50 protein-coding genes (2 of these 50 cut by a window edge) are annotated in these 56,768 nt (G+C 64.0%); 23 read left to right on the top strand and 27 right to left on the bottom strand.

The annotated features are described in order from the left end of the window. Window positions 1-92, bottom strand: the start of a protein-coding gene (locus tag AC1DS5_RS16825) for a helix-turn-helix transcriptional regulator (RefSeq protein ID WP_477719390.1). 859 nt of this gene lie to the left of the window's left edge; 92 of the gene's 951 nt are visible here — the first part of the coding sequence; its start codon is at window positions 90-92; its stop codon lies beyond the left edge, outside the window. A 126-nt stretch (window positions 93-218) separates the two neighbouring features. Here AC1DS5_RS16825 and AC1DS5_RS16820 point away from each other — a divergent pair, with 126 nt between their 5' ends. Beyond that, window positions 219-746, top strand: a complete 528-nt coding sequence (locus AC1DS5_RS16820) for a hypothetical protein (RefSeq protein ID WP_477719389.1) — start codon at window positions 219-221, stop codon at window positions 744-746. A gap of 59 nt (window positions 747-805) precedes the next feature. After that, window positions 806-1,441: a LysE family translocator gene (locus AC1DS5_RS16815; protein WP_477719388.1), complete on the top strand. Its 636-nt coding sequence runs from the start codon at window positions 806-808 to the stop codon at window positions 1,439-1,441. 15 nt (window positions 1,442-1,456) lie between these two features. On the opposite strand, the gene AC1DS5_RS16810 is transcribed toward AC1DS5_RS16815, so the two are convergent. Continuing rightward, complete coding sequence (locus AC1DS5_RS16810) at window positions 1,457-1,870, bottom strand: VOC family protein (RefSeq protein WP_477719387.1); 414 nt, start codon at window positions 1,868-1,870, stop codon at window positions 1,457-1,459. A 104-nt stretch (window positions 1,871-1,974) separates the two neighbouring features. Here AC1DS5_RS16810 and AC1DS5_RS16805 point away from each other — a divergent pair, with 104 nt between their 5' ends. The 10 genes from AC1DS5_RS16805 (at window position 1,975) to AC1DS5_RS16760 (ending at window position 12,758) form a co-directional block, all read left to right on the top strand. Beyond that, window positions 1,975-2,541: a flavodoxin family protein gene (locus AC1DS5_RS16805; RefSeq protein ID WP_477719386.1), complete on the top strand. Its 567-nt coding sequence runs from the start codon at window positions 1,975-1,977 to the stop codon at window positions 2,539-2,541. 130 nt (window positions 2,542-2,671) lie between these two features. After that, window positions 2,672-2,974: a hypothetical protein gene (locus tag AC1DS5_RS16800; protein WP_477719385.1), complete on the top strand. Its 303-nt coding sequence runs from the start codon at window positions 2,672-2,674 to the stop codon at window positions 2,972-2,974. A gap of 370 nt (window positions 2,975-3,344) precedes the next feature. Next, entirely contained in the window at window positions 3,345-4,304 is a 960-nt protein-coding gene (locus AC1DS5_RS16795) for a MurR/RpiR family transcriptional regulator (RefSeq protein WP_477719384.1), read from the top strand. 50 nt (window positions 4,305-4,354) lie between these two features. Continuing rightward, window positions 4,355-5,287 carry an isoaspartyl peptidase/L-asparaginase family protein gene (locus tag AC1DS5_RS16790; protein WP_477719383.1) on the top strand — a complete coding sequence of 311 codons (933 nt, stop codon included), beginning with the start codon at window positions 4,355-4,357 and terminating at the stop codon, window positions 5,285-5,287. A 70-nt stretch (window positions 5,288-5,357) separates the two neighbouring features. Further along, window positions 5,358-7,256 (top strand): dipeptide ABC transporter ATP-binding protein, encoded by a 1,899-nt coding sequence (locus tag AC1DS5_RS16785; protein WP_477719382.1) that lies wholly within the window; start codon window positions 5,358-5,360, stop codon window positions 7,254-7,256. A gap of 85 nt (window positions 7,257-7,341) precedes the next feature. After that, window positions 7,342-8,904, top strand: a complete 1,563-nt coding sequence (gsiB, locus tag AC1DS5_RS16780) for a glutathione ABC transporter substrate-binding protein GsiB (protein ID WP_477719381.1) — start codon at window positions 7,342-7,344, stop codon at window positions 8,902-8,904. Between the two features lie 78 nt (window positions 8,905-8,982). Continuing rightward, window positions 8,983-9,903 (top strand): glutathione ABC transporter permease GsiC, encoded by a 921-nt coding sequence (gene gsiC, locus AC1DS5_RS16775; protein ID WP_477719380.1) that lies wholly within the window; start codon window positions 8,983-8,985, stop codon window positions 9,901-9,903. Window positions 9,904-9,916: 13 nt separating this feature from the next. Beyond that, window positions 9,917-10,837 (top strand): glutathione ABC transporter permease GsiD, encoded by a 921-nt coding sequence (gene gsiD / locus AC1DS5_RS16770; protein WP_477719379.1) that lies wholly within the window; start codon window positions 9,917-9,919, stop codon window positions 10,835-10,837. 15 nt (window positions 10,838-10,852) lie between these two features. Then, window positions 10,853-11,929: a DmpA family aminopeptidase gene (locus AC1DS5_RS16765; RefSeq protein ID WP_477719378.1), complete on the top strand. Its 1,077-nt coding sequence runs from the start codon at window positions 10,853-10,855 to the stop codon at window positions 11,927-11,929. A 10-nt stretch (window positions 11,930-11,939) separates the two neighbouring features. Then, a complete protein-coding gene (locus AC1DS5_RS16760) occupies window positions 11,940-12,758 on the top strand; it encodes a M55 family metallopeptidase (RefSeq protein ID WP_477719377.1) in 819 nt (272 codons plus the stop codon). A 33-nt stretch (window positions 12,759-12,791) separates the two neighbouring features. Here the strand turns inward: AC1DS5_RS16760 and AC1DS5_RS16755 are convergent, their stop codons facing one another. The 7 genes from AC1DS5_RS16755 to AC1DS5_RS16725 are packed head-to-tail and all read right to left on the bottom strand — an operon-like array spanning window position 12,792 to window position 22,655. Further along, a complete protein-coding gene (locus AC1DS5_RS16755; RefSeq protein ID WP_477719376.1) occupies window positions 12,792-13,751 on the bottom strand; it encodes an alpha/beta hydrolase in 960 nt (319 codons plus the stop codon). Window positions 13,752-13,762: 11 nt separating this feature from the next. Next, window positions 13,763-16,189, bottom strand: coding sequence for an efflux RND transporter permease subunit (locus AC1DS5_RS16750; protein ID WP_477719375.1), 2,427 nt, complete (start codon window positions 16,187-16,189; stop codon window positions 13,763-13,765). A 10-nt stretch (window positions 16,190-16,199) separates the two neighbouring features. Continuing rightward, window positions 16,200-17,279 (bottom strand): WD40/YVTN/BNR-like repeat-containing protein, encoded by a 1,080-nt coding sequence (locus AC1DS5_RS16745; RefSeq protein ID WP_477719374.1) that lies wholly within the window; start codon window positions 17,277-17,279, stop codon window positions 16,200-16,202. Further along, the gene (locus AC1DS5_RS16740) at window positions 17,279-18,634 is read right to left on the bottom strand and encodes a DUF1329 domain-containing protein (RefSeq protein ID WP_477719414.1); all 1,356 of its coding nucleotides are present in this window, start codon (window positions 18,632-18,634) and stop codon (window positions 17,279-17,281) included. Before AC1DS5_RS16740 ends, AC1DS5_RS16745 begins: the two co-directional genes overlap by 1 nt. Before the next feature lie 43 nt (window positions 18,635-18,677). Then, window positions 18,678-20,357 carry a DUF1302 domain-containing protein gene (locus AC1DS5_RS16735; protein ID WP_477719373.1) on the bottom strand — a complete coding sequence of 560 codons (1,680 nt, stop codon included), beginning with the start codon at window positions 20,355-20,357 and terminating at the stop codon, window positions 18,678-18,680. 52 nt (window positions 20,358-20,409) lie between these two features. Beyond that, entirely contained in the window at window positions 20,410-21,177 is a 768-nt protein-coding gene (locus AC1DS5_RS16730) for a coniferyl-alcohol dehydrogenase (RefSeq protein WP_477719372.1), read from the bottom strand. A gap of 23 nt (window positions 21,178-21,200) precedes the next feature. Then, on the bottom strand, window positions 21,201-22,655 hold the full coding sequence (locus AC1DS5_RS16725) for a benzaldehyde dehydrogenase (protein ID WP_477719371.1): 1,455 nt from the start codon (window positions 22,653-22,655) through the stop codon (window positions 21,201-21,203). A gap of 260 nt (window positions 22,656-22,915) precedes the next feature. Between AC1DS5_RS16725 and AC1DS5_RS16720 the strand changes: the two genes are divergently transcribed. The 3 genes from AC1DS5_RS16720 to AC1DS5_RS16710 all read left to right on the top strand — a co-directional run bounded on the left by AC1DS5_RS16720 (window position 22,916) and on the right by AC1DS5_RS16710 (window position 26,404). Then, window positions 22,916-24,730 (top strand): sigma 54-interacting transcriptional regulator, encoded by a 1,815-nt coding sequence (locus tag AC1DS5_RS16720; RefSeq protein WP_477719370.1) that lies wholly within the window; start codon window positions 22,916-22,918, stop codon window positions 24,728-24,730. 144 nt (window positions 24,731-24,874) lie between these two features. Next, a complete protein-coding gene (locus AC1DS5_RS16715; RefSeq protein WP_041388150.1) occupies window positions 24,875-25,393 on the top strand; it encodes a flavin reductase family protein in 519 nt (172 codons plus the stop codon). Window positions 25,394-25,501: 108 nt separating this feature from the next. Next, window positions 25,502-26,404 (top strand): DMT family transporter, encoded by a 903-nt coding sequence (locus AC1DS5_RS16710; RefSeq protein WP_477719369.1) that lies wholly within the window; start codon window positions 25,502-25,504, stop codon window positions 26,402-26,404. A gap of 32 nt (window positions 26,405-26,436) precedes the next feature. Here the strand turns inward: AC1DS5_RS16710 and AC1DS5_RS16705 are convergent, their stop codons facing one another. Both AC1DS5_RS16705 and AC1DS5_RS16700 read right to left on the bottom strand, forming a co-directional pair. After that, the gene (locus AC1DS5_RS16705; protein ID WP_477719368.1) at window positions 26,437-26,895 is read right to left on the bottom strand and encodes a YbaY family lipoprotein; all 459 of its coding nucleotides are present in this window, start codon (window positions 26,893-26,895) and stop codon (window positions 26,437-26,439) included. Beyond that, the gene (locus AC1DS5_RS16700) at window positions 26,892-29,177 is read right to left on the bottom strand and encodes an acetoacetate--CoA ligase (protein WP_477719367.1); all 2,286 of its coding nucleotides are present in this window, start codon (window positions 29,175-29,177) and stop codon (window positions 26,892-26,894) included. The genes AC1DS5_RS16705 and AC1DS5_RS16700 overlap by 4 nt, the downstream gene beginning before the upstream one ends. A 99-nt stretch (window positions 29,178-29,276) precedes the next feature. Between AC1DS5_RS16700 and AC1DS5_RS16695 the strand changes: the two genes are divergently transcribed. From AC1DS5_RS16695 to AC1DS5_RS16685, 3 genes are all read left to right on the top strand, one after another. Continuing rightward, window positions 29,277-29,879 (top strand): TetR/AcrR family transcriptional regulator, encoded by a 603-nt coding sequence (locus AC1DS5_RS16695; protein ID WP_011481094.1) that lies wholly within the window; start codon window positions 29,277-29,279, stop codon window positions 29,877-29,879. Window positions 29,880-30,133: 254 nt separating this feature from the next. After that, entirely contained in the window at window positions 30,134-31,018 is an 885-nt protein-coding gene (locus AC1DS5_RS16690; protein WP_477719366.1) for an alpha/beta hydrolase, read from the top strand. A 115-nt stretch (window positions 31,019-31,133) separates the two neighbouring features. After that, window positions 31,134-32,462, top strand: a complete 1,329-nt coding sequence (locus tag AC1DS5_RS16685; protein WP_477719365.1) for a solute carrier family 23 protein — start codon at window positions 31,134-31,136, stop codon at window positions 32,460-32,462. 3 nt (window positions 32,463-32,465) lie between these two features. Here the strand turns inward: AC1DS5_RS16685 and AC1DS5_RS16680 are convergent, their stop codons facing one another. Beyond that, complete coding sequence (locus tag AC1DS5_RS16680; RefSeq protein ID WP_477719364.1) at window positions 32,466-32,795, bottom strand: hypothetical protein; 330 nt, start codon at window positions 32,793-32,795, stop codon at window positions 32,466-32,468. Between the two features lie 206 nt (window positions 32,796-33,001). Beyond that, window positions 33,002-34,309 (bottom strand): hypothetical protein, encoded by a 1,308-nt coding sequence (locus tag AC1DS5_RS16675; RefSeq protein ID WP_477719363.1) that lies wholly within the window; start codon window positions 34,307-34,309, stop codon window positions 33,002-33,004. 137 nt (window positions 34,310-34,446) lie between these two features. Between AC1DS5_RS16675 and AC1DS5_RS16670 the strand changes: the two genes are divergently transcribed. Further along, on the top strand, window positions 34,447-34,875 hold the full coding sequence (locus tag AC1DS5_RS16670; protein ID WP_477719362.1) for a hotdog fold thioesterase: 429 nt from the start codon (window positions 34,447-34,449) through the stop codon (window positions 34,873-34,875). Between the two features lie 35 nt (window positions 34,876-34,910). Here AC1DS5_RS16670 and AC1DS5_RS16665 read toward each other — a convergent pair whose 3' ends face one another. Next, on the bottom strand, window positions 34,911-35,480 hold the full coding sequence (locus AC1DS5_RS16665) for a cob(I)yrinic acid a,c-diamide adenosyltransferase (RefSeq protein ID WP_477719361.1): 570 nt from the start codon (window positions 35,478-35,480) through the stop codon (window positions 34,911-34,913). Between the two features lie 207 nt (window positions 35,481-35,687). Here AC1DS5_RS16665 and AC1DS5_RS16660 point away from each other — a divergent pair, with 207 nt between their 5' ends. Both AC1DS5_RS16660 and AC1DS5_RS16655 read left to right on the top strand, forming a co-directional pair. After that, a complete protein-coding gene (locus AC1DS5_RS16660; protein ID WP_477719360.1) occupies window positions 35,688-36,083 on the top strand; it encodes an EF-hand domain-containing protein in 396 nt (131 codons plus the stop codon). A 165-nt stretch (window positions 36,084-36,248) separates the two neighbouring features. Continuing rightward, window positions 36,249-37,670 (top strand): FAD-binding oxidoreductase, encoded by a 1,422-nt coding sequence (locus tag AC1DS5_RS16655; protein ID WP_477719359.1) that lies wholly within the window; start codon window positions 36,249-36,251, stop codon window positions 37,668-37,670. A 163-nt stretch (window positions 37,671-37,833) separates the two neighbouring features. On the opposite strand, the gene AC1DS5_RS16650 is transcribed toward AC1DS5_RS16655, so the two are convergent. The 4 genes from AC1DS5_RS16650 to AC1DS5_RS16635 form a co-directional block, all read right to left on the bottom strand. Beyond that, window positions 37,834-38,613: a cyclase family protein gene (locus AC1DS5_RS16650; protein WP_477719358.1), complete on the bottom strand. Its 780-nt coding sequence runs from the start codon at window positions 38,611-38,613 to the stop codon at window positions 37,834-37,836. A 305-nt stretch (window positions 38,614-38,918) separates the two neighbouring features. Beyond that, the gene (locus tag AC1DS5_RS16645; RefSeq protein WP_477719357.1) at window positions 38,919-40,058 is read right to left on the bottom strand and encodes a cupin domain-containing protein; all 1,140 of its coding nucleotides are present in this window, start codon (window positions 40,056-40,058) and stop codon (window positions 38,919-38,921) included. Window positions 40,059-40,107: 49 nt separating this feature from the next. Beyond that, window positions 40,108-41,103 carry a Bug family tripartite tricarboxylate transporter substrate binding protein gene (locus AC1DS5_RS16640; protein ID WP_477719356.1) on the bottom strand — a complete coding sequence of 332 codons (996 nt, stop codon included), beginning with the start codon at window positions 41,101-41,103 and terminating at the stop codon, window positions 40,108-40,110. A gap of 227 nt (window positions 41,104-41,330) precedes the next feature. Continuing rightward, window positions 41,331-42,758, bottom strand: coding sequence for a M20 family metallopeptidase (locus AC1DS5_RS16635; RefSeq protein ID WP_477719355.1), 1,428 nt, complete (start codon window positions 42,756-42,758; stop codon window positions 41,331-41,333). Window positions 42,759-43,023: 265 nt separating this feature from the next. Between AC1DS5_RS16635 and AC1DS5_RS16630 the strand changes: the two genes are divergently transcribed. Then, complete coding sequence (locus AC1DS5_RS16630) at window positions 43,024-43,938, top strand: LysR family transcriptional regulator (RefSeq protein ID WP_477719354.1); 915 nt, start codon at window positions 43,024-43,026, stop codon at window positions 43,936-43,938. Window positions 43,939-43,963: 25 nt separating this feature from the next. Here the strand turns inward: AC1DS5_RS16630 and AC1DS5_RS16625 are convergent, their stop codons facing one another. Continuing rightward, complete coding sequence (locus AC1DS5_RS16625) at window positions 43,964-44,671, bottom strand: Crp/Fnr family transcriptional regulator (protein ID WP_477719353.1); 708 nt, start codon at window positions 44,669-44,671, stop codon at window positions 43,964-43,966. Between the two features lie 156 nt (window positions 44,672-44,827). On the opposite strand from AC1DS5_RS16625, the gene AC1DS5_RS16620 reads away from it, so the two are divergent. Beyond that, entirely contained in the window at window positions 44,828-45,970 is a 1,143-nt protein-coding gene (locus AC1DS5_RS16620; RefSeq protein ID WP_477719352.1) for an aminotransferase class V-fold PLP-dependent enzyme, read from the top strand. 120 nt (window positions 45,971-46,090) lie between these two features. Here AC1DS5_RS16620 and AC1DS5_RS16615 read toward each other — a convergent pair whose 3' ends face one another. From AC1DS5_RS16615 to AC1DS5_RS16580, 8 genes are all read right to left on the bottom strand, one after another. Further along, a complete protein-coding gene (locus AC1DS5_RS16615; protein WP_477719351.1) occupies window positions 46,091-46,432 on the bottom strand; it encodes a histone protein in 342 nt (113 codons plus the stop codon). A 334-nt stretch (window positions 46,433-46,766) separates the two neighbouring features. Further along, on the bottom strand, window positions 46,767-47,714 hold the full coding sequence (locus AC1DS5_RS16610) for a pseudouridine-5'-phosphate glycosidase (protein ID WP_477719350.1): 948 nt from the start codon (window positions 47,712-47,714) through the stop codon (window positions 46,767-46,769). 405 nt (window positions 47,715-48,119) lie between these two features. Beyond that, window positions 48,120-48,458: a copper-binding protein gene (locus AC1DS5_RS16605; protein WP_477719349.1), complete on the bottom strand. Its 339-nt coding sequence runs from the start codon at window positions 48,456-48,458 to the stop codon at window positions 48,120-48,122. 45 nt (window positions 48,459-48,503) lie between these two features. After that, window positions 48,504-51,674 carry an efflux RND transporter permease subunit gene (locus AC1DS5_RS16600; RefSeq protein ID WP_477719348.1) on the bottom strand — a complete coding sequence of 1,057 codons (3,171 nt, stop codon included), beginning with the start codon at window positions 51,672-51,674 and terminating at the stop codon, window positions 48,504-48,506. Then, the gene (locus AC1DS5_RS16595; protein WP_477719347.1) at window positions 51,671-53,329 is read right to left on the bottom strand and encodes an efflux RND transporter periplasmic adaptor subunit; all 1,659 of its coding nucleotides are present in this window, start codon (window positions 53,327-53,329) and stop codon (window positions 51,671-51,673) included. Before AC1DS5_RS16595 ends, AC1DS5_RS16600 begins: the two co-directional genes overlap by 4 nt. Further along, window positions 53,326-54,612 carry a TolC family protein gene (locus tag AC1DS5_RS16590; RefSeq protein WP_477719346.1) on the bottom strand — a complete coding sequence of 429 codons (1,287 nt, stop codon included), beginning with the start codon at window positions 54,610-54,612 and terminating at the stop codon, window positions 53,326-53,328. The genes AC1DS5_RS16595 and AC1DS5_RS16590 overlap by 4 nt, the downstream gene beginning before the upstream one ends. Window positions 54,613-54,688: 76 nt before the next feature. After that, the gene (locus tag AC1DS5_RS16585) at window positions 54,689-55,090 is read right to left on the bottom strand and encodes a hypothetical protein (protein WP_477719345.1); all 402 of its coding nucleotides are present in this window, start codon (window positions 55,088-55,090) and stop codon (window positions 54,689-54,691) included. Between the two features lie 520 nt (window positions 55,091-55,610). Further along, window positions 55,611-56,768, bottom strand: the 3' portion of a protein-coding gene (locus AC1DS5_RS16580; RefSeq protein WP_477719344.1) for an IS91 family transposase. Its footprint extends 27 nt past the window's final position; 1,158 of the gene's 1,185 nt are visible here — the last part of the coding sequence; its start codon lies off the right edge, out of view — the gene reads right to left on this strand; its stop codon occupies window positions 55,611-55,613.

Below are 56,768 nucleotides of genomic sequence, written 5' to 3'. Positions count from 1 at the left end.
TCCAGCCGCCGGGCCAGCTCGGCGCCGCTCAGCCGGCCGTGGGCCTGCAGCAATTCCAGCACCGTGAGCACACGTGTGGTCGGGGAATACATGGTCAAAAAGTCTACTCCGTAATTAGGACTGAAATCGCCCTATTACTTCTTTAGACTGGATTTTTACGGTGCTTCACGACCAGCACTGCTCACCCACTGCTCACCGCTTCTTTCGGAAAAATCACCATGACGCAAACCGCCAATCCCGCTCAGGCCGCGCAACCCATCCAGCTCACCGATGGACGCCACGACTTCAATTTCATCACCGGGCGCTGGCTGGTCAGCAACCAGCGGCTGCTCAAACGCTTGCAGGGCTGCACCGAATGGGAGAGTTTCGAGGCCGTCCAGGACGGCGCCTTGCTGCTGGGTGGCCTGGGCAACATGAACGACCTGATGGTGGAGGGACAAGGCGTGATCGGCATGGCCCTGCGCTTTTTCAACCCGCAAACGCGGCAGTGGAGCATTTACTGGGTGAGCCGCGGCGACGGCTTGCTGCAGCCGCCTGTGGTCGGCGCCTTTGCCAAGGGCATCGGCCGCTTTGAAGGCGCCGACACGCACGAGGGCCGGCCGGTCCGGGTGCGCTTTCTGTGGTCGGAGATCACGCCGGGCAGGGCCCGCTGGGAGCAGGCCTTCTCGGCGGATGGCGGGCGTCACTGGGAAACCAACTGGGTGATGACCCTGACCCGGCCTGCCTACTACGCAGCCCGTTACTGAATTGCTGATGAATTGCTGATGAATTGCTGCGCTGCTGAAAAAGAAAGGGCACGTCACCCATGGACCACTTCTCCCATCTCTGGCTGTTTTTCCTGATGGTGCTGGGCATCATCGTCCTGCCCGGCATGGACATGGCGTTTGTGATGGCCAGCTCGCTGACCGGCGGGCGCAGGTCAGGCCTCTTCGCGGTCAGCGGCATTGTGGCCGGCGGCATGTGCCATGTGGTGGCCGGCGTGCTGGGACTGGGACTGTTGCTGCAACTCGTTCCCGGCATGGTCCACGTCATGCTGCTGGCGGGAAGCGCCTACATCGCATGGATAGGCTGGTCATTGATTCAAAGCACCTCCGTCTTTGGTGATTTGCCCGCCGTCCATTCGCACTCACCATGGCGCACCTTTCGGCAGGCAGCACTCACCTGCCTGCTCAATCCCAAAGCCTATTTGTTCATGCTGGCCATCTTTCCGCAGTTCCTGCGGCTTGAGTACGGCTCGCTGTGGCTGCAGGCGATCGCGCTGGGGCTGATCATTGCGATCACGCAAACCGGGGTTTATGGCTCGCTGGCGCTGGCGGCCGGCGGCACGCGCCGGTGGCTGGCCAGCCGCCCCGCGGCCAGCATTGCCCTGGCGCGCGCAGTTGGCGCCATGCTGATGCTGAGCGCGGCCTTCACCGCCTGGCAGGGCTGGCGCCAGCTGTGACCGTGCCGATGGTGTTCAGGCGGGCGGGCCTGGGGGGCCTTTCAGTTCCACGGTGTTGCCTTCGGGATCGGTGAGGTAAATCGAAGGTCCCTCGCCTTCCGCGCCGTACCTGGATTCCACCTCGCCCGCCTGCACGCCGTTGGCGGCCAGGTACCCGCGAATGGCAACCGCATCGAAGGGCTCGACGCGAAAGCAGAAATGGTCGACGTTGCGCGCTTGCGCGCCGGGCGCCGCACCACCGGCCCGCCCCAGCTTGCCGTCCACCGGCACCAGGTCCACCAGCGAGCGCCCGGCGCGCAGCTGCACCAGGCCGATGTCGTCCTGCCGGCGTTCAACGGTGCAGCCCAGCACGCCCGTGTAAAACCCGAGCATGCGCTGCAGGTCAATGACCCGAAGGACGATGTGATCAATCTCGCGGATATGGATCATGAAAGCCCCGAAAAAAAATTAAAGAAGGCCTGGATACCGATCGCGGTCATTCTGGCATGCACGGCCAGACCCTGCGCGCGCAAAGACCTGCCGGAGCCAGTACCATGGCCGCCATGCAGCAGAACCCCCATTTTCTTTTTCTGGCCACCTCGACCCGTGAACCCGGCGCGCAGGGCAACACCGAATGGCTGGCGCGGCAGGCCGCCGCCGCGCTGCCTCCCGGCACGCCGCAGGACTGGCATCACCTGTCCCGCATGCAGTTGCCGCTGTTCGTGGACCAGCGCCACACCACCGGGCAGTACGACATGCCGGCAGGCGACATGAAAACGCTGCTCGATGCCACCCTGGCCGCGACCGACATCGTGTTCGTGGCGCCGGTTTACTGGTACAGCATTCCGGCGCCGCTGAAAATTTACCTGGACCACTGGAGCGCGTGGATGCGCGTGCCGGGCCTGCCCTTCAAGGACGAGATGGCAAAGAAGAAGCTGTGGCTGGTCACCACCAGCGGCGACCGCGCCAAGGCGCAGCCCATGATGGACTCGATCAGGCTCTGCGCGCAATTCATGGCCATGGCTTACGGCGGCGAGCTGTGGGGCAAGGGCGGGCCGCCCGACGCGGTCAAGGCCGATGCGGCTGCCGTGGCGCAAGCCGCTACTTTCCTGGCCGGCTGATCCCGGAGCCCGTGCGGCTGCCGATGGTGTGCGGCAATGGCTTCATGCTTCGGCAACGTGGCTTTTTCCTACAGCCGGTGGCTTTTCGGGCTGACAGCAGCGCAACAACAGGGCGTCCAGACTCGGGCATATGCCCAGACACAAACCGGCCGGACCGCCCGGCGAACCTGTCGATCAACCCGCTGCCGGCAAAGGCATGCCCGGCAAATCGCCACGCGCCCAGCGGCCGCTACCCGATCAGCCCATCACACCGGCAGACCGGTCCGTGGAGAGCAGCCTGGAGTTGCCGCATGAGCGTGACGAGGCGGTCAACACGACCGGCGAACAGACCAGCCCCCTCATCGAGCAGGCCGAGCGGGATGTGCGCAAGGGGCTGAAGGACACCAGCAAGGCGCCCGAAATGGACCGGGCCTATAAGAAGCTCAAGTCCTGAGCGCCCGCCGGCGGGCGCCCCCTTCCCTTTCAGTGCACCCCGCACCTCCACCGTCCGCTCCCTCTCCTGCGCCGCCCTCCGGCACTCGGTCTGACCCATCAACCGGGTCCGCTACCCATCGCTTGCTATTGCTTTAATAGCACTCCACATCCTAATTACGCTGCCTATAGGCCATTTTCATCAAGAAACTGGCGCGCTGAACCGTGCCAGCCCTCCAGCGCCGATGTCTGAAGCCCGTCCCTTGAGCGAGGCCATTGCCATCGCCGGACAACGCATCGCGGGGGCTGGTACCGATTCCAAATGATCAAAAATTTCGCTATCATGAGTCGTTTTGTAAATTTATATACATTCAATTTCACGCCTGACCCTGATGACAACTGTTCCCGGCAACCCCTCGATGGCACAGCGCATTGCACGCGTGTTGCCGACGCTGACACGCTCGCACCGGCAGATGGCCGACTATGTGCTCGCCCACCCCTTGCAGGCCGCCACCATGCCCATCGACGAGCTGGCCGCCACGCTGGGGGTTTCGGTGGCCACCGCCAACCGGTTTGCGCGGGCGCTCGAATTTGACGGCTACCAGCAGTTCCGCGCGGCGCTGGTGCTGGGTTTTGAAACCACGCTGGCCCCGGTCGAGAAGCTGCGCAGCACGCTCGAACACCCCACCACGGTGGCTGACGTGTTCGCGAGCGCGCTGGCGGAAAACCAGCGCAATATCGACTTGACGCGGCAATCGCTCGATGCCCACAGCTGCGAGCAGGCGGTGGGCGCCATCCTGAATGCAAAGCGCATTTACATCATGGGCTTTGGCGCCAGCAGCTGGCTGGGCGGGCTGCTGCAGCGCAGCCTGGACCCGTATTGCGACAACGTGCAGTTGCTGGCCAACATTGAGAGTTCCTCCCACGCCGCGCGCGTCCTGACACGCCTGCAGCCCACAGACCTGCTCATCGCCATTGCCTACCCCCGGTATTTCGCCGACACCGTGTTGCTGACGCGCCGCGCACGCGAAGCCGGCGTGCCGGTGCTGGCGCTCACGGATCGCGTGACGTCCCCGCTGGCGCCGCTGGCCACGGTGGCGCTCTACGCCCATACCGACAGCCAGTACTTTGCCAACTCCGAGGCCAGCGCACTGGCACTCATCGAAGCGTTAAGCAGCGCGGTCGCCCACCGCGCCAAGGGCTCGCTCAAGGCGGCGACGCAGCTGGCCGAATCGGTGCTGCCCTGGCTGCACGGCAGCCACAGCGGCCGGCTGCGCGCCGAGGCCGCAGCGCCTGCGCCTGCGCCCCGCAAGGCCAGCGCCAAATCGAAATCCTCAAAGGCCCCCAAGTGACACCGCCCAAGCCCCTCCCACTCATTGCCATCCACGGTGGCGCCGGCACCATGAGCCGCAAGCACATCAGCACCGGGCAGGACGCGGCTTACCACGCCGCCCTGCAAGGCATCCTGCTGGCTGCGCAGCAGTTGCTGGCCGATGGTGGCAGCGCGCTCGACGCCGTCAGCCTGGCTGTTGACCTGCTGGAAGACTGCCCGCTCTTCAATGCCGGCCATGGTTCGGTCTTCACCCATGACGAAACCCATGAGCTGGACGCTGCCGTGATGGACGGCGCCACCCTGCGCGCCGGCGCGGTGGCCTGCGTGAGCCGCGTGCGCCGCCCCTTGCGCGCCGCCCGCGCCGTGATGGAGTACAGCGAACATGTGCTGCTGGTGGGCGCCGGCGCCGAAGCCTTCGCCGAAGGCCTGGGGCTGGAGATGGTTTCGCCCGATTACTTTTCAACCGAGGCCCGCCGCGAGCAACTGCGCCGCGCACTGTCCACCGACAAGGCGGTGCTGGACCACGACGGTGCGGCCTTGGTGTTCCGTCCCTCGGCAGCCGGCGCGGCGCCGCTGGATGATGACCGCAAATTCGGCACCGTGGGCGCCGTCGCGCTCGATGCGCACGGCAATCTGGCCGCCGCCACCTCCACCGGCGGCATGACCAACAAACGGCCCGGCCGCGTCGGCGACACGCCCCTGATAGGCGCCGGCACCTATGCCGACAACCGCACGGCGGCCGTCTCCTGCACCGGCACCGGCGAAATGTTCATACGCACGGCGGCGGCCTACGACATCTGCGCGCGCATGGCCTACGGCGGCCTGTCGCTGGACGCGGCGGCGCAGCAGGTGGTGATGAACGTGCTGCCCGCCATGGGCGGACGGGGCGGCCTGATTGCCGTCGACGCGCAGGGCAACCTGAGCCTTCCCTTCAACACCGAAGGCATGTACCGCGGCCATGCCCGCGTCGGCGAGACACCGCAAACCGCGATCTTTCGCTGATCGCCATCTGCGGCACGCTCCTTGCACTTCCAACATATCTCCACACACCTCCACACAAAAGCGCACCGCAATGCAATCCACCGTGGCCGAAGCCTCTCAACCCAGCGCCCTGTACCTGCCCGACAACCGGGTGGTGGCTGTCAACGACCTGTCGGTGCGCTTCACCACCTCCGAGCGCACGGTCGATGCGGTGCGCAATCTCTCCTTTCATGTGGACCGCGGTGAAACCCTGGCGATCGTCGGCGAATCGGGCTCGGGCAAATCAGTCACCTCGCTGGCGCTGATGCGCCTGGTCGAACATGGCGGCGGCCGCATCATCCACGGCAGCATGGCGTTTCGGCGCCGCAGCGGCGAGGTGCTTGACCTGGCGCAGGCGCGCAACGCGACGCTGCGCAGCATTCGGGGCGCCGACATCGCGATGATTTTCCAGGAGCCCATGACCTCGCTCAACCCGGTGTTCACCGCCGGGGACCAGATTGCCGAATCGATCCAGGAGCATCAGGGAAAAAGCGCGAGCGCCGCACGCGCCGAAGCCCTGCGCATGCTCGAACTCGTACGCATTCCGGAAGCGCGCAATGTGCTGAGCCGCTACCCGCACCAGCTCTCGGGCGGCATGCGCCAGCGCGTGATGATCGCCATGGCGCTGTCGTGCAAACCATCGCTGCTGATTGCCGACGAACCCACCACGGCGCTGGACGTGACCATCCAGGCGCAAATCCTGCAACTGATTCGCGCGCTGCAGGACGAAATGCGCATGGGCGTGGTCTTCATCACGCACGACATGGGCGTCGTGGCCGAAGTGGCCGACCGCGTGCTGGTGATGTACCGCGGCGACAAGGTGGAACAAGGCGCCTCCGAAGAAGTTTTTGCCCGCCCTCGCCATCCCTACACCCGCGCACTGCTGTCGGCCGTGCCACGGCTGGGCGCGATGGAAGGCACCGAATTGCCGCTCAAGTTCGACTTGCTGCGCACCGAAGAGGCCGATGCGGCACCGCGCGAGACGGCTCAACCGCAAGACACGATCGAGCCCGGCAGCGCGCCGATTTTGCGGGTGCAGGATTTGGTGACACGCTTTGATGTGCGCAGCGGGCTTTTGGGCCGCGTGGCACGCCGCGTTCACGCGGTGGAAAAAGTCAGCTTTGATATTCGGCCCGGCGAAACGCTGGCACTGGTCGGTGAATCGGGTTGCGGCAAATCGACCACCGGCCGCTCGCTGCTGCGCCTGGTCGAAAGCCAGAGCGGCGTGATTGAGTTTGGCGGGCAAAACATCCGCGACCTGCCCACCAGCACGCTGCAAGGGCTGCGCCGCAATATCCAGTTCATTTTCCAGGATCCGTTTGCCTCGCTGGATCCGCGTGTCACCGTCGGCTTTTCCATCATGGAGCCGCTGCTGGTGCACAAGATTGCCAGCGGCAAGGAGGCGCAGGCGCGGGTCGACTGGCTGCTTAAAAAAGTCGGCCTGCCCACCGAGTACGCCCAGCGCTACCCGCACGAGTTCTCGGGCGGCCAGCGCCAGCGCATCGCCATCGCGCGCGCCCTGGCGCTCAACCCCAAGGTGGTGATTGCCGATGAGTCGGTGTCGGCACTCGACGTCTCGATCCAGGCCCAGATCGTCAACCTGATGCTGGACCTGCAGCGCGAGCTGGGCATTGCATTCCTGTTCATCTCGCACGACATGGCGGTGGTCGAACGCATCAGCCACCGTGTAGCCGTGATGTTTTTGGGCCAGATTGTCGAGATCGGCCCGCGCCGCGCGATTTTTGAAAACCCGCAGCACGCCTACACCCGCAAGCTGATGGCGGCCGTGCCGGTGGCCGACCCGAGCCGGCGCCACCTGAGCCGCCAGCTGATGGAGGGCGAGATTCCCAGCCCCCTGCGCGCCGTCGGCGACGAGCCCGTCGTGCCGCCGCTGGTGCAGGTCGGCCCCGGCCATTTCGTGGCGCAGCACCGCATTGCCGGCGCCTACTAATTTTCTTCAGCCTGCATTTTTTCGATCCGCTTTTCGCTTGTTTTTCGCTTGTGTTTCCCCTCAACCTGAACCAGGAGTTTTCCCCATGACAGAACGTATGACACCGCTTCGACCCAAGGCCCTGGCTGCCAGCCTGCTGGCCTTGCTGGCCCTGGCCTCCGCTGGCTCGGCCCTTGCCGCCAAGGACGTGGTGCTGGCCATCGGCGGCCAGCCTGAAACGCTGGACCCCTACAACACCAACACCACGCTGACCACGGCGGTCACCAAGTCCTTCTACCAGGGCCTGTTCCAGTTCGACAAAGACCTGAAAATCGAGAACGTGCTGGCCGAAAGCTACACCGTTTCCAAGGACGGCCTGGTCTACACCCTCAAGCTGCGCCAGGGCGTGAAGTTCCATGACGGCACCGATTTCAATGCCGAAGCCGTCAAGGCCACGCTGGACCGGGTGCTCAACCCCGACAACAAACTGGCCCGCATCAACCAGTTCAACCGCGTGGACAAGGTCGAAGCACTCGCACCGTACAGCGTGCGCATCACGCTCAAGGAGCCTTTCGGCCCCTTCATCAACTCGCTGGCACACGCCTCGGCCGCGATGATCTCCCCGACGGCGCTCAAAAAATACGGCAACAAGGACATCGCTTTCAACCCGGTCGGTACCGGCCCCTTCACCTTTGTGGAATGGAAGCAGACCGATTTCATCAAGGTCAAGAAATTCGACGGCTACTGGAAAAAGGGCTACCCCAAGGTCGACAGCGTGACCTGGAAGCCGGTGCTGGAGAACAACACGCGCGCCGCCATGCTGCAGACTGGTGAAACCGACTTTGCCTTTCCGCTGCCCTACGAGCAGGCTACTGAACTGGAGAAGAACGCCAAGCTCAAGATGGTGACCGGCCCGTCCATCATCACGCGCTACCTCAGCTTCAACATGCTGCAAAAGCCTTTCGACAATCTCAAGGTGCGCCAGGCCATCAACTACGCCATCAACAAGGAAGCGCTTGCCAAAGTGGCCTTCGGTGGCTATGCCGTTCCAGCCGAAGGCATCGTGCCGCAGGGTGTCAAGTACGCCCACAAGATGGCGCCGTGGCCTTATGACCCGAAAAAGGCGCGCGAGCTGCTCAAGGAAGCCGGCTACGCCAACGGCTTCGAGTCGGTACTCTGGGGCGCCTACACCACCACCACGTCGCAGAAAACCATCCAGTTCGTGCAGCAGCAGCTGGCTCAGGTGGGCATCAAGATATCGGTGCAGTCACTCGAACCCGGCCAGCGTACCGAGTGGGTGCAAGCCGCGCCGGACGCCAAAACCGCGAAAGTGCGCATGTACTACGCCGGCTGGTCTTCTTCGACTGGTGAAGCCGACTGGGCGCTGCGTCCGCTGCTGGCCACCGAAGCCTGGCCACCCAAGCTGAACAACACCGCCTACTACAGCAACGAGAAGGTGGACGGCTACATCGCCAGCGCCCTGAAGTCGGTCGACGACAAGGAAAAAGCAGACCTGTATCGCCAGGCACAGGAGCAAATCATGAAAGACGCGCCCTGGGCACCGCTGGTGACGGAGAAGAACCTGTACGCCACGAGCAAGCGCCTGTCGGGCGTTTACGTGATGCCCGACGGCAACATCAACTCGGACGAAATCGCGGTCGCTGAGTAAGCATTTCCTTTACGCCTTCTTTGCACCGTTCCCGCGTGCGCCAGCCTCCGCTGGCGCACGCCCTGACCCGACTCCATCATGCTGAACTATTTTTTGAAACGGCTGCTGGGCCTGACGCCCACGCTGCTGATCGTCGCGGTGCTGGTGTTCCTGTTCGTCCACATGCTGCCGGGTGACCCGGCACGCCTGGCGGCCGGACAGGATGCCGACCAACAGACTGTGGAACTGGTGCGCCAGGAGCTCGGCCTGGACCGGCCGCTACCCGAGCAGTTCGTGAGCTTCTTCACGCACATGCTCAAAGGCGACTTCGGCACCTCGCTGCGCACGCGGCGCCCGGTGTCGACCGAAATCGCCGAACGCTTTCTGCCGACACTGCTGCTGACGCTGACCAGCATGAGCTGGGCGGTGATTTTCGGCATGGCCATAGGCGTGGTTTCCGCGGTGTTTCGCAACGAATGGCCGGACCGGCTGGGCATGACGGTGGCCGTCTCGGGCATTTCTTTTCCGGCCTTCGCGCTCGGCATGCTGCTGATGCAGGTCTTCTCCGTGCAGCTTGGCTGGCTGCCCACCGTGGGAGCCGACAGCTGGAAGCACTACATCCTGCCGTCCTTGACCCTGGGCGCGGCCGTGGCCGCCGTGATGGCGCGCTTCACGCGCGCTTCTTTCGTCGAAGTGATCCAGGAAGACTTTGTGCGCACGGCCCGTGCCAAGGGCCTGAAAGAGCGCACGGTTATTTTCAAGCATTGCCTGCGCAACGCGCTGATCCCCGTGGTCACCATGATGGGCCTGCAGTTCGGTTTTTTGCTGGGCGGCTCCATCGTCGTCGAGGCGGTCTTCAACTGGCCCGGCCTGGGCCGCTTGCTGGTCGATGCCGTGACCATGCGCGACTACCCGGTGATCCAGACGCTGGTGCTGCTGTTTTCGCTGGAGTTCATCCTGATCAACCTGGTGGTGGACGTGCTCTACGGCTTCATCAACCCCACCATTCGCTACAAATGAGAACAAGCCAGCCATGACACAGACCATCGTCAACGAAGCCGCCGTCGCCATCGCGGCGCCGCCCATGGCCACGCAACACACCCGCGTGCGCACGCCCTGGACCGAGTTCTGGCGCAAATTCAAGAAGCAGCATGTGGCCATGGGGGCGCTGGCCTTCGTGCTGCTGCTGGTGCTGCTGGCCCTGCTCGCGCCGGTCATTGCGCCCTACGACGCCGAAAACTTTTTCGACTACGACAAGCTCAATGCCGGGCCGTCGTGGCAGCACTGGCTGGGCGTTGACCCGCTGGGCCGCGACATCTTCAGCCGCATCCTGGTGGGCGCGCGTATTTCGCTCGCCGCCGGCTTTGCCTCGGTGGCCATTGGTGGTGTGATCGGCACCGCACTGGGTTTGCTGGCCGGCTATTACGAAGGCTGGTGGGACCGCATCGTGATGCGTATTTCCGATGTGCTGTTCGCCTTTCCCGGCATCCTGCTGGCACTCGGCGTGGTCGCCATCCTGGGCAGCAGCATGGTCAACGTGGTGGTGGCCGTGTCGGTGTTCAGCGTGCCGGCCTTTGCGCGGCTGGTGCGCGGCAACACCCTGGTGCTCAAGCAGATGACTTATGTCGAGGCGGTACGCAGCATAGGCGCTTCGGACTGGACCATCATCATGCGCCACATCCTGCCGGGCACCATCTCGTCCATCGTCGTCTACTTCACCATGCGCCTGGGCACCTCCATCATCACGGCGGCCAGCCTGTCTTTCCTCGGCATGGGCGCGCAGCCGCCCACGCCCGAATGGGGCGCCATGCTCAATGAAGCGCGCGCCGACATGGTCAACGCACCGCACGTGGCACTGTTTCCCAGCATGGCGATCTTTCTGACGGTGCTGGCGTTCAACCTGCTGGGCGACGGCCTGCGCGATGCGCTGGACCCAAAAATTGACCGTCAGTAACAGGGGCATTTCGTGATGCCTCGCCATCTGCTGCCCCGCATTGGCAGCCTGCCGCCTGGGCCGCGCAATGCCATCACCGATGTGGCCGGTGTTACCGTGGGCCATTGCACGCTCGACGCGCAAGAAGTGCAGACCGGTGTGACGGTGGTCTGCCCCCATGGCGGCGATTTGTTTCGTGACCGGGTGCCCGCGGCCGCGGTCGTGCTCAACGGCTTCGGCAAGAGTGTGGGACTGGTGCAGGTCGAGGAACTAGGCGTTCTGGAAACGCCGATTGCGCTGACCAACACCTTTTCGGTCGCCCCCGTGGCCGAGGCACAAATCCGCCAGTGCATCGCCGCCAACCCCGAAACCGGCCGCAAGCTGCCCACGGTCAATCCGCTGGTGTTTGAGTGCAACGATGGCTTCCTCAACGACATCCAGCGCATGGCCGTCACCGGGCAGCACTACCAGCAAGCCTGCGCGCAAGCGGGCGCGGATGTTGAGGAGGGCTCGGTCGGTGCCGGCCGTGGCATGTCGAGTTTTGGTCTGAAGGGCGGCATCGGCACGGCGTCGCGCCGCGTCCCGGCACCCGGCGGCGGCGAACACACCGTCGGCGCGCTGGTGCTGGCCAACTACGGCCGGCTGCCGCAGCTGGTCATGGCCGGGCAGGCCCTGGGCGCCCGACTGGCCAGCCAGTTGGCCGGCCCCTTGGCGCTGGAGGCTGACGAGCCCGAGAAGGGCTCCATCATCCTGCTGATTGCCACCGATGCACCGCTCGATGCGCGCCAGTTGCGCCGGCTGGCGCTGCGCGCCGGCGCCGGCCTGGCCCGCACCGGTTCCGTGTTCGGCCACGGCAGCGGCGACATCGCTCTGGCTTTTTCCACCGCCTACACCGTGCCCCAGCAAACCGGCAGACCCATGCCGGCTGTGGCCATGTTGCATGACGGCCTGATCGACCCGCTGTTTCAGGCCGTGGCCGACAGCACCGAGCAGGCCATCGTCCACGCCCTCTGCTGCGCCCGTGCCGTGACCGGCCGCAATGGCCACCACCGCCGCGCACTGGCCGATCTGCTGCCCGGCGGGACCGCACCGACACATCCACAAACACCCTGAACGAGTTCCCATGAAAGTTTTGATTTCCACAGACATCGAAGGCGTTGCCGGCGTTTTCCACCACGAGCAGGTGCGCGCCGGAAACCCCGAGTACGAACGCGCCCGCCTGCTGATGACGCACGAGGCCAACGCCGCCATTGCCGGCGCTTTCGAGGCCGGCGCCACCGAGGTGCTGGTCAACGATTCGCACGGCGGCTTTCGCAACATGCCGCCGGACCTGCTGGACGCTCGCGCCCAGGCCGTCATGGGCAAGCCGCGCTACCTGAGCATGATGGCCGGCGTCGACAACGGCGTGGACGCCGTCTGCATGATCGGTTACCACTCGCGTGCGCAGGGCCGCGGCATCCTGGCCCACACCATCAACAGCTTTGCATTTGCGCGCGTGCGCTTCAACGGCGTCGAGCTGGGCGAAGCCGGCATCTATGGCGCGCTGGCCGGCGAGTATGGCGTGCCGGTGGTGATGGCCAGCGGCGACGATGTGTTCATCGAGGAACACCGGCCCGTGTTCCCGCATGCCACTTTTGTGCAAACCAAGCGCGCCACCGGCCAGACCAGCGGCATCAGCCTCTCGCCCGCGCAGGCCTGCAGCGCCATCCAGGTGGGCGTGGCGACCGCGCTGGCGCAGCTCGGCGCGGCCCGCCCCTTCGTGCTGACGGGGCCTATCGCCGTGCACATCCAGACCCAGACACCGGCGCTGGCCGACCTGTTTTGCCAGTGGCCGACCCTGCAGCGACTGGATGGCGATGAAGTCGGCCTTGAAGCACCGACGGTGGAAGCCGCCGTCCGCATGCTCAACTGCCTGTCGGCCATGTCAACCCTGCTGCGCTAGCGCATCACAGGCCAGGCCAGTCGGCCTGACCTATCAAGCCTGCTCGCGCAACCACTGCGCCAAGTCCGCCAGCACCTGCGGGCCAATGGGGGACACGGCGCTGAAATGGATGCAGGCGTGGATGGCGCTGGGGTAGTGCTGGTGCGCGACCAAAACGCCTGCTGCCTCGGCACGCAGGGCCAGGGCATGGCCTTCGTCACGCAGCGGGTCATGGCCCATGGTGGCGACCCAGGTGGCGGGCAGCACCGCCAGCCCGGACTTCAGCAGCGCCACATCAGGGTGGTCTGGCGGCGTTGGTGATGGCCCGCCCAGATAGCTGGCGGTGAACCACTGCATGACCCCCTTGGTGAGGAATTTGCCTTCATTTTCCTCGTACGACGGGCTGGGCTCGTCCGGGTGCTGCGCCACGGGGTAAATCAGGCCCAGGGCTCGCACCGCGGGGAACTGCACCCGCCGCACCGCCACCAGGGCCAGCTGCGCCCCGGCGCTGTCGCCCGCCACGGCGATGCGATGCGGGTCACCACCTAAGGTGTCCGCATGGGCGCAGATCCAACGCAGGGCCGCTGCCACGTCATCGGGTGCGGCGGGGAATGGGTGTTCGGGGGCCAGCCGGTAGTCCACCGCCACGACCAGCATGCCCGTAAGGTGGCACAGGGTGCGGCAGACCTCGTCATGCGTTTGCAGATCGCCCATCACAAAACCCCCTCCATGCACGTACAACAGCACGGGCCACGGCCCCTGAGCCGTGGGACTGTATGCCCGCAAAGGCAGCACGCCACCGGGGCCGGGAATGCATTTATCTTCCACCTTGCCAATGGCCGGGCCGGGCAGGCCCAGGACGTTGGCCAGGTCCCGGTAGACCTGCCGCGCAATGGGCGGCGGCAAGGCCTCCAGAGGGGGAGCTCCCTGGGCCGCAGCTTGGGCCAAAAAACCTGCAAAGGCGGGATCGAGAGGCGTAGCGTCCAGCGTGGTGCGAACAGGAGATGTAGTCATGGATTTAAAGATTAGATTGATACAGGAATCGCGGCTGGCGCAACCACCGCCACCACTGGTTTGCGCAGCAAAAAGTGCCCCAACGCAGGCAGCAGCACCAGCGCCCCGACCATGTTCCAGACAAACATGAAGGCCAGCAAAATGCCCATGTCGGCCTGGAACTTGATGGGCGAAAAGGCCCAGGTGCCGACAGCCAGCGCCAGCGTGATGCCTGTGAGCATGACGACCCGGCCCGTGAACTGCAGCGCATGGTGGTAGGCGTCTGACAGGCTGGCGCCCTCCCGCATGCGGGCCAGGGTAATGCTCAGCACATACAGCGCGTAGTCCACGCCGATGCCCACGCCCAGTGCAATCACCGGCAAGGTGGCAACCTTCACGCCCATGCCCAGCCACACCATCAAGGCCTCGCACAGGATGGAGGTCAGCACCAGCGGCAGCACCGCCACCACCACGGCACGCCAGGAGCGAAAGGTGATCCAGCACAGGACCACCACCGCCGCATAGACCCACAGCAGCATCTCTTGCATGGCTTTGCCCACCACGATGTTGGTGGCCGCATCAATGCCGGCGCTGCCGGCGGCCAGCTTGAAAGTGACCTCGGGCGTGTTGTTGGTCGCGGCAAATTTCTCGACCTCGGCCACCACCCGCGACAGGGTTTCGGCCTTGTGGTCCTTCAGGTACACATACAGCGCCAGGAAGGAGCAGTTCTGGTTGAACAGCTCACGCGGGGCGCGGGTTTGCACGCCGCCCAGAGCGCCGTCGTTGGGCAGCAGCTCAAACCATTTGAAGTTGCCTTCGTTGTAGCCCACCATGGCCAGCCTGGACAGCGCGGCCATGGAGTTGGTGGACTCCACGCCCGGCAACTGCTCCAGGCCCCAGGCCAGGCTGTCCAGCCTGGCCAGCGTGCCGTAGCTGGTGCACTGGTCCACCGGCGTGGTCACCATCACGGTCAGGATGTCGGCGCTGGCGGCGTAATGCGAGATTTGGTAGGCGTTGTCGCGGTTGTAGCGCGAGTCGGCCCGCAGCTCGGAGGCGCCGGGATCCAGGTCGCCAATCTTCAGGTTCAGGCTGACGGCGTAACCGCCCGCCGCCATCAAGCCTGAGACCACGATGGCCGCCGTGGCCCAGCGCTTTTGCGTGAAGTGGTCCAGCAAGGCCCACAGCCAGGGGCGCCCGGCGCCCTCTTGCACGGCTTCTTCGCGCAGGCTGCGCGCCGCTGCCGATGGGGCCACGCCCGTATAGGACAGCAAAATCGGCAGCAACACCAGGTTGGTGAAGATCAGCACGGCCACGCCAATGCTGGCGATCAGGGCCAGGTCCTGGATCACCTTGATCTGGATGATGACCAGCACGGCAAAGCCCACCGCGTCGCATAGCAGCGCTGTCAGGCCGGCCATGAAGAGGCGGCGAAAGGTATAGCGCGCCGCCACCACCCGGTGCGTGCCGCGGCCAATGTCCTGCATGATGCCGTTCATCTTCTGCGCACCGTGGCTCATGCCGATGGCAAACACCAGAAAGGGCACCAGCACCGAGTACGGGTCCAGCTCATAACCCAGCAGCGCCAGCAGGCCGAACTGCCAGACCACCGCCACCAGGGAACAAGCCACCACCAGCGCCGTGCTGCGGCCGCAGCGGGTGTAGGCAAACAGCACTATGGTGGTGATCGCCAGGGCCAGCAGGAAAAACAGCAACACCTGCTGCAGGCCTTCAATCAGGTCGCCCACCACCTTGGCAAAACCGGTCACACCGATCTCCAGCGTGTCGCTGCCGTACCTGGCGCGCAGCACTTCGATCTGGCGCGACAGATCACCGTAGTCCAGCGCCTTGCCGGTTTCGGGGTTGCGGTCCAGCAGGGGCACAAACACGATGCTGGATTTGAAATCGCCGGCCACCAGTTGCCCGATCTCGCCCGAGCGCTCCACGTTGGCGCGCAGCTCGGCCAGGCTCGCTGGCGAGCCGTCAAAGGTGTCAGGAATCACCGGGCCGCCGTCCAGGCCCTCTTCGGTCACCGCCACCCAGCGGGTGTTGGAGGTCCACAGCGACTTCATGAAAGGCCGGTCCACGCCGGGGAGCAGGAAAATTTCGTCGTTGATTTTCTGCAGCGCATCCAGATAGCGTTTGTCGAAAATCGTGCCCTTTTTGGCCTGTACCACCAGCCGCAACGCGTTGCCCTGACCCGCCAGGTCGCCCTTGTGCGCCAGGTAGTTGACGATGTAAGGATGCGAGGTCGGGATGGTCTTCTCGAAGCTGGCGTTCAATTGCAGTTTTGTCGCCTGCCAGCCCAGCACCAGGGTCAGCAGCAGGCACAGGGCCATGACCCAGGGACGGTGGTTAAAAAAGGCGCGTTCGAGCAGCGTGCCGGAGCGCGTGTCGAAATCTTCAAGCCGCGCGACGACAGGCTGGCTGGATGCGTTGATGGAGGAGGAATCGGCGTGCATAAAATTTTCTTCAGTCAACAGACAGGGCAGGCAGCCGTCGCATGCCGCGCAGGCTGGCCAGCACCAGGCTGCCATCGGCTGCGATGGCGACACCCGACACCGGAACCGGCTCGCGCGCAGGCACACGCTTGAGCGCGGGCCCATCGTCGCGCCCCACCAATGCGTCCCCGGCCTGGCCCATCAGCACAAAGCCACCGCCGGCCAAAGCCGCGCCCGCGCCGACAGCCATGGGCAGGCCGGTATCGAGTTTTTCCCAGCGCGGGCCTGCGTCCATGGAGCGGTAAGCCGTGCCGCGCAAGCCGTAGGCCACCCAGACATCGCCTGCGGTGTGCAGCAAGCCAAAAAAGCTGCCTTTGTAGGGCGACTCCAGCACGCTAAAGCTGGCCCCACCGTCGGTGGAGCGCAGCAGCAGGCCCTGCTCACCCGCAATCAGCAAGGTATTGCCATGGGCGCGCAGGCCGTACAGGTGCAAGGATCTGGGGTTGGGCAAACGCGGCCCCACCGCCGCCCAGGTCTTGCCGCCGTCCACGGTGGCGAACATCAGGCCGTAGGCTCCCACGGCAAAGCCGCGTTGCGCGTCGATGAATTCCAGGTCAAAAAATGGTTTGTCCGCGCCCTCTTCCACCAGGCGCTGGGCGTTGGCGATCGCCTTTTCATCGCCCGACTTCTGCGCGGCTTGCAGCACCAGCGCAGCGGCCTGGAGGCCGTCGAGCTGCTTGTGCCAGGTGGCGCCGCCGTCGTCGCTGCGCAAAATCACGCCCAAATGGCCTGCCGCCCAGCCGGTTTTTTCATCGGCAAAACGCACCGTGGTGAGGGTGGCTTGCACCGGCACCTGGGCCTGCGTCCAGCGGGCGCCGTGGTCGTCCGACAGCAGCACGGTGCCGCGCTCGCCCACGGCCACCAGGCGCTTGCCTGCGCGGGTCACGGCCAGCGTGGCCGCGCCCAGGGCCTTGGGCGTCACCAGGGCGGCTTGCGACAGCACGGCCGGGGCAGTGGCCGACCACGCGGGCAGCGTGGCCGTGGCCGCCATGCCGAGCAGCCCCCGCAGGGCCGCTCGCCGCGCAACGCCAGCTTGTGCGAATCCGCTCATCAACGCGCGCCTTCGTTGGACAGGGATTCAGCACTGAAGAAGCTGCGCGGAATCGGCGGCACGATTTCATACTGCTTGGGCATTTCGTTGGAGGCCATGTTCAGGTAGTAAGAACCGTTTTGCATGTCGTAGCCGCCCCACAACACAAAATTCGATACGGCGGGAACGTCTGGCAGGGTCAGCATCAGGGCATAGTTGGTGCGCCAGAGTTGCCCCTTGGCATCCCAGCCGTCAAACAGCGCGATTTGCCAGGAGTCTTCGTCGATGTAGTACTTGCGCTTGGGCACCACGTGGCGCTTGCCCGAGGCCAGCGTGGCCTCCACTTCCCACACACGGTGCAGTTCCCAGCGCACCTGGCTCGGGTTCAGCGTGTTGGGCGTCACCAGGTCTTCCACCTTGGCTGACGCAGCACGGTTGTTGTTGTAGGGGATGTACATCTCCTTCTTGCCCACCAGCTTCAGCTCATGCTTGTCGATCGGGCCAAACAGGGTGAAGGCTTCGTCGAACAAACCGATGCCGGAAGTCACCGAGTCGGGCGTGTCATAGGCCACCGAAGGCGCTTTGCGCACCCGGCGCTGGCCCACCAGGTACTGCCACAGGCCACGCGGCGCGGCTTCTGAAACACCGTCCAGCGCCAGAATCGCTTCGCCCGCCTTGGAGCCCGGCGCGTTGGCGACGAACTTGCCGAGCGAGTAGTAACCGTCGAACTTCTCCAGGCTGCTGTCCTTGGCATAAAAAGCCTGGCTCAGGGTCTGCGTGCCACCCGAGGCCATGGCACGTCGGCCATCGGCCGTCACCACCCACACCCGCATCGGCAGGGTCACGTTGCCACCGCGCCAGGCGGTGCGCTGGTTCCACATGGCTTCATAGCCGTCCTTGGGGATGGGGAATGGCACGCCGCCAAAAGCACCTTCCATGCCGTAGCCGCCTTCAACGGTCTTGGCGCGGGTGGCGTTCTTGAAGGTGTTGTCGTACACCGACTGAGGGGCCGCAGCGGTGCGGTGCGTGGGGTACACGTCGATGCGGAAGTCGGGGTACTTCTTCATCAGGGCCTGCACCCCGTCGCTCAACTTGTCGGCGTGCTGCGCCATGTTTTTGGCGTTGATCGACAGGGTGGGCTTTTCGTTGGGGTACAGGTCAGGGCGGGCATCGCCGTTTTTGTAGCCGGGTGCGGCCTTGCTCAGGCCGCCGTCCCAGGAGGGAATCGTGCCGTCCTTGTTGCCAGCCTTCTCCGCGCCCAACGGGGTCAGCGTGGTCTTGAGTTTGGCGGCCTCGTCCGCGCTCACGGCGGCTTGGGCGGTCAGGGCAGCGGTCAACAGGGCCGCCGCGAGCAAGGGGGGGTTTGCGAACTTCATCATGGTGTATGTCTCGGTAATAGGTGTTTTCAGAAATGTGTTTTCAGAAAGTACGGGAAGCGGTGAAGGACAGGTAGTTGCGGTCTTTCAGCGTCTGGCCGTAGGACAGCATGCGGGTGGGCGTGCTCGCATCGGTGACGGTGAAGGTGTTCTCCTTGCCGAAGAAGGCGGTGTAGTTCAGGCCCACATTCCATTCCTGGTACTTGCCCTTGATGCCGACGCTGAAGTCGCCCCCTTTGCTGACACCGCCGGCGAAGTTGAAGATGGCCGAAGAGCGCCCCCCAAAGTTGTAGCCCAGGCCGATCGGAATCGACAGGTCCAGGCCGGGCAGTACCTGGAAGTACTGCGGCTCGAAAATCATGCGAAAGGCCGCGGCATCGCGCGTGGTGTTGGGGTCAAGCCCGCCGAAGCCGACGGCGCTGGGGTTCCTGGTCACGCTCAGGACCCGGTTCCAGGCCAGCTCGGCCAAAAGAGCGCCGCCGTCCCACAGGCTGGACTTGGTGAGCACATAGATGCCCGACAGGTTCAGGTGCGCCGTCTTGCCGATGGCGTGGCAGGGGTTGCTGGCCGATCCGTCGCAATTAACCGGCGGCATGAAGGGCGCACCGCCCAACACAGCCGGATCGCTGGCCAGCGGTGCGTCGGTGCGCACCGAGCCTTCCAGCGCCCAGTTGAGCTGCCCGACGGACGACGTGACGCTGGCGCCAAAGGTCTTGATGCCCTTGGCATAAACCTTGTGGACGTTGCCATTGATCAGGTCGAACACCGGTACCGATGGCGTTTTGTCGTTGTAGCGTGCGGCGTAGAGGCCGTACTCAAACGCGCTGCCTGCAGGCGACCAGCGCAGTTGGGCTCCGAACTGGCCGCTGTTGCCCGGCGTCTGGTCCTTGCTGTTGTCGGTGTTGAGTACCGTGGTCGGGCCGAGGTAGACCCAGCCGCCGCCGATGTAGTCCTGATTCGAGAAATAACTGCCCACACCAGGGATCTTGCTGGGCCGCCACTTGAGCTGATAGTAGCCGCCCAGGGTCACCCCCTCCGCCACCTGCAGCGAGCCGGAAATCTGCTCCACCGGCAGCAGCACTTCCTTGAACTGCCAGTTGGGCACCGAGACGATCTTGGCGATGTCCACCGGGCCTTGCGCATTGGCAATGCCGTTCTGGCCGAAGAACAGGCTTTCGCCGTATTGCAAGGCATGCTTGCCGACGCGGATCGAAGCCGGCATGCTGCCCAGGTTGCCCTTGGCAAACGCAAAGGCATCGAGAAACTCGCCATCGCGGCCATGCTGGGCGCTGGTCGCTGGAATGAACTGGTTGGCGGGCTGGCCGACGAAGTTGCTAACCCCCAGCGTGCCGTCGTTCGCATTGGTGCCCCGGTACTTCGAGTCGTACCAGGCGGAATGGCTGATGCGCAGACCGACGTTGCCGTGGGTCACATCGAACTCGGTCAGCAAGTCGACGCGGTTGGAGACGATGCCTTTTTTACTGAAGTTGGCATTGCCGTCGTTCTCATTGGCCACGCCGGCATCGGGCGACGGCACTGTCAGGGCCGCCGAAGCATCCTTCAGCCGATAGGCCGTGCTGTACTTGGGCGTGAAGTCCAGCCGTATCCTAGTGTCGGGGTCGGAACCTAACTCCATGGCTTGGGCCGACAGCGCGCAGAGCAGGCTGCTCGCCAGCGCCAGCGCCAGGGCGCCGGGTTGGAAGGGGGTGATTTTTTTTGTCATGCATGTCTCCTCAAGTTATGGTCTGTGGGGTCGGTGGGGGTCTATCGCTTGCTCAAAGATAGGTCGAGGCCAGGCCGCCATCGACCGGAATGTTCACGCCGCTGACCCAGCGCGCTGCATCGCTGCACAGCCAGGCAATCACCGCGGCCACCTCGTCGGCAAAGGCCGGGCGCAGCATGCGGTGGGCATCTTTTTGAATCCGCTCTTCGCCCAGCATGGAGACGAAGTCGCCCAGGATGGGCGTGAACACCGGGCCAGGTGCGACGCAATTCATGCGCACCCCTTTGCCCAGGAACCATTCCTGCGACTGGGTGGCGCTCCAGACGATCAGGGCTTCCTTGAAATACTGGTAGCAGGTGGCGTGCGGCACGGGGTGGTCGCGCAGCCAGGCAGCGCCGGCCTCAAAGCCCTTCACGGCGGCGAGCTCCTTGTGCAGGTCCAGCCGCAGCGGCCATTCGGCACCCAGGATGGAGGCCACATTGACGATGCTGCCGCCACGCGGCATGCGCGGCAACACGGCTTGCGTCAGGTGCCGCAGGCCCAGGTAGTTCACGCGGGCCACCAGATCGCCGGCGGCCGTGCCGGGCACGCCGGCAACGTTGCAAAACGCGTCAATGTGCGCGGGCAGCCGGGCCACGGCGGCATCAATGGCGGCGGCGCTTCCCAGATCGGCCTTCACGAAATCATCCAGCGTCAAGCTGGGGTCGTTGCGGTCCATGCCAATGACTTGGGCGCCCTGGAAGCGGGCCAGCCGGGCCACCTCGGCACCAATGCCGGACGAGGTGCCTGTGACGACGATGGTTTTTCCTTGCAAACTCATGAATCTCTCCTCAAAAATCTGACTTAAAACGGGTAGGTGGGAGCCGTGTCCTTGATCGTCATCCACTGCCACATGGTGTATTCCTCCAAGTCCGCCGGTCCGCCCACGCTGGTGCCGTTGCCCGCAATGCCGGGGCCGCCGAAGGGGTTGACGCAGTCGTCATTGACGGTCTGGTCGTTGATGTGGACCATGCCGGACTTCAGCTGCTGGCCCACGGCCATGGCACGGCCTACCGAGCTGGAGATGACGGCGGAAGACAGGCTGCCGGTGTTGTTGTTGGCCAGGGCAATGGCTTCTGCATCGGTCTTGTAAGTGATGATGTTGGCGACGGGGCCAAAGGTTTCTTCGTCATACACCCGCATGCCGGCCTTGACGCCCGTCAGCACGGTCGGCTTGTAGAACAGGCCGTCAAAAACTCCACCGGCTTCCAGCTTGGCGCCCGCTTTCACGCTGTCCTGCACGAGGGCGTGCACGCGGTCGCGCTGCCTGGCATCGATCAGCGGGCCCAGGGCTACCTGGCCGCTGGCACCGTTGCCCATCGGTAAATGCGTGGCCTTGGCAATCAGTCGCCTAGTCAACTCGGCGGCCATGCTCTCATGCACCAGGATGCGGTTGGAAGCCATGCAAATCTGGCCCTGGTGAAAGTAGGCACCCCAGGCGGCATTGCTGGCGGCCACATCCAGGTCGGCATCGTCCAGAATGATCAGGGAGTTGGCGCCGCCCAGCTCCAGCGACACCTTCTTCAGGTGGCGGCCAGCCAGCTCACCAATGCGGCGGCCCACAGCGGGCGAACCGGTGAAGGCAATCATCGGCACCAGCGGGTCAATGACCAGGGCTTCACCGGCTTCAGCGTCGCCCGGCAAGACCTGCAGCAAGTCTTTGGGTAAACCGGCTTGCGCGAAGATGCGGGCGATCATCAGGCCACCCGTTACGGGGGTGCGGGTGTCAGGCTTGACCACCACGGCATTGCCAGCGGCCAAGGCCGGGGCCACCGAGCGGATGGTCAGGATCATCGGGAAGTTGAAGGGCGAAATCACCCCCACAATGCCGTGCGGCACACGGCGCGCGATGCTGGTGCGGCCCGGCACACTGGGCAGCACATGGCCTTGCGACTGCAGGGGAATGCTGGCGGCCAGATTGCAGATCAGCGCGGCCTCGCGAATTTCATGCTGACCTTTGGCCAAAATGCCGCCCGTCTCGCGTGCGGCGAACAGCGCCAACTCATCACCATGCTGCTGAAACAGGGCGGCGGCACGGCGAAAAATTTCAGCCTTTTCACGCGGAGGCACCGCCACCCACGCTTTTTGCGCGGCAGCGGCAGCGGCAGTCGCGGCGGCCACGTCGGCCGCATCGGCAATGCCCACGGTGCACAACACCTGGCCCGTGGCGGGTTCGATCACATCGCGCGCACCGCCACCCAAGGCAGCTTGCTTCAGGCCGGAAAAATTAAAAAATGCTGTTACATCTGCTGCACCCATGGGAAAAGCCCTTTCGGTTGGTTTATCAGTTCGTCACTTTTTCTGTGACATACCGGATGCGTTGCAATGCACAGACCAACACCCGCAATCGCAACCGCCTGCGGCCCCGCATTGAGGTCTTTTCGAGAGGGGGACTAGGGACATACCCCAAGTCCAATTACTGCGGTGCAGCAAAGGGAAATCCCTGTTTTATTTTTTGATCAAATGGTTATAAACATGAACTACATTTGCGCAATTGATCAAATAAAAAAAACAAAACCATGGGCAACACTTCGCGCATCTCCCTGGCCGACGTGGCCCGGGCCACGGGCACGACCCTTGGCAACTTCGACAGCGCATTGGTGGCCAAAGCCCTGGGCGGATTTGCCAGTGCCCACATGGGCGGCGATGCCCACCCCAACATTGCCGACATCAGCGAATGCCTGTTTTTTTCTCCGGGGGACGGACGCATCTGGCTGCAAGACCAGCGCATGGTCTTGTTGCACACGGAAGCCCTGGGCTCCCTGCGGCGTGAAATGATTGACAGCCTGGGGCTGGAGCAGGCCCGCGGACTGTTCACCCGTGCGGGCTATGTCAGCGGCGCCCGCGATGCCCAACTGGTGCGGCGGCAGTGGCCCGATGCAGATCCGTCGGCCATCGCCCTCGCGGGTACGCGCCTGCATGCGCTGGAGGGGGTGGTGAAAGTCGAAGTGGTGCAGGCCTCGTACAAGCCCGAAACGGGCAGCTATGAAGGCGAATTTCTGTGGCACAACTCCAGCGAAGACGATGAACACATCGCTGCCTACGGGATTGGCGGCTCACCCGCCTGCTGGATGCAGGTGGGCTATGCCACGGGCTATGTCAGCACATTGTTCGGCCATCTCGTCGTTTTCCGGGAAACACAGTGCCGCGCCATGGGCGAAGCGCATTGCCAGGTGATAGGCAAATCAGCCGACCAGTGGGACGATATCGCGGAAGACATGCGCTACCTCAACGTCAGGGAGTTTGTCGACACCGCTGCCTACGCCCGTCCAGCCCCCAGCGCCGCCGAACTGCCCCAGGTCGAGGCCTCCGCCGGTGATGCGATGGTCGGTGCCTCCTCGGCCTTCAACGCCGCCTGCCACCAGCTGAGCCGCGTGGCGCGCACCTCGGCCACCGTGCTGTTTACCGGCGAGTCCGGCGTGGGCAAGGAAAAATTTGCCCACATGCTGCACAAGATCAGCCCGCGCAAGGACCGGCCCTTTGTGGCGGTGAACTGTGCAGCCATCCCGGAAACCCTGATCGAGTCCGAACTGTTTGGCGTGGAACGCGGGGCCTACACCGGCGCCAGCCACTCGCGGCCGGGCCGCTTTGAGAGAGCCAGCGGCGGCACCCTGTTTCTGGACGAGATTGGCTCGCTGAGCTATGTCGCCCAAGGCAAGCTGCTGCGCGCCTTGCAGGAGGGCGAGGTGGAACGCGTGGGAGGCACGCGCAGCATTGCAGTGGATGTGCGCGTCGTGGCGGCGACCAATGAAGCGCTGCGTCAGGCCGTGCTGGAGGGACAGTTCCGCGAGGACTTGTTCTTTCGGCTCAATGTCTTCCCCATTCACCTGCCGCCCCTGCGCGAGCGGCGTGATGACATTCCCCTGTTGATGAACCACTTTCTGAACCATTACCGGCGCAAGCACGGCTGCAACACTGGCGGCTTCACGCAGGCCGCGGTTCGGTCCCTGCTGAACTATGCCTTTCCAGGCAACATCCGCGAACTGCAAAACCTGGTCGAACGCGCTGTGATCATGGCCGACATGGAAGGGCTGATCGATGTGCACCACCTGTTCACCAGTGGCGAAACCCTGAGCACCGACATCATGACGCTGCGGCTGAAGGGAAGCTCCGCAACTTTAAACTTCGCAGAGCCTGCAGGCTGCGCACAAGCCCTGGCGATAGCCACACCGTCAAGCGCGGCGCAGGCTCCGCAGTCTCTGGACCAGACCGAGCGCGAAACGCTCCTGCGGGCGATTTCCACATCCCAGGGGAATCTGTCCGCCGCAGCGCGGCTGCTCAACACAACGCGGGCGAAGCTGGCCTACCGCGCAAGAAAGCATCGCCTCCTGTGATTCGCGCACACTTGCCTTGAGGTTTCGGGCTGCCCCGCCAGCTTCGGCCCCCACCCGCTCACCCACCCAGCATCGCACCCAAGCGGGAGGGCCGCCAAGCCTGTGGCCGGTGCGCTTCAAGCGCTTCAGTTAAATTACCCGTCTATGCCGACCCCTTCCATTCCGCGCAAAGCGAGCAGTCCCAGCTTTTCCCAACGAGAGTTCCGGGCCTCGCTGGCCATGTTTGCCACCGGGGTCACCATCGTCACCGCGCGCACGCCGGCCGGCGTGCTGGTCGGCCTGACGGCCAACTCCTTTAATTCGGTGTCGCTCAACCCGCCCCTGGTCCTCTGGAGCCTGGCGCAGGCAGCGGGCTCCATGGCTGCGCTGAGCGCCGGATCGCACTACGCCATCAACATCCTGGCGGCGGACCAGAAAGCGCTGGCCGAACGCTTTGCCAGCCGGCGCGAAGACCGCTGGGCGGACGTGCTGTTCACCGAAGGCGCGAGCGGCTCTCCCCTGCTCAGCGGCGCGGCCGCCACCTTCGAATGCTTCAACCGCAGCCGCTACGAGGAAGGCGACCATGTGATCTTCGTCGGCGAAGTGGAGCGCTGCAGCCACCGCGCCGGCGCGGCGCCGCTGCTGTTTCATGGCGGCAGGTTCTACACCGAGCACCCTTTGTGAACTGGCGCCGAAGCGTCACCCACTGAACCTGCTGCGTCTTGTGACGCTGCACTTCACGGCACCGCACGATAGCGATCCGTGCCTCCTTCCACATTCCATCCTGAGCCCATGACCGCACGCAAAGCCCACCTCGATGCCCTCGCCATTTCCCTGCTGCTGGGCTGCTGCCTGTTGTGGGGCCTGCAGCAGGTGCTGATCAAGGCCACCATCAGCGAAATCCCGCCGATGTTCCAGGCCTCCTTGCGTTTGCTGGGCGCCACGGCCCTGCTGGGACTGTGGTGCTTGTGGCGCGGCATTGCGCTGTTTGGCCGTGACGGCTCCCTGCGGGCCGGCCTGCTGGCAGGTGCGCTGTTCGGCGCGGAGTTTGCCTGCATCTACCTGGGGCTGCAGTACACCAGCGCCTCGCGCCTGACGGTGTTTTTGTACACCTCGCCTTTCTGGGTCGCCCTGCTGGTGCCGCTGTGGGTCAAGGCCGAACGCTTGCGCGGCCTGCAATGGGTTGGCTTGCTCGGGGCCTTTGTCGCCGTGGTGTTTGCCCTGCGCGAAGGCTTCACGGCCGGCCAGGGATCGACGGCGCGCGGCGACCTGCTGGCGCTGCTGGCCGGGCTGCTCTGGGGACTGACCACCGTGGTCATTCGCGCTTCCCGCCTGACCAACATTGCGGCGGAAAAGCTGCTCTTTTACCAACTGGCCGTGAGTGCCGTGGCCTTCCCGGCGCTGTCACTGGCGCTGGGCGAGGTGTGGGTCTGGCAATTCAGCCCGTTTGCCATCACCTCGCTGCTGCTGCAGACCGTGATCGGCGCTTTTGCCAGCTACCTGGCCTGGATGTGGATGCTGGGGCGCTACCCGGCGACCCGGATTTCAGTGTTTGTCTTTCTCACGCCGCTGTTTGCGCTGCTGTTTGGCGCCCTGTGGCTCAAGGAAAGTGTGACGCCGGGTTTGCTCGCGGCGCTGGCGCTGGTAGCCGCGGGGGTGGTGCTGGTCAACCGCCAGCCGGCGACGGTGGCCTGAACGGGCCTGAAAAAGTCAGCGCTCAGCGCGCTTCAGGGTTTCGCCACCATGTGCAAGATCATCTCGACGCGGTTGCCGTGGCCTTGCGTGAGAACCAGGTAGAGCTTGTCGTTGATGAACAGCAATTTCCCGTTGCGCTGAATGCGTGCCGCGACCGCGTAGCGCATGCGCGGATCGATCTTGCCGGGCTCCACTGTCAGTTCAAACGGCAAGGGAACCTGGCTGCTGGCAGTGAACCGCTGCTCGGCCAATACGCCGGACGCGCTGTCCAGGCGCGAAATATCGCGCAGCTGAACGATGACATCGCTGTCGGGCGGCAAGGCGACGCGCTGCAGGTAAGACACGGTGCCGGTCACACGCAGCCCGGAGGCCGCAGATGGCGCACCCGATGCCGGTGCGGCGCCCGAAGGAGCGGTGCCCGGTCCGGTGGCGCACGCGGTCATCAAGGCAAGCAGACCCAGGGCGGCCAGCCTCATCAGTCGTCGTTTCATGCGCTCCTTTCGGCAAGGTAGTTTTTCGAGAACTGAACATACCACGCGAGACAGTCCGGGTTGGCCATGGCGTCCCGGTTCACCACCTTCTCCAGCGCTTGCCCCAGCAGCAACTTCTTGATCGGCAGCTCCTGCTTTTTGCCCGAGAGGGTACGCGGAATTTCAGGCACCTGAAAAATGGCATCGGGCACAAAGCGCGGCGACAGCGCGGTTTTGATCGCACCGTTGAGCCGGGCTTTCAGGGCGTCGTCGAGCGCCACACCCTCGCGCAGCACCACAAACAGCGGCATGTAGCTTTCGCGGCCCAGATACTCCAGGTCCACCACCAGCGAGTCCAGCACTTCGGGCAGCGCCTCTATCGCGCTGTACAGCTCGCTGGTGCCCATGCGCAGGCCGTGGCGGTTGATGGTGGCGTCGCTGCGGCCGTAGATGATGCAGCCACCCGCAGGCGTAATTTTGAGCCAGTCGCCATGCCGCCAGACGTTGGGGTACATGTCGAAGTAGCTGGACAGGTAGCGCGGGCCGGGTTCGGCGCTGGGCCGCCCCGAGCCGGTTCCGGACCCCCTCGGGGGGTAGGCGGCATCGCCGCCCAAGGGCTCCATTGCGCCGGTGTCGCCCCAGAAATACAGCGGCATCGACGGAATGGGCTGGGTGCAGACCAGCTCGCCGACCTCGCCAATCACCGGCTGGCCCTGTTCATTCCAGGCCTCGACCGCGCAGCCCAGCAGGCGGCACTGCATCTCGCCCGGCACCAGCGGCAGTTCGCGGTTGCCGCCGATAAACGCACCGGCAAAGTCCGTTCCGCCGGAAATATTGCACCACCATATGGGAGCCCCCACGCTTTTCACTTCGTGTAATGCGCTGCCCCCCGAGGGGGCTGTGCTTGCTTGGGGCGGCCCGGCGCTGCGCACGGCTGATGCCCCCACGCTTGCCACTTCGTGTACTACGCTTCCCCCCGAGGGGACTGTGCTTGCTTGGGGTGGCCCGGCGCTGCGCATGGTGGAGGTCCCCGTGCCTGCCGCATGCAGCTTGCGGAATTGCTCCGCCCCCCATCGCTGCGTGTCTTCGCTCAGCGGTGAACCGGTGCTGCCGAGTGCCCTTACCCTTGTCAGGTCGCCGCATTCCGCCAACTCAACCCCCGCCTTCATGCAGTTGGCAAAGAAGGCGGCACCGGCGCCGAAGAACGTCACCTCAAGGTCGGCCGCGAAGCGCCAGAGCGTGGTCCAGTCGGGCTTGTCCTTGCTGCCGCCGGGATTGCCGTCAAACAGGCAGCAGGTGGTGCCGTTCAGCAGGCCGCTCAGTTGTGCGTTCCACATCACCCAGCCCGTGGAGCTGTACCAGTGGTAGCGCTCGCCCCAGCTGTTGGCCTCGTAGCTGCAACCAATGTCGTTGTGCAGGGTCTTCAGCGCCAGCGCCACCAGCTGCGTGCCGCCGTGGCCATGCACGATGGGCTTGGGCAGGCCGGTGGTGCCGCTGGAATAGACAATCCACAGCGGATGGTCAAACGGCAGCCAGAGCGGTTCAAACGCCGCAGTTTGCGCATCGTCCTGGGCCACAGCGCTGTCGAACCGTGTGCAATCTGCCATTGAATTTGCAGCGCGCAGGTTGTCGTGCACGATCACGTGCTGCAAACTGGGCAGTGCGGCCCGCAGTTCCGCCACCACGCCGGTGCGGTCCAGATCACGCCCGCCATAGTGCACGCCGTCGCAGGCGATCAGCACCTTGGGCTCGATCTGCTTGAAGCGGTCCAGCACGGCGTGGGTGCCCATGTCGGGCGCGCAAATGCTCCAGACACCGCCGATGCTGACCACGGCCAGGAAGGCCACCATGGCCTCGGGAATGTTGGGCAAATAGGCGGCCACACGGTCGCCCGGCTTCACCCCCCGGGCCTGCAGGTGCAGCGCCAGCGACGCGACCTGCTGGCGCAGGGCGGGCCAGCTCAGTTCGCGGTGCCGGCCACTGGCAAGACTCTTTTCGTTGTGGCTGACCAGGGCCGGAAAACCGGCTGCGTGGGCCTTGTCCACATGCCGCAGGACCTGCCGCGCGTAGTTGACCTGGGCACCCGGAAACCACCGGGCACCGGGCATGCGCCGCTCGGCCAGCACGGCCGTGTGCGGCGTCGGCGACTGCAACTCAAAATAGTCCCAGATGCTTTGCCAGAAGGCCTCCAGGTCGGTCACCGACCAGCGCCACAGTGCGTCATAGCTGTCAAAGGACAGGCCGCGCGTGGCCTTCAACCAGTCCTGGTAGAGGCGTATTTGGGGAATATAGGGTGCGCTCATGGTGCGAGCTTAACGCCACGACCTTGGCGTGAGAAGGGTCAACGCGCCCCCGGAAATGCGGTATTTGCAATTTCGCACAATCGTGCTAATATTCACCGTATGGACGCCAAAACCCAGAAAAGCGAGATGACCCGGACCGCCATCATTGGCGCGGGAATTGATCTTGCAGCGGCGGAAGGCCTGGAGGCCATCACGCTGCAGGCCGTGGCCGACCGGATCGGCCTGTCCAAGAGCGGCGTGTTCTCGCGCATCGGCTCGCGCGAGGCTCTGCAAAAGGCTGTCATTGAAGAGTTTGGCCGGCGCTTTCTGGCCGACGTCTTTGTACCGGCCATGCAGCAGCCCAAGGGCCTGCCACGCCTCAACGAAATCGTGCGCCGCTGGATTGTGCGCACGCGCGACGTCGAAGTGCAGCAGGGCTGCATCTACACGGCCGGCGCGTTCGAGCTGGACGACAAGGAGGGCGAGTTGCGCAACACGCTGCTGCAGGAAGTGACGCGCTGGCGCGCCGCCTTGCGCCGTACCGTGTTGCAGGCCATCGAGGCCGGCCACCTGCAACCAGACACCGACCCCGAGCAGCTGGTCAGCGAAATCAGCAGCTTGTCCATTGGGCTGTTGCACGATGCGCGCTTTCTGCGCGACCCGCGCGCGGCCGAGCGCACCCAGGCATCCTGGGAGCGCCTGATTAACAGCTACAAAACCTGATTGTTGAGGGATGCCCACGTGCCCTTGTTTGTTGTGTTTGCTCTAATTTCGCACGATCGTGCGAAGAAAGGAAGATGCCATGTTGATCATCATTTTTTCGTTCATCGGTTTTCTGCTGGTGTGCGGTGTGACGGCCGCCCTGGCCTCGCTGCGCCAGCTGCCGCGCAGCAATGAAGACTGGATCTATTACTGAAACTGAATGACTGAAGCCGCCGGAGCCTGCCCCCTGCTGATTCAAAAACGGAGAGTCCCACATGACACGTACATCCCTGCAGGCCACCACGGCCTACTACAACGCCAGCCCGCTCACGCGGGTGTTCCGCTGGGGCCTGGGAGCCTCGCAGCGCATCTGGCCGGCGCTGGCCGTGCGTGCGGCCTATCGCCTGTTTGGCACGCCGCTACCGCCCAAATGGCTGAGCCGCCGCAGAGCCTGGAGCCCTGCCTGGCACCTGGAGCAGTGGCCGTTTGAAGATGCCAGCCTGACGCTTTATTCACGCCCGATCGCGCCGCAGGGCCCGGTCGTTCTGCTGGTGCACGGCTGGGGCGGACACGCCGGCCAGATGCTGGCGCTGGCCGACACGCTGGCGGCGCAGGGCATGCGGCCCATGATCGTCGAGATGCCCGCGCACGGACGCAGCCGCGGCTCGACCAGCAACCTGCCGCAATTCGCACGCGTGATCGAGTACGTCTCGGCGCGCCTGCAGCAGCAGGGCTACAGCGTGCACGGCTTGGTGGCCCATTCGCTGGGCGCCAACGCCGGCGCCTATGCCGCCAGCCGCGGCCTGCCGGTGAACCGGCTGGTGCTGCTGGCCCCGCCCGCCTCGCCTTATGAGTACACGCGCCTGTTTGCCCACGTGTTTGGCCTGAGCGAGACCACGCGCGCAGCCATGCAGCGTCGCGTTGAAGCGCGCGAAGGCATCCTGATGCCGCAGTTTGAACCGGCGGCGGTGGGCCCGCGCATCCGCTTGCCCACGCTGGTGGTGCATGACCGGCAGGACAGCATCAACCGTTTTGCCGATGGCGTGGCGTACAGCGAGGCGATTGGCGGTGCTCGCCTGGTGGCCACCGAAGGGCTGGGGCACCAGAAGATCCTGAAAGACACCGGGGTGCTGCAACACGTCGCCTCGTTCCTGGCCTGAGGCCGGCCATCGCCGGCCGCAGATCGCAGGGTGCCCGTTCTGCCGGCACCCGGTCGCTCTTGTGGGATGCGTCCATTGCCCCTAGCATTGCCACACTTTACAAAGGGAGAGAGTGATGGGAATGCTGGACTGGACAGAAAAAAGCAGCGCAGTGTTGCAGCAGGGAGGCGTGATCGCGCCGGACGAGCGGTTGCCGTGGCCGCAAACGACGATGATGGGCGTGCAGCACGTGATTGCGATGTTTGGCGCCACCGTGCTGGCGCCCATCCTCATGGGCTTTGACCCCAACATTGCCATTCTGATGAGCGGCATTGGCACCCTGATATTTTTCGCCATCACCGGGGGCAAGGTGCCAAGCTACCTCGGTTCCAGCTTTGCCTTCATTGGCGTGGTGATTGCCGCCACCGCCTATGCGGGCAAAGGCCTGAACGGTAACATCGGCGTGGCGCTGGGCGGCATCATCGCGTGTGGCGTGGTCTACACGCTGATAGGCGCCATCGTGCAGTTCGTGGGCACGGGCTGGATAGAGCGCGTCATGCCGCCAGTGGTCACCGGCGCCGTGGTGGCCGTCATCGGCCTGAACCTGGCGAGCATTCCCGTCAAGAACATGGCGGCGAGCAACTTTGATTCGTGGATGCAGGTGGTGACCTTCGTCAGTGTGGCGCTGGTGGCCGTGATGACGCGCGGCATGGTGCAGCGCCTGCTGATCCTGGTCGGCCTGATGGTGGCGAGCCTGGTGTATGCGGTGCTCACCAACGGACTGGGCCTGGGCAAGCCGATTGACCTGTCGGGCATCGCCAACGCGACCTGGGTGGGTGTACCCGGCTTTGCCGCGCCGGTCTTCAGCCTGAATGCCATGCTGCTGATTGCGCCGGTGGCCATCATCCTGGTGGCGGAAAACCTCGGCCACATCAAGGCGGTGACCGCCATGACCGGCAAAAACCTGGATGTCTACATCGGCCGCGCCTTCATCGGCGATGGTGTGGCCACCATTGTTTCGGGCAGCGCCGGCGGCACCGGCGTCACCACCTACGCCGAAAACATCGGCGTGATGGCGGCCACCAAAATCTACTCGACGGCGGTGTTTGTGGTCGCTGCGCTGATTGCCGTGATGCTGGGCTTCAGCCCCAAGTTCGGCGCTCTGATCCAGGCGATTCCCCTGCCCGTGATGGGCGGGGTGAGCATCGTGGTGTTCGGCCTCATTGCCGTGGCCGGCGCCAAGATCTGGGTCGACAACAAGGTGGATTTTTCAGACAACAAGAACCTGATCGTGGCGGCCATCACGCTGGTGCTGGGCACCGGCGACTTCACGCTGAAGTTCGGGCAATTTGCGATGGGCGGCATTGGCACCGCCACTTTCGGCGCCATCTTGCTGTACGCGCTGCTCAACCGCCAGCGACAAGCGCTGACGGTGCCGCAAGGCCCCACGTCGCAAAGGCCCTAAGCCCTAGCCCCTGGACCGCGTCAGCGCCAATTTGATCGCCGCCAGTTCACGCTCCAAAGCGACGCGTTCGCCGATTTCCTGCGCCAGGACCTGGTGAACCTGCGCCAGCTCGTCGGCAGACTCCTGAATCCTGCGTTCGATTTCGTCAGTTTTTTGCAGGGCCTGTGCCACGTCGCCGGTTTGCAAGGGGTCGGGAATTTCTTGTTTGAGTACGGTGTTGATCACCATCAGTTCATCGGCCGCCTGCTCCATCGTCTCTTTCGCCGTGTCATTCTGATCCAGCGCGCGCGCAAGCGGAGTGGAAAGGGGAGAGGCGGGCGGCTTTTGGGACATGGTCAGGACCTTGGGTTAGGCTGCAAGGACATCGACACCGGATATAGCCCGAATAGCGGATTGCCGCAAAGCTGGAGATTTATCGACTTAAAACTTTACTCCACTGGAATACCCCAAGGACGGCCAAGTTACGGGCCATTACGGCGTTAACCAAAATAAACACATGTGCGGGGCTTCGCGCCCGCCAGTTCGGGGAGTGGGGAGCCTCAGGGCTGCTTTCCGGGGGATCCGGTGCCGCTTCCGGGAACCGGCTTGCCCGCGGGATCCGGGCTGAAGATCTTGCCCAGCGTGGCGCCTACACGGGCACCAATCGCCGTGCCAACGCCGGGCAGTATCGCCGTGCCCACCATGGCGCCCGCCAGCGCGCCGCGGGATACGGACACCCTCACCTTCTCAAGAGGTCCGTTGATTTGCAAGGGTACGCCGACCACACCGTCCACGAGATCCACCGAGAGTTCAGCCTGGACTTGCTGGTTGGCCACCCGGGCCTTTCCCGACGCGGTCAGTGCACCCGACCCTGCCTTGATACCGGTGTAGTCGACCACCATGCCCTGCGGTGTGTTCTGCGTGTCGAGCTGCCCGGTGACTGATTCGAGCGCTGTCTGCCCGGCGAACTCCTGGCCCGCGCTGCGAATCGCCTTGTCGAGGTCAAAATGCAGCAGCTTCGAAGAGCCCATGGCGAACGTGGTCCTGGTGTGAAGCGACTGCGCCAGTTCGACAACGTTGTCGCCATGGGCGGACAGCACCGTATTGCCAGAGGCCTTGCCCGCGACGATGGAACGGCGGTTGAAGGCGGCCAGCGCACTCTGCACCTCCATATCCTTCGGTTGCAAGGTGCCTTCCAGGTGAAAGCGGCCGTTGGGACGGGTCTGCAGTTCCATCGTGCCGTGGGCCGTGCCGCCGCCCACGTTGATGCGGGCAGCCCACCGGTCATCCTGCCCCTCGCGGGTCAGCGTGAGGTCGGTGACGGGCTTGAAGCCGGGACGGCGCACCAGGGCCTGACGCGGCCGCCAGCCGGGATCAAAGTCCACCTCGCCGTCGTAAATGACGGGAATACCGTGCCGCGAAATCCAGGTCACGTCGCGAAACACCAGACGCACCAGCGGAATGTCGCCGGCGCTCAATTCGCTTGGCTCGCGACCGTGTTCCGGCCTCGCAAGCGCCCAACCCAGCGACAACTGCGGCACGGTAGCGCCCTGCAGGTCTACACGGTCTATCTTCACGCGGCGCTGCCAGAGCGCCAGCAGGTCCGGATAAGCGGTAAGTTTCTGAATGACGATGGGCTGCGGCTGCACCGTGACGATATGTTCGATCACCAGCGTCGGCGCCGGCAGCAACCGCCAGCGCAGCGCACCGACGTTGACCTTGACACCGAGCCACGCCTCCAGTTGCAGGGCCGCGCGACGCGCCAGCTCGTCATCGGAGGGCACGAGGCGCATCATCGCCACCCAGAGCAAAGCCGGCAGGCCCAGGACCAGGCCGAGCCCCACCAGCCAGCGGTGCGCGCGCGTCATGGGGATTGTGCTTTCGTGGCCATTTTTCCAGCCTACGCCCGGTCCTGGCAGCGGAAGGCGCGACAAGTTACCCAACGGGTGTAGGCGGCCACCTTATAGTGGAGGGCGCCCTGTCCCCGAATCAGTCTGGAATCACCATGCGCATCTGGAAACAGCCCATCTCCATCGAATTGCTCACCGCGTCCAACGCGAACTGCGCCGTCACCCATCTGGGCATCGAATTTCTGGAAGTGGGTGATGATTTCATCCGCGCCCGCGTGCCGGTGGACCGCCGGACGACCCAACCCTACGGCTTGTTGCACGGCGGGGTGTCAGTGGTGCTGGCCGAAACACTGGGCTCGTGCGGCGCCGCTTACACAGCGCCTGCAGGGCATCGCGCTGTGGGACTGGATATCAACGCCAACCACCTCAAGGGCACAACCAGCGGCTGGGTGACCGGCATCACGCGGCCCGTGCACATTGGCCGAAGCACCCAGGTCTGGCAGATCGAGTTGACCAACGACGCCGGCGAGCTGACCTGCGTGTCGCGCATCACCATGGCGATGCTGCAGCCGAAGCAGTCGTGATATCCAGGCTCGACGCTGCCGGCTTCAAGATACGCTCACTCCTCCGAGGCCGCCCTCGCCATGCGTTCGCTTTTCCAGTACACATCGTCACCGCCATTCATGCGGTTGAGCACGCGTGACAGCACGAACAGCAGGTCGCTCAAGCGGTTGAGGTACTGACGCGGCGCCTCCTTGAGGGGCTCGGCTGCGCCCAGGGCCACCACCGCCCGCTCCGCGCGGCGCGCCACGGTGCGGCACACATGCGCGAGCGCCGCGGCCCGCGAGCCAGCCGGCAAAATGAATTCCGCCAGACGCGGCAGTTGGGCATTGTGCTCGGCCAGCGCCGTATCGAGCAGGGCCACGGCTTCGGGCTTGAGGAGCTCAAAGCCCGGGATGGACAGCTCGCCTCCCAGGTTGAACAGCTGGTGCTGCACTTCGACCAGCAGGTCGCGCACGCCCGGCGGCAATTCTTCGCAGAGCAGCACGCCGATCTGCGAATTCAATTCATCGACGTCGCCCATGGCATGAACACGCAGGCTGTCCTTGGAGACGCGCGTGTTGTCGCCCAGCCCCGTGGTGCCGTTGTCCCCCGTGCGTGTTGCGATCTGTGAAAGTCTGTTGGCCATATGGGTGAGGTGTGAAGGGGTGGATGGGGTGAGGCGCCGTGAAATCCGTGAAACCCTGCACGGCGTTACGCGAGGCAAGCAAATGTGTCCTGGTCCGCCACCATGTCAGCGGAGAAACACCCTGCAAGAGTGCTGGCCGCCTGGTGCGCTTTGCGATGCAATCAGGCCCTGTTCAACCTTGAAGCAACCTTTGAAGGACATCTCTGCATGACGGTGAAAAACCATTCTATTCCCAACTTTGGCAACCTTGACTTTGGCAATTTTGAATTGCGCAGCGTGGTGCTGGTGGCGGCATTGGCCATGGGCGCTGCCGCCGCCGCGCGGGCACAAAATTCACCGCCCTCACCTACCAGTCCCGCCAGCCCCAGCAGTCCGTCGGCTCAGCTGGCGCCTTCGGCAACAGCCACTACCATTCCGCCAAACCGGGTGACCCGCAATGACCTGGAGGCGGCGTTTAACCGGGCCGACACCAACCGGGACGGCAAACTGGATCGCCAGGAAGCCGAGCATTTCCCGGCCGTGGCGCAGCGTTTCGAGTTGATCGACACCGATCACGACACCTTCATCTCGCGCAGCGAATTCAGCAGCGCGGCAGGCTCCTGACCCCTTCCGCATTTCATCTTTTCCCTTGGAGCGCCGCCGGCCTGCACCGGCGGCGCGTGACTTCCAGGTGCTCCGGCAACACACCGGCGTCCGGGACCTCCACACGCTTTCTTTGGCAGACGCGACGCGCACGTCGTAAACTGTGCCATTGACCTGGAGACACCCATGAACGCACCCCTACCCGTCCATTTGCTGCCGGAGATTCACCAGCGCGAAACACCTGCCGCGCTGCTGGAGGCACTCAAGGCCCGCTTCGCCGAGCGTTGCACCACCGCGCTGGTGGTGCGCGAGCAGCACGGTCGTGACGAGTCCTCCTTTGCCGCCCCACCCCCCGCCGCCGTGGTGTTTGCCGAAAGTACGCAGGACGTGGCCGACGCCGTGAAACTGGCCAGCCAGTACAACGTGCCGGTCATCCCGTTTGGTGTCGGCACCTCGCTGGAAGGCCATTTGCTGGCCGTGCAGGGCGGCATCAGCATTGACGTGAGCCGCATGAACAAGGTGCTGTCCATCAACGCGGAAGACCTGACCGTGACGGTGCAGCCCGGCGTGACGCGCAAGCAGCTCAATGAAGAGGTGAAAAGCACCGGCCTGTTTTTCCCCATCGATCCCGGCGCCGACGCCACCCTGGGCGGCATGAGCGCAACGCGCGCCAGCGGCACCAACGCCGTGCGCTACGGCACCATGCGCGAAAACGTGCTCGCGCTGGAAGTGGTCACGGCCAGCGGCGAGGTCATCCGCACCGGCACCCGCGCCAAGAAATCATCGGCCGGCTACGACCTCACGCGCCTGATGGTGGGCAGCGAAGGCACGCTGGGCGTCATCACCGAAGTCACCGTCAGGCTCTATCCGCTGCCGGAAGCCATTTCAGCCGCGATCTGCTCCTTCCCCAGCATCGAAGCCGCCGTGCGCACCACGATTGAAGTGATCCAGATGGGCGTGCCGATTGCGCGCGTGGAGCTCATCGACCACAACACCGTGCGCATGGTGAACGCCTATGCCAAGCTGGGCCTGCGCGAAGAGCCCATGCTGCTGATGGAGTTCCATGGCTCGCCAAGCAGCGTGAAAGAGCAGGCCGAGCTAGTGCAGGAGCTCGCCAGCGGCCATGGCGGCAAAGCCTTTGAATGGGCCAGCACGCCGGAAGAGCGCACGCGGCTGTGGACGGCCCGGCACAACGCCTATTTCGCCGCCATCCAGTCGCGCCCCGGCTGCCGCGCCATCTCCACCGACACCTGCGTGCCGATTTCGCGCCTGGCCGACTGCCTGCTGGAGTCGGTCGCCGAGGTCGACGCCAGCGGCATTCCCTACTTCCTCGTCGGCCATGTCGGCGACGGCAATTTCCACTTCGGCTACCTGATCGACCCCAACCTTCCCGAGGAACGCGAGATCGCCGAGGCGCTCAATCACAAACTGGTGAACCGCGCGCTGAGCCTGGAAGGCACCTGCACCGGCGAACACGGCGTGGGCCTGCACAAAATGGATTTCCTGGTGACGGAAACCGGTGATGGCGCCGTCGAGATGATGCGCACCATCAAACGCGCGCTGGACCCGAAAAACATCATGAACCCGGGCAAGATCTTTACGCTGTGAGTGTGGGGCACCACCGATTTGCGCTCTTTTTGACAGCTGTTTTGTTAGCTGTTGATACGCAGCCAACAGGGGCCGAACCTCGTCCTGGACCTCGTCTTGAATCGCAGATTCAAGTACACAGTGCAACAGAAGACAGTTTGACTCGCAGCACGCGCGACAGCACCTACTCCACCAGGGCCAGCACGCGCAGCGGCGAGCCTGACCCGCCCTGAATCTTCAGGGGCGCGGCGACAATCATCGCGCCCTGTGCGGGCAGTTGGTCAAGGTTCATCAGGCATTGCAGTCCGAACTTGTTGGCGCCGTGCATCAGCGTGTGGCACGGATAGGCTACCGGCCAGGCGTAGGATTGGCCGGCATCGGTATTGATGGTCTCAACGCCGAAGCCGCGCACGTCGCGATCGCGGATGAGCCATTCGACTGCCTGCTGCGTGGGGCCGGGCGTGTGAGCGCCGTCTTCGCGCATATTGACGAAAGCCGCAGGGTCTGCCAGCCGCTGGCTCCAGTCGGTGCGCAGCAGCAGCCAGGCGCCTGCCGGGATGCGGCCGTGTTGCGCTTCCCAGGCTTCCAGGAAATCGACTGTGAGTAGCCAATCGGGATCGGCCGCCACTTCACGGCTCGCATCGACCACGCACGCCGGACCGATGAACTGACGCGCATCGATGGTGTCAACGGTATTGTTCGGACAGTCCTTTCCGCTCACCCAGTGCACTGGTGCGTCGAAGTGGGTTCCGGTATGTTCTCCGCAGGAAAAGTTGTTCCAGTACCAGCCTGGGCCGGCCGCGTCGTATTGCGAGATACGCTCCATCCTGAACGCCCAGACCTGTCCAAACTGCGGCGGCAGCTGCAACGCCGGGAATTCGGGAGAGAGCGTGTGCGTGAGATCAATCACGCGCAGCGCGCCCGTGGAAATATCACGCGCAAATTGCGCAAGCGAAGGTTTCATGCTGTTCTCCCATAGTGATCGAGGTACTGCAAAAGATCCCAGGCGGCGCTCGACAACAGGTGGATCAGGTCACCGCGGCCCGCTGCTGAAACTTGTTCTGGCACCACTCACCGCGGTCCAGTACGGAGCGCAGATGTTCCACCGACTGTCATAGGTCCACGAACCGCAGGTAAAGCGGCGCAAAACCGAAGCGCAGGATGTGAGCAAGCGCCCCCCGTCGCCAACGCGATGAAGAGGTCGCGCAGCGCGCGGAGCACATCTCGCGTATCGAGGTGCTGGCAGTCTTGCAGCGTGCTCATGCGCTTTCAGTCCACCGCCCGGGTCAGCGCCACGGCATCCGGCAGGGTCACTTCCAGCAGCGTCAGGTCGGGCGATGTGTTGCCGAAAGCGTAGCGCAGCCCGCCGGGCACGGTGATGCTGTCGTCGGCCTTCAGATGCAGGCGCTCGTCGCCGTGGCAGAAGTCCGCCTTCCCCGACAGGACGAAGTAAAAACAGAACTCCGTGTCGTGCTGCTGCGGGGAAGACGCCGCCTCGGCACCGGCCATGCGCCGCACCACGCGGGCGCCTGCCAGACCCGAGGTCGCGCCACCGATGCCGGTGTCCTGGTGCTCGAAGCCCTCCAGCCGCCAAGGCAGCCACGGCGCCATGCTGGCGGTGTGACGCACAAACCGCTGGCCGCCGAACTCATGGTCCGGCGGCAGGTCGGCAGACGGCAGGGTGAGGGCATGCTCGGCAATGGTGATGTGCTCGGCCGGCGTGCCGATCTCGATCACCTCGGCGCCGGCCGAACTCTCCAGAACCCGGTGCCGGATCATCGGCGGCTGCAGTACGCAGTCGCCGGCCCGCAGCACCATCGGAGCGCCTTGCCCTTCGTAGAGCACGCGCACCCAGCCGGAACGGCAAAAGATCATCTGGAAGCGAACCTTGTGGTAGTGGACATAGTCCGGCACCGGGCCGCCTTCGAGGATGCGGATGTGCGACGCGATGAAGGCGCCGCCATGGCGCTGCGGCAGCAGGTCGCGGTAGCGCAGCCCGGCGCGCCCCACAGTCCAGTGTGTCGACTCACCCGCCTGGCTGATGACCAGGGCCTGGACCGTGGGCGGCAGCCTGTATGCCGGATTCGCCTCGGCAAAGCGAACGACGGTTCCGTTGGGCGCCGTGAGTTGTCGCAGCCCCTGCGCGATGCGCGCGGGGTCATCGCAAAGCAGGGTGAGGCGCGGCGCAGCATTTGCCACGCCGGCCGACAACTGCAGCGCGATGCCATGGCCCGACACCAGCGCGGTCTTCGGGTCGTCGGCCGGGAAGATCGCGTCGATCCGGAACCCGAGCCGTTCGGTGAAGAAGGACAGCGTCGGCCCCAGGCTTTCACAGCCCAGCTGGACCATCGCGCCGCATATGCCGTCGAGTACCAGCGGCACGTCCTCATGCATCGCCCTTGTCTCCATTGCCTCGCTCATGGGAAGACGTCTCCTTGGATGGTAAAAACGCGTCGATTCAGTCGAGCGATAGCTTCAATTGCTGCGCGACGCGCCTGAAGGTGGCGGTGTCCTGCTGGACAATGGCCTTCATCTCCGCAGGCCCTATCGTGGCGGGCTCCAGGTAGGCTGCGATGGCCTTCTCGCGCACATCGGGCTGGGCCATGATCGCCAACACTTCCCTGGTCAGGCGCGCCCGGACCGGCTCCGGCGTGGCCGCCGGAACCGCCATGCCGAAAAAAGGCTGCACGGCGGCCTGGGCATAACCGAATTCGGCCAGGCCCGGCAGGTCGGGCAGCAGCGCGGTGCGCCCCGCGCCGCCGTGGGCCAGGGCCCGCAGCCGACCGGCCTTGAGCTCGCCTCCCACACTGGCCAGTGTCTCGAAGCTCAGGTCCACGTCGCCACGCAGCAACGCCAGCTTCGCATCGGCGGCCCCTTTGTAAGGGATGGCCTCCAGACTGATCCCCGCCGCGTGTGCCAACAGCTCACCGCACAGGTGGTTGGCGCTGCCTTCGCCGTAAGTCACATACCGGATATCGCCCGGCCTGGCCTTGGCGGCCTTCACCAGGTCGGCCAGCGTGCGGTAGGGCTTGTCAGCAGCGGTGACCAGGATGTTGGGTGTGTAGGTCACCAGGGCGATCAGCGCGAAGTCCTGGTCAATATTGAACGGCAGAGTCTTGCGCAGCGCTGGCAGCACGCCGAAGCTGCCCACGCCCGCGAGCAGAATGGAGTTCCCGTCCGGGACGGACTTGGCCACCGTGTCGACGCCGATGACGGTCGATGCACCGGGCTTGTTCTCGACGATCACTGGCTGGCCAAGCCGCCGCTGCAGCTGGTCGGCCAGGATCCGCGCAATCGTGTCCGAGGCGCCACCCGGCGCGAACGGCACCACGATGCGCAGCGGCTTGTTGGGCCAGGGCTGCGCCGCAGCATGGCGCAGCACGGAGGCGGACAGCAGGAAGCCGGCTGCGGCAAGCGCAAGGCGACGGCGCGAAGGGTTCGTAAGAGAGCTCATGCGGGCGATCTCCAGGGTGAGGAATAAAAGGCCATATGGGTTGTGCTGCCAGACGCTGCCAGACGCTGCCAGACGCTGTCATATCTTGTGCCGGATGCCCACGCACATCAGCAGCTGCGAGTGGTCGCCGCCTGGCATGGCCAGTGGTTGGCAGTAGCCCGAACAGGTGGCATGGAGGCGTGCCGCGCCCCGTTGACAGGCGTCTCCGACGGTGAGAGTTCGCAGCATCATGCTCTATGCCCCGTGGCCCTTTCGGCTCGCACTTGCCGCAGCTGTTCGCCCTGTTCCCCGAGGTCCCAAAAGAGGCCCGCCATCAATTGCAGCGATTGGCGCGTGACGCTGCCCAGGACGTGTTCGTTGGGTGCGTGTTGCGCACAGCCGGGGTAGGAATGCGGCACCCACAGCGTCGGCAGGCCGAGGATCCCGGCGAAGGCATCGTTGGGTAGCGATCCGCCCAGGTTGGGCAGCAGGCGCGTGGTGCGCCCCGTCGTGCGCGAGATGGAGTCCAGGCACCAGCGCACCCAGGCATCGTCCGGATCCAGGCGCGTGGCCATGGCCTCGGTACCGTTCTGCGTGACTTCCACGTCCGTGTAGCCGCGCGCATCCAGGTGCTCCCGAATGTGCCGCAGGAATTGCGTGTTGTCGCTGCCGACCACATAGCGGATCTGGCACATCGCATAGGCATGCGCCGGAATGGCATTGACCGGCGCCTCTGGATTGCCGGTCTTGAAGGCGATCACCTCGAAAGTGTTCCAGCCAAACACTCTTTCGGCGGGCGACAGGCCCGGCTCACCCCACTGCGGGTCGATCTCCGGCGCGTCCGCGTCGGTGCCCACCGCGATAGTGCGCAGCGCGCTGCGCACGTTATCGGGCAGGCTGTTCGGCAGCAGGCCCGGGACCAGGATGCGACCGTGTTCGTCCACCATGCTGGCGATCGCATGCGCCAGACGCACGCCCGGGTTGCGCAGCAGGCCGCCCCAGTTGCCCGAGTGGTGCGCGCCTTCGCGCAGCCGGATGTTCAGGTCGAAGTTCAGGCCGCCACGGGCTCCCAGGAACACGGTCGGCTCGCTGGCAGCAAGGCGCGGTCCGTCGGAAGCGATGAAAACGTCGGCGGCGAGCGTCTCCCGGTACTGCCGGCAAATCGTGTGCAGGCCGCGGGAGCCGGCCTCCTCTCCCATTTCCAGCAATACCTTGACATTGAACCCCAACCGGCCACGGCGAGCCCGTACCACCTGCGCCAGCGCAGCCAGGTTGATGGAGTGCTGCACCTTGTTGTCGGCGGTGCCCCGGCCATACCAGCGGTCGCCCTCGACCGTGAGTTTCCAGGGCCCCAAACCGTCGCGCCACTGGGCGTCGTAACCGTTGACCACGTCGCCGTGCCCGTAAGTCAGCAGGGTACAGGCGGCGCCCTCCTCGATCCGCTCGGCCATGAGGAATGGGCTGCAATCCGGCTCGGGGTTGTCAATAATGCGGCAGGCGAAGCCCATGGCTTCCAGATCGGGCACCACGAGATCGGTGAGGTAGCTGTAGAGCAACGGCAGGCTCTCAGGTTTCTGGCTTTCGGTGCGCACAGCGACACGGCGTGCCAGGGTTTGCATGAAACCACCTTCATCGAAATGGCGCTCGGCCAAGCGGATAGCGTCGTCCCTGCTCACCGTATCGCTCCTTGCGGAAAAGCCCAAGCGCGCTCGGTGGCGCATGTGCTGGATAGCATCCCGCAGATCAGCACGAACAGGGTGTCAAGGAAATCGCAAGGCATCGCAAAAAGTGGCGGTTTCATCGTTCGGTTCTGGCCCCGCTAAAGGGTCGAAATTAGGCTGTCATTCAGCGTTTAAACGGAGAATAAGACAGAATTTCTATTGCTACCATTAGAGAATTAACATCCAATCGTTGCCGTTTCAGCATGGCACGGGTAAACCTATGAAGTCCGACCACCTCAAGGAAACATCGCTTCGGTACTTTTTGGAAGTGGCGCGATGCGGCTCGATCAGCGAAGCGTCGGAACGGCTTTTTGTCGCCGCTTCTGCCATCAGCCGTCAGATCAGCAGCCTGGAACATGTGCTGGAGGTGCAGTTGTTCGAGCGCAGGCCTCGCGGCATGGTATTGAGCGCTGCGGGCGAGGTGCTGGCAGCCCACGCGCGTCACTCAGCGCTGGAAGCCGACCGTGTCGTGGCCGATATCCTGGCGCTGCAGGGACTGCACAAAGGCCATGTGAGCCTCGCCTGCACCGAAGGATTTGCGATCGACTTCCTGCCCCGATTGATCATCGACTTCCAGCAGCGCTACCCGGGAATCCATTTCAGCCTGAACGTGGCTGGGCCGGCCGACGTTTCTGAAATGGTGCGCAACGGCGATGCCGACATCGGGCTGACCTTCAACCGACTGGCGCAAAAGGAAATCAAGGTCGAGCATCGCCAGCCCGCGCCGGTCATGGTCATCATGCGGCCGGACCACGCCCTGGCACGATCGAAAAGCATCACCTTGAACCAACTCGCTGCGTATCCGCTGGCGCTGCCCACCGCGGAGAACAGCCTTCGTCAAATCTTCGACATCGCCTGTAGTCGTGTGGGCCTGGTGATAGAACCACACGTTGCCAGCAACTGCGCCACTGCGCTGCACCGTTTTGTCCTTTCCGGGGGAATAGCTTCGGTGGCGGGCGAGGTGTCAGTGCGCCGGTTTCTGGCGGATGGCACCATGGTTGCAGTGCCGTTGCGCGAGCGACATCTGGACAGCCGCAACATCGAACTTCAGACGCTGGTGGGCCGCACGCTGCCCGGTGTGGTGAAAACGTTTCTTGACTATATCAAGGGCCGACTGGGCGACGCGGAGGTTTGACGGCCGGCTGCCTGCCAACGGGTGTTCATGCGCTGTCCTGCGCCAATGCTTCGAGTGCCGCCACGTCGCGGACAATCACCCGCCGGGCATCCCGCAACACCAGGCCACGCCCGGCAAGCTCCCCGAAAGCGGTGGAGACGCTGACCCGGGAGATACTGCAAAGACTGGCCATTTCTTCCTGCGTAAAGCCGATGCGGATGCGACGGCCGCGAGCGTCCGGCACGCCGTAGACGTGCACAAGACCCAGCAGGGCAAAGCTCACACGCTTGATCGCGGCGCCCGCGCTGAGGAGGTCATGGTGATGCATCATGACCTGAAAGCGCTGGTCCGAAAACGCCAGGACCTGGCGCAAGATGATGCCCTCGGCCTGCATGGCCTTCAACGCCTCGGGTACCGGTACCTCGTACACCATGGCATCGGCCGAAACCACCGCCGAAGTCAGGTGCCGACCCGGGTCCACCATGCCGCAGTCGCCCACCAGGCCATTGGGACCGATCACTGCCAGATGGCGCTCCCTGCCCGCAGCGGAATACGTCACCAGGCGAACCCTCCCCTGCACCACCACATACAACGTGGAGGCAGTGCCGCCCTGGTGAAACAGCACCGCCTCCTTGGCCAGCCTTCGTTGCGGGCGGCCGCGGGTAAGCGCCTGCCAGTCGTAGCCCAGGTCTTCAAGCCAGAACGCGCGGCAATGGCTGGCCACGCCGTTTGCCGGGGGCAGCGCCGCGGTCATGGTGCACTCGCCACGGCGCGGGACCGGCCCCCACGCCAGTTCAGCACGCGCGCTGTTGTTGTTGGCCCGCAATGTAAAGCGCTTTGCAGAATTGCGCGTGACTCGCAGCTACGCTGCAAGCTATCCGCATTCAAACCAAACCCAAGGAAAGAATCCATGCGCCACCCTTTCGAACACACCCGCGAACTGTTCCCGATTCTGACTTCGAAGGCACAACTGTCGAGCTGCTCGCAAAGCGCCTTGAGCCTTCCGGTCGAGCAGGCTATCGGGGATTATCTGAAATCCTGGCGCGACAGGGGCATGGACTGGTCGGGCTGGATGGATGCGGTGAACGAGGCCAAGGCGGCTTTCGCCCGTCTGATCAACGCCCACCCCGACGAGGTCGCCGCGATGTCGTCCGTGTCCGACGCCGCCTCGTCCATCGGCAGCGCCATGAACTTCACCCCGGAGAAGAACGGCATTGTCGTCGGCGACATCGATTTTCCGTCGGTCGGCCATGTCTGGCTGGCACACCAGCGCAAAGGCGCGCACGTAGACTTTGTCGAAGCTGACGAAGGCCATTGCATCAGCCTGGACGCCTACGCCAGACAAATCAATGAGCGTACGGCCCTGGTGAGCGTGTCACACGTGTCTTATTACAACGGCTTCCAGCAGGACATAGCCGCCATTGCCGAACTTGCGCATGCGAAGGAGGCGCTCGTTTTTGTCGATGCGTACCAGTCGGCGGGCGCGGTGCGCATTGACGTGCAGCGCGACGGAATCGACATTCTGGCCTCGGGCGCGCAAAAGTTCCTGCTCGGCTGCCCGGGCATCGCGTTTATGTACGTACGCCGCGCAGTGGCAGAACAGCTGCTTCCCAGCAACACCGGTTGGTTTGGCCGCGTTAATCCGTTCGCGTTCGATATCCGTCAGTTGGATTTCGCGCCTGGCGCCTCACGCTTCAACACCGGTACACCGCCCATGATCAACGCCTTTGCGGCTCGTGCGGCGCTGGGGCTCATTGGTTCGATGGATGTGGATTTGATCGAAAGTTACTTGAAGCACTTGTCTGGCGTCGCCCTTGGTGAAGCGAAGCGCCTGGGACTTCACATCGCAAGCCCCCGCGACCTTGCGCGCAAGGCATCAACGACTGCCATACGCGTGGGCGACGCCTCCGCAGCGGAGCATAAACTTCTCGCGCAAGGTTATGTCGTGTCGGCCCGCAATGACGTCATCCGGATCGCACCACACTTCTACAACACCGAGTTGGAGGTGATCAGTGCCATTCGCGCATTGGCCGCACTGAGTGGTGTGCGGTAAGCGCGTAGGGAGCCCACCGTGGCGCCATCACGGTTGTGGCGGAAAGAATGGCCATTGGTTTGAGCAAAAAAAAGACCCCGAAGGGTCTTTTTTGCAAAGCAACAGTGTCGCTAAAGAATATTATTTCTTGGCGGTCGGCTTTGCCGCTTTCTTCGGCGCTGCAGCTTTAGGGGCTGCCTTGGGGGCAGCCTTTGCCTTTGGTGCTGCAGGCGCAGGAGCCACTGGAACCACTTTCAGCGAAGCACGTTGATCACGCAGGACTTTGATTTCTGCATTGATCTTGTCCTTGCGCTCGGTCAGCTTCGCGATGCTTGCGCCAAGTTTTGCAACGGCCTTGGCCGTCTTCGACACGGGGGCTTTTTTCACAGCGGCCTTGGCAACGGGCTTCACCACTTTCGCAGGAGCCGTTACTTTCTTTGGAGTTGCCGCAGCCTTTGGAGCCGTTTTTTTCGCAGTTGCCATTTCTGAATTTCCTTTTTTATTTACCTGGCTGAGATATTTCGCCAGTACCGTATTGTCTCCAATATTTGAGTTCTTTCTCCACGCCGGCATTCAATCGGGAGCAACCTGCCCGGAAATTTGCTGTCATTGAGCAATTGACCAGCCGGTCGCGCCATGCCCGACGGCCATCAATGCCGCTCGCATGCCCTGAGCAGTCAGATACGATTTGCTGCGCGAATGACCACCATGCAGCGATGCCAGAAGCGGACGGTGACATTGACAGCCCGACCTGCTGGACCCGGCCAGGAGGCTGGAAGCTGGCGCGAAGCTTGGTGAAGAGCGGACGTCCGGGCGGCTACGCTGTGCCCGCCCCACGCCCCGCCTGTGCCAACGCCAGGGCCAGCCTGGCCCCCACTTCGGCGTTGTGTTTCACGAGCGCGATGTTGGTCGCCAGGCTGCGCCCACCCGTCAGCGCCTTGATGCGCGCCAGCAAAAAGGGTGTCACGGCCTTGCCGGTGATTCCTTGCGCCTTGGCCTCGGCGAGCGCCTGCTGCGTCAGCGCGTCGATCTCTTCGCGCGCCATCGCTGCCGCTTGCGGCACCGGCGTGCTCAGCACCACGCCGCCCGCGAGGCCCAGGTCCCACTTGGTGCGGATGAAGCGTGCCTGCTCCGCCGCGTCGTCCAGCCTGAAGTCCGCGCGAAAGCCGCTGTCGCGCGTGTAGAACGCGGCGAAGTTGTCCTGCTCGCAACTGAGCACCGGCACGCCGTGCGTTTCCAGGTATTCCAGTGTGAGCGCTATGTCCAGGATCGACTTGGCACCGGCACAGACCACCGCCACCGAGGTCTTCGCCAGTTCCTGCAGATCGGCCGAGATGTCAAAGCTCTCCTGCGCACCGCGGTGCACGCCGCCAATGCCGCCGGTGACAAAGACCTCGATGCCAGCCAGCGCGGCGCAGATCATCGTGCCGGCCACCGTGGTGGCGCCGAGCCCGCCGCCGGCCAGCACGGCCGGCAGGTCGCGGCGGCTGACCTTGTGTGCCTGGCCGGAGCGGCCCAGCAGCTCCAGCTCGTCGTCTGAAAGGCCGATGCGGATGCGCCCGCCGATCAGCGCGATGGTCGCGGGCTCGGCGCCCAGGTCGCGGATCAGGGCCTCCACTTCGCGCGCAGTGCGAACGTTCTCCGGGTAGGGCATTCCGTGGGCGATGATGGTCGATTCCAGCGCCACGAGCGGGCGGCCGGCGGCCTGTGCAGCGGCCACGGGCGCGCTGCGGATCAACCAGGAGTGGGCAAGGTTAGCAACCATGGCTATGCTTTCAACGGTGTAGTTCACCCAAGTGTGCAGCATAAGGCTGGTCTACGGTTTGCTGGGCAAGCACGGGGCGCCGTTCAAGGCGCCAATGATGCAGCGAGCGCAAATCGCACGGCTGACTCAGGCACCCACTGAATCGCCGCAGCAAGCGCGCTCAACTTCGAGAGTCGGCCAACAGCTGCCGGTCAAACGTGTGTCGTCGAATGCCTGCAAGAGACTGAAAACCGCCATTCTGGAAAATTCACTGGCCGTCAGCTGAGCGCCTAAAGCTGACGTTCGCTCACTACCGACAATGTTCGATTATCGATAGTCAGCACTGTTGGCACCAGTGCTCACTTTGCTCTAGCGGAACTCTATCCAGGGACCTCTCTGGCAAAGGCGCGTGACCCATCCGCACATCTATTTGACGGTCGTCATGACGTAGTTGTTACCCTCTTTAATAAACTCAAAGATAACTTTCTTGTCGACTGTCAGTTTGGCAAGCAGGTCCTTGTCCTTCACTGTAAAACTCATGGTCATCGACGGCCAGTTGAGGCTGCTGACAGGACCGTGAGAGATCACGACGCTGCCCGTCTTGGTATCAATTTTCTTGATCGTGCCGTTTGCTTCATGCGTGGTCTGAGCGGTAGGCGCTGGCTTCTTGGTCATGTCCATGCCCTTCATATCGCCCATCTTCGACTGGGCGAAACTGACGGACGCTGCGACCATAACGAGAGAGGCAATAACGATCTTCTTCATGAAAACTCCTTTAAGAGTGGTTGGTAAAACTAACAAAAAATAAGTTCAAGCGGCGGGATGGCGTCGCACCCAGAAAGGCCTGCCTTCGGCCCGGCGTTCGCGAGGCCTTCGCATGAGCAGATACACGGCTGGAATCACGAACATGGACAGCAAGGGGGCGGTGATCATGCCGCCGACCATGGGTGCGGCAATGCGTTGCATGACCTCGGAGCCCGTCCCCGTGCCCCACATGATGGGGAACAGGCCGGCCAGAATGACCGCCACCGTCATCGCCTTGGGCCGTACCCGCAATACCGCGCCTTCCTGGATCGCATCCAGCAAGTCGGCTGCCGTGGTCTTGCCCTGATCGATCCGGTCATCCCAGGCGGATTTCAGGTACAGCAGCATGATCACGCCGAACTCGGCGGAAACCCCGGCCAGAGCAATGAACCCGACGGCACCGGCTACCGACAGGTTGTAGCTCAGCAAATACAGCAGCCAGATGCCGCCCACCAAGGCGAACGGCAGCGTGGCCATGATCAGCAAGGCTTCGTCAAAGCGTTTGAAGGTCAGATACAGCAGCACAAAGATGATCAGCAGCGTGAACGGCACCACCACCTTGAACTTTGCCGTGGCACGCTCCAGGAACTCGAACTGGCCGGACCAGGACACGGAATAGCCAGGTGGCAACTTGACCTTGTCCGCGACGGCTTTTTGCATGTCCTGTACGGCCGAACGCAAGTCACGGCCCCGGATGTCCACGTAGACCCAACCTGACAGGCGGGCATTTTCGCTGCGTAGCATGGGCGGGCCGTCGGTGATGCGGATGTCGGCCACGTCCGAGAGCACCAGGCGCTGGCCACGCTCCGTCACAAAGGGCAGGCTGCGCAGCTTTTCCAGCGAATCCCGGATTTCTCGCGGATAGCGCATGTTGATCGGAAAGCGCTGCAGGCCTTCGACGGTTTCGCCGATGTTCTCGCCGCCTACCGCTGAACTGATGACCGATTGCACGTCGGCAATGGTCAGCCCGAATCGGGATGCCGCATCGCGCTTAATATTGACGTCTACATAGCGTCCACCTGTTAGGCGCTCGGCCAAGGCACTCGTCACGCCAGGAACGTCTTTGAGCGCCCGTTCGATCTCGCCGGTCAACCGGTCTATTGTGATCAGGTCGGTGCCCGCCACCTTGACGCCTACCGGACTCTTGATGCCGGTGGCCAGCATGTCAATGCGGTTGCGGATCGGCGGTACCCAGATATTGGACAGGCCTGGCACTTTGACGATGCGGTCCAGCTCCTCTACCAGCTTGTCCTGGGTCATGCCGGCGCGCCACTGCTCGCGTGGCTTGAACTGGATGGTGGTTTCAAACATCTCCATGGGCGCCGGGTCGGTCGCGGTTTCGGCGCGGCCGGCCTTCCCATACACGCTGGCGACTTCGGGCACGGTTTTGATCAGTCGGTCGGTCTGCTGTAGCAGCTCGCCGGCCTTGCCGGCCGACAGGCCCGGCAGTGCAGAGGGCATGTAGAGCAAGTCGCCTTCATCCAGCCTTGGCATGAATTCGCCGCCGATATGCTGCAGCGGCCAAAGACTGATGACCAGTACGACGCCGGCGGCCAACAAGGTGAGCTTCGGGGCGCGCAGCACCACTTCCAGCATCGGCCGGTAGACGGCGATCAGCAGTCGGTTCAAGGGGTTGGACTTCTCATCGGGAATCCGGCCGCGTATCAAATAGCACATCAACACGGGGATCAACGTCACCGACAGCCCAGCCGCCGCCGCCATGGCATAGGTCTTGGTAAAAGCCAGCGGAGAGAACAAACGTCCCTCCTGGGCTTCCAGCGTAAACACCGGGATAAACGACAAAGTGATGATCAACAGCGAAAAGAACAGTGCCGGGCCCACCTCGGCCGCCGCGTCACCAATCACCCGCCAGCGTGCTTCTCCTTCCAGCGTTTCACCCGGATGGTCATGCCCCCAGTGCTCCAGGTGTTTGTGGGCGTTTTCGATCATCACCACGGCGGCATCCACCATGGCGCCGATCGCAATCGCGATGCCGCCCAGCGACATGATGTTGGCGTTGACGCCCTGGTAGTGCATCACGATGAAAGCGGCCAGGATGCCCAGCGGTAGCGAGATGATGGCCACAAAGGCCGAGCGCAGGTGAAACAGGAAGATAAAGCACACCACGGCCACCACCAGGAACTCCTCCAGCAGCTTGTGCGTGAGGTTATCCACCGCCCGCTCGATCAGGCCCGAGCGGTCGTAAGTCGGCACTATTTCAACACCCTTGGGCAGGCTGGCCTGCAGGGTCTGGAGCTTGGCCTTGACGGCGGCAATGGTCTGCAGCGCGTTCTTGCCCGAGCGCATGATGATCACGCCCCCGGCGGCTTCACCTTCGCCGTCCAGTTCCCCAATGCCGCGGCGCATCTCCGGGCCGATCTGGATTCGTGCCACATCACCCAGGCGCACCGGGATGCCGGCCGCCGAGGTCATTAGCGGAACGGCGCGGAAGTCCTCCAGGCTCTGCAGATAGCCCGAGGCCCGCACCATGTACTCGGCCTCCCCAAGCTCCAGCACCGAGCCGCCGGCTTCCTGGTTGGCCTTCTGGATGGCTTCGACCACCTTGGTATGTGGAATCGCATAGGCGGCCAGCTTGTCCGGGTCCAGCACGATCTGGTACTGGCGCACCATGCCGCCGACCGAGGCGACCTCGGCCACATTGGGGACGGTTTTGAGCTCGTACTTGAGAAACCAGTCCTGCAGGGCGCGCAGTTGTCCGGCATCCTGGGTGCCGCTGCGGTCGATCAGGGCGTACTGGTAAATCCAGCCGACACCGGTGGCGTCGGGCCCCAGAGAAGCCTTAGCCGCCGCTGGTAGCCGCGACTGAACCTGGTTGAGGTACTCCAGCACCCGCGAGCGTGCCCAGTAGAGGTCCGTGCCGTCCTCGAACAGCACGTAGACATAGGAATCACCAAAGAAGGAATAACCGCGCACCGTCTTGGCGCCCGGCACCGACAGCATGGTCGTGGTCAACGGGTAGGTGACTTGGTTCTCGACAATGCGTGGTGCCTGCCCGGGATAGGTGGTGCGAATGATGACCTGCACATCCGACAGGTCTGGCAAAGCGTCCAGCGGCGTCCTCATCACCGAATACACGCCCCAGGCCGCGACCATCAGCGTGGCCAGCAGCACAAGAAATCGGTTGCCGATGGACCAGCGAATAAGGCGGGCCATCATCGCTGGGCTCCCGACGCCGAGGTTTTGGGCATTGGCGCCGGTGAGCCGGGCTTGGGTGGAACTGGGGGAACAGGTGCCACAGGCGTGATGGAGGTCAAGGTCGGCTCGCCATCCTTGGGCATCACAAACTCGAACTGCACCCTGTCTCCCTTGGCCACATTGCCCGGCATGCCGCCTGCCGGCGCCTTGAACTCCATGGTCATGGCACCCATGCCGGCGGTGGGCAGCGGGCCATGGGCCAGCAGGGCGCTGTCCTTGTCGATGGCAATCACCTGCGCCTTACCGGGGTGCCGGGCCAGTGGCGGGGCAGCCGCGCTGTTGAGGCGGGCCTCCACGCCCTTGAGGCTGGCTTCCGAGTCGATCAGGAACTGCGACGACACCACCACGCGCTGGCCCGCCTGCAGGCCGCGCTTGATTTCCGTCTGGCCGCCGCTTTCAATGCCGACTTCGACGTCGATGGGCCGGAAGCGGCCGTTCTCTTCTGCCAGCATCACGACTGTGCGTTTGCCGGTCTGGATGACGGCTTCTGTGGGGACCAGCAAGGACTTCTCCGCCCGCATGTCCATGAACTGCATGGTCACGAACATGCCCGGCACGAGACGTGAGCCCGGGTTCGCCAGCTCCAATCGAGCTTTGAGCGTGCGCGTCGCCGCGTTGACCTCGGGCAGGATGGCTTGCACCTTGCCGTCGAAGGTCGTGCCGGGCACGGCCGGGCTGTGGGCTTGTACCTTGGCGCCGGGACGCAGCAACGCCGCCTGGCTCTCGGGCACCTCGGCATTGGCCCAGACCGTGGAAAGCCCGTTGATGCGGAACAGGGTCATCCCCGCCGACACCGTCATGCCCTCGCGTGCCAGCAGTTCCACCACCACGCCACCTAATGGGGCCGTGATCGTGGTGCGGGCCTGTGTTTTCCCGCTGGCTTCCACCAGGCGGATTTGCTCGTCATTCATGCCGACCTGGCGCATGCGCTGGCGGGCGCCGTCAACCAGCGATCCCAAGTCATTGCCCTGCATGCGTTTGAGGGACAAAAACTCTTCTTGAGCCGCCACCCAGTCCGGAACATACAGGTCCACTAAAGGTTGGCCCTTGGCCACCGCATCCAGCGTGGCGCGCACATGCAGGCGCTCGACATAGCCTGTCGCCCGGGCCTGCACGGTGGCTTGGTCGCGTTCGTTGAATGCGATGTTGCCGACCGCGGAGACTTGAGGCGACAGCGTGCCTTCGGTGACTAGTGCGGTACGCACCCCCAGGTTCTGTTGGACACGAGGGCTGACGGTGACTTGTCCCTGATCGGAATCGCTGTCCGCATAGACCGGAACCAGCATCATGTCCATGAACGGCGACTTGGCGGGTTTGTCGAACTTGTTGCCCGGCACCATGGGGTCTTGGTAGTAGAGGATCCTGCGGCCGCTGAGCGGATCGGTATCACCTGCCTTAAGGCCGGCGCTGATGTGGCGTCGGGTGGCTTCTTCGCCTTCGGCGATGCTTAAAGGTGCGCTTACAGGTGCGGCGGCCGGAGTTGAGGGCGCGTCACCAGTTGGGGCGGCCGCGGTCATGCTGCTGCCGTTTTTCATGCCCAAGGCATACAGGCCATAGCCTGCAGCACCGAGGACGCCGGCAGCGATCAGCGCGGCAATAGGGTATTTTTTGTTCATGGCTGTTCCTTGGCTTGCGCCGGCATGCTGTGTTCGGGGACGAGGAAATTGAGCTGGGCCCAGGAGCGCGCGGTTTCCATTTCCAGCGTCAGTGCCTGCATACGGGTGTCAATCTCATCGCGGCGCGCGGACAGCGCGCTGGCCAGGTCGCTCTTGCCCGTGCGATAGCTGGTCAGTGCGGCCTCGGTGCGCTGACGGGCTGTCGGGATCAGTTCATTGCAGTACCGGCTTAACCGGTCCTTGCCCGTTTGCCAGTCGTTCAGCCAGCCACGCACCTCGGCTTCATGGCTGCGCAGCATGTCTTCGTAGCGGGCTTTGGCTTCGTCGACCATGGCCAGCTTGGCGGCCAGTTCGCGGTTCTGGCGGTTCTTCTGGTCCCATTGCAATGGGATGGAGACGCCGATGGAGAGCATGTTGGAGTAAGCCGGGCCGCGCTGGGCGTAGCTGGCCTCGACGCTCCAGTCGGCTTGTTTGTTCGCTTGGGCCAGCCGGGCATCGGTTTCCACGGCGTCAACCTCTGCGCTCATGACGAGCAAATCGGGATGTTGCTTGAGGTGGTCGCTTGAAACTTCGCCTTGCAGCGATGTGGTTTGCCAGGGTGGCGAGCCTGAGAGGGGACGTCCCGCATCCGGGATACCCACCCAACGGGCCAGCATCAAGCCGGCGTTGCGTGATTGCCGGTCAATCTGGCTGAGCCGATCCCCCAGTTGAATCACGGCGCTGCGGGCGGCGAACGCGTCTGCTTGGCTACCCCGGCCGGTGCGAAAGGCGATGTCGGCCGCCTGCACCTGCAGCCGGGTTTCTTCGACCTGCTGCTGAACCAGCTCACGCATGGCCTGGGCGTAATAGCGGTCGAGCCAGGCCAGTGCGGTGTCGCGCTGCAGATTGGCCAGCGTCAATTGGCGCTGCGCCTGTCCCCGCTGTGCGTCGCGTTCAAAGCGTTCCGAGCGCAGCTGGCGCTTCTCGGATCGGGTGATTTCCTGCATGACGCCAATACGGCGCATGGTCATGAAGTCGCGCGTCAGGCTGCCGCGATCCGCGCCGTCGGCCGGCAGGTTGTCGATGCCGAACTTGAGCACCGGGTCGGGGAGCTGACCGGCCGCGACGGCCTGTTCTCGGGCGGCGGCTGTGAGCGCGCCTTGGGCAACCAATTGCTGAGACCGGCCGACGGCAATGCGCTGCGCCTCGATCAGGGTCAAAGGGTCAGCGGCCCACGACGCAGACACCATGGCCACCGTCCAGGCGGCAACGGTGATCCGATAAATCGGGAATGAAATAGACATAAAACCTCCAGAGCACGAAGACAGACCTGTCGATGCACGGGAAATGCATCAGACAGGAGCTAGACGGTCTGGGAGGTCAGAGGCGGAAGCAGCAGTTCCGGATGGCTACAGGAGGCGCGGTGGTGCGCTGCAGATGAGGCGCCTGCAGCGGCGCTTTGGAAAACACCGGGAGGGCGACCTGCAAACTGAAATCCGCAGGCAAGGCGCCAAGGGCCACGGGTGATGGCAGCTCATGCTTGTCGGCAGACTGCTGGCTTGTCTGGCAGTGCGCATGACACAGATTGGGTTGCTCGTCGTCCATGCTGAGCTGCATGAACTCGTCGGCGCAGGGCATGCCGGCTTCGGCCATTGCGGCCGCTTCGGCAATTCTTGATCCGGCACCGGGACAGACATAACCAGCCACCGCCAGCTGCATGAACAGCAGGTTGACCAGTGCGAAGAGCACTGTGATCAGACGGTGGCGACGGTTTCGGATCATGGCTTAAGTTTAATGGACATGCGACTGGCGGTTCACGAGAAAGTTCCATCCAGAATGATTGACTTTCTGAGAAAGCCCGTCGGTTGATTATTGACAATATTCAATTGCCGATAGCTGGCCAATGACTGTTGTTGGCCGAAAGCAGTCGGCCAGTCACCAAACTCCATCGACCGCTTCCGTTTAGGTTTGTTCGATACCTGCCCGCGTGACACACTCGTGACGTGATGCCCGTGACTGGAGGGCAGGTGTCGAACAAACCTCGAGGGAGGAAACCGCGGCGAACGTGGCGGTGTCGGTTGACGCTATGGCGATTGCAGGCGTGCGGTGGCACGGTGATGGTGCGCTCGATTGGCGCGCAGGCTCTCGGCGACGAGGCGAATGAAGGCAATGGTGCGCCAGGTGGCCTTCGACAAGATCGTACTCACGCACGGACGTAAGGGTGCAACGCGCCGAACGCGAGCTGACCGTGCCGACGCGTGAAACGTCGACGAACTTGAGATGCGCTGGCAGCGAGGAGCGTTCATGGCGTGGGTCGATGAGGTGGCGCGCGGATCGTCTCGCCGCGCGTGAAGGTCAGCACGATGGTCATCGCGTGGCCGCAGTGCGGGCAGACGAAGGTCGGTCGCGCTGTGTCCTGCGATTCGTCGCTGGGTTGCGGATCCTGTAGTGGCACTTGCAGTAATTGACGTGCGAGCGCCAGGCGGGCGGTTCGGTTGCAGTTGGCCAACAGCCCGTAATGGCGGATGCGGTGGAAGCCGCCGGGTAGCACGTGCAACAGAAAGCGGCGCATGAACTCGCCAGCATCGAGCGTCATGGCCTTGTAGCGGGTGTGACCCTTGGCGCGGTAGTCCTTCCATCGGAAGGTCACGCCGCGCTCATCAAGCGCGATGAGGCGGCTGTTGGAGATGGCCACACGGTGCGTGTAGCGCGACAGGTACGCCAGCACCGCCTCGGGTCCGGCGAACGGGCGCTTGGCGTAGACCACCCACTCGCATTGGCGCAGCGGTGCCAGCCAGCGGGCGAACGCCTCGGCGTCGGCCAGCGGCTCGTGCTCACCGAAGAATTGCAGCCGGGCATCGCGATGCGCCTGTTGCAGCGCTTCGAGGAAGCGCCGACGGAACAACCGGGACAGCACACGCACCGGCAGGAAAAACCCCCGCCGGCAGGCGATCCAGTGTTCGCCTTCGCTCGCCAGGCCGCCACCTGGGACGATGCCGTGCACGTGCGGGTGGTGCGTCAGCGCCGAACCCCAGGTGTGCAGCACCAGAGTTACGCCCAGGCGAGCGCCAAGGTGCTTCGGATCGCCTCCAATGGTCAAAAGGGTCTCTGCGGCGATGTCGAACAGCAAGCCGTAGACGACTGCCTTGTTGCAGTACGCGATGTCGGCGATAGGCGCCGGCAACGTGAAGACAACGTGGTAATACTCCACCGGCAGCAGATCGGCGGTGCGCGCTTGGAGCCAACGCTGGGCCGCGCTGGCCTGGCACTTCGGGCAGTGCCGGTTGCGGCAGGAGTTGTAGGCGATCTGGTCGGTGCCGCACCCGTCGCAGCGCAAGACATGCCCACCCAATGCCGCGCTGCGGCACTGCTCGATGGCCGACATGACCTTGAGCTGGGCCAGGCTCAGGTGGCCACGCTGAGCCTGACGCCAGGCGGGTCCATGGAGGCGGAAGATGTC

This window comes from Polaromonas sp. P4_H1, assembly GCF_056400945.1.
The sequence above is the reverse complement of the archived record's forward strand: the minus strand, read 5'-3'. Positions and strand labels throughout refer to the sequence as shown.

Coding starts and splice junctions, on each gene's coding strand:
- AC1DS5_RS16820 (WP_477719389.1), top strand. CDS start 219: ATGACGCAAACCGCCAATCCCGCTCAGGCCGCGCAACCCATCCAGCTC.
- AC1DS5_RS16815 (WP_477719388.1), top strand. CDS start 806: ATGGACCACTTCTCCCATCTCTGGCTGTTTTTCCTGATGGTGCTGGGC.
- AC1DS5_RS16810 (WP_477719387.1), bottom strand. CDS start 1,870: ATGATCCATATCCGCGAGATTGATCACATCGTCCTTCGGGTCATTGAC.
- AC1DS5_RS16805 (WP_477719386.1), top strand. CDS start 1,975: ATGGCCGCCATGCAGCAGAACCCCCATTTTCTTTTTCTGGCCACCTCG.
- AC1DS5_RS16800 (WP_477719385.1), top strand. CDS start 2,672: ATGCCCAGACACAAACCGGCCGGACCGCCCGGCGAACCTGTCGATCAA.
- AC1DS5_RS16795 (WP_477719384.1), top strand. CDS start 3,345: ATGACAACTGTTCCCGGCAACCCCTCGATGGCACAGCGCATTGCACGC.
- AC1DS5_RS16790 (WP_477719383.1), top strand. CDS start 4,355: ATGAGCCGCAAGCACATCAGCACCGGGCAGGACGCGGCTTACCACGCC.
- AC1DS5_RS16785 (WP_477719382.1), top strand. CDS start 5,358: ATGCAATCCACCGTGGCCGAAGCCTCTCAACCCAGCGCCCTGTACCTG.
- gsiB (WP_477719381.1), top strand. CDS start 7,342: ATGACAGAACGTATGACACCGCTTCGACCCAAGGCCCTGGCTGCCAGC.
- gsiC (WP_477719380.1), top strand. CDS start 8,983: ATGCTGAACTATTTTTTGAAACGGCTGCTGGGCCTGACGCCCACGCTG.
- gsiD (WP_477719379.1), top strand. CDS start 9,917: ATGACACAGACCATCGTCAACGAAGCCGCCGTCGCCATCGCGGCGCCG.
- AC1DS5_RS16765 (WP_477719378.1), top strand. CDS start 10,853: ATGCCTCGCCATCTGCTGCCCCGCATTGGCAGCCTGCCGCCTGGGCCG.
- AC1DS5_RS16760 (WP_477719377.1), top strand. CDS start 11,940: ATGAAAGTTTTGATTTCCACAGACATCGAAGGCGTTGCCGGCGTTTTC.
- AC1DS5_RS16755 (WP_477719376.1), bottom strand. CDS start 13,751: ATGACTACATCTCCTGTTCGCACCACGCTGGACGCTACGCCTCTCGAT.
- AC1DS5_RS16750 (WP_477719375.1), bottom strand. CDS start 16,189: ATGCACGCCGATTCCTCCTCCATCAACGCATCCAGCCAGCCTGTCGTC.
- AC1DS5_RS16745 (WP_477719374.1), bottom strand. CDS start 17,279: ATGAGCGGATTCGCACAAGCTGGCGTTGCGCGGCGAGCGGCCCTGCGG.
- AC1DS5_RS16740 (WP_477719414.1), bottom strand. CDS start 18,634: ATGAAGTTCGCAAACCCCCCCTTGCTCGCGGCGGCCCTGTTGACCGCT.
- AC1DS5_RS16735 (WP_477719373.1), bottom strand. CDS start 20,357: ATGACAAAAAAAATCACCCCCTTCCAACCCGGCGCCCTGGCGCTGGCG.
- AC1DS5_RS16730 (WP_477719372.1), bottom strand. CDS start 21,177: ATGAGTTTGCAAGGAAAAACCATCGTCGTCACAGGCACCTCGTCCGGC.
- AC1DS5_RS16725 (WP_477719371.1), bottom strand. CDS start 22,655: ATGGGTGCAGCAGATGTAACAGCATTTTTTAATTTTTCCGGCCTGAAG.
- AC1DS5_RS16720 (WP_477719370.1), top strand. CDS start 22,916: ATGGGCAACACTTCGCGCATCTCCCTGGCCGACGTGGCCCGGGCCACG.
- AC1DS5_RS16715 (WP_041388150.1), top strand. CDS start 24,875: ATGCCGACCCCTTCCATTCCGCGCAAAGCGAGCAGTCCCAGCTTTTCC.
- AC1DS5_RS16710 (WP_477719369.1), top strand. CDS start 25,502: ATGACCGCACGCAAAGCCCACCTCGATGCCCTCGCCATTTCCCTGCTG.
- AC1DS5_RS16705 (WP_477719368.1), bottom strand. CDS start 26,895: ATGAAACGACGACTGATGAGGCTGGCCGCCCTGGGTCTGCTTGCCTTG.
- AC1DS5_RS16700 (WP_477719367.1), bottom strand. CDS start 29,177: ATGAGCGCACCCTATATTCCCCAAATACGCCTCTACCAGGACTGGTTG.
- AC1DS5_RS16695 (WP_011481094.1), top strand. CDS start 29,277: ATGGACGCCAAAACCCAGAAAAGCGAGATGACCCGGACCGCCATCATT.
- AC1DS5_RS16690 (WP_477719366.1), top strand. CDS start 30,134: ATGACACGTACATCCCTGCAGGCCACCACGGCCTACTACAACGCCAGC.
- AC1DS5_RS16685 (WP_477719365.1), top strand. CDS start 31,134: ATGGGAATGCTGGACTGGACAGAAAAAAGCAGCGCAGTGTTGCAGCAG.
- AC1DS5_RS16680 (WP_477719364.1), bottom strand. CDS start 32,795: ATGTCCCAAAAGCCGCCCGCCTCTCCCCTTTCCACTCCGCTTGCGCGC.
- AC1DS5_RS16675 (WP_477719363.1), bottom strand. CDS start 34,309: ATGACGCGCGCGCACCGCTGGCTGGTGGGGCTCGGCCTGGTCCTGGGC.
- AC1DS5_RS16670 (WP_477719362.1), top strand. CDS start 34,447: ATGCGCATCTGGAAACAGCCCATCTCCATCGAATTGCTCACCGCGTCC.
- AC1DS5_RS16665 (WP_477719361.1), bottom strand. CDS start 35,480: ATGGCCAACAGACTTTCACAGATCGCAACACGCACGGGGGACAACGGC.
- AC1DS5_RS16660 (WP_477719360.1), top strand. CDS start 35,688: ATGACGGTGAAAAACCATTCTATTCCCAACTTTGGCAACCTTGACTTT.
- AC1DS5_RS16655 (WP_477719359.1), top strand. CDS start 36,249: ATGAACGCACCCCTACCCGTCCATTTGCTGCCGGAGATTCACCAGCGC.
- AC1DS5_RS16650 (WP_477719358.1), bottom strand. CDS start 38,613: ATGAAACCTTCGCTTGCGCAATTTGCGCGTGATATTTCCACGGGCGCG.
- AC1DS5_RS16645 (WP_477719357.1), bottom strand. CDS start 40,058: ATGGAGACAAGGGCGATGCATGAGGACGTGCCGCTGGTACTCGACGGC.
- AC1DS5_RS16640 (WP_477719356.1), bottom strand. CDS start 41,103: ATGAGCTCTCTTACGAACCCTTCGCGCCGTCGCCTTGCGCTTGCCGCA.
- AC1DS5_RS16630 (WP_477719354.1), top strand. CDS start 43,024: ATGAAGTCCGACCACCTCAAGGAAACATCGCTTCGGTACTTTTTGGAA.
- AC1DS5_RS16625 (WP_477719353.1), bottom strand. CDS start 44,671: ATGACCGCGGCGCTGCCCCCGGCAAACGGCGTGGCCAGCCATTGCCGC.
- AC1DS5_RS16620 (WP_477719352.1), top strand. CDS start 44,828: ATGCGCCACCCTTTCGAACACACCCGCGAACTGTTCCCGATTCTGACT.
- AC1DS5_RS16615 (WP_477719351.1), bottom strand. CDS start 46,432: ATGGCAACTGCGAAAAAAACGGCTCCAAAGGCTGCGGCAACTCCAAAG.
- AC1DS5_RS16610 (WP_477719350.1), bottom strand. CDS start 47,714: ATGGTTGCTAACCTTGCCCACTCCTGGTTGATCCGCAGCGCGCCCGTG.
- AC1DS5_RS16605 (WP_477719349.1), bottom strand. CDS start 48,458: ATGAAGAAGATCGTTATTGCCTCTCTCGTTATGGTCGCAGCGTCCGTC.
- AC1DS5_RS16600 (WP_477719348.1), bottom strand. CDS start 51,674: ATGATGGCCCGCCTTATTCGCTGGTCCATCGGCAACCGATTTCTTGTG.
- AC1DS5_RS16595 (WP_477719347.1), bottom strand. CDS start 53,329: ATGAACAAAAAATACCCTATTGCCGCGCTGATCGCTGCCGGCGTCCTC.
- AC1DS5_RS16590 (WP_477719346.1), bottom strand. CDS start 54,612: ATGTCTATTTCATTCCCGATTTATCGGATCACCGTTGCCGCCTGGACG.
- AC1DS5_RS16585 (WP_477719345.1), bottom strand. CDS start 55,090: ATGATCCGAAACCGTCGCCACCGTCTGATCACAGTGCTCTTCGCACTG.